Genomic DNA, 43,120 nt, shown 5'->3' on the forward strand with positions numbered 1-43,120 from the left:
TTTTACGCACAATAAAATAAAAGCTCCTGATATTCAGGAGCTTTTTTGTTTGGTCACTATTTATTATCAGCAATAAGAATAGTGGGTTCTCACTGTTTAATTTAATGCGCTTTACAGAACTATTTTGCAATGCTGAGCAATGTGCCAGACTTACATTGAAAAGAGTAATATTTCGTGCTCTCGTTAAATTTACCTAAGCCCTCACCATCACAATACTCAATATTAATATTGCGCATCGTATCAAGTGTTTTTTCGCTATTTAAGGCAAACTTAGAGCCGTCAGCGCAGACAATACGAACACGACCATCGTCACTCACCGAGTAAATGTTGACTTCAGTATTACAAAGCTCAAAGGAGGCTTCACGATAGTTATCTTGCTGAGTATTAGACGCGCAACCGGTCATTAAAGTAGCGGCAGCAAGGGCTAATGTACTGATCGTTTTCATGTTAATAAATCCTTAGCTTTATTGTCTATTTTCTATGTCGTTAGCCTATAGAACATAGAATCAATATTCAAGCTTCAATCACTACCAACCGAACTGAGTCCTACAAGCCGATGAGTGAACATCGGCTTTACCCAATGGTTAGCGTGTGGTTACTTCACTTCTAGCCCTTTGGCTTGCATATCCGCATGATAGGAGGAACGCACGAACGGGCCGCAAGCTGCATGAGTAAATCCAAGCTCTAGTGCGATCTCTTTAAGTTCGTCAAATTCAGACGGTGGGACATAGCGTTCAACTGGTAGATGATGACGGCTCGGAGCCAAATACTGACCCAGAGTGAGCATAGTGACGTCGTGAGCTCGAAGATCTTTCAATACTTCCACTATCTCTTCTTTTGTTTCACCAAGCCCCATCATGATGCCTGATTTGGTTGGGATAGTTGGATGTTGTTGCTTGAATTTCTTCAACAGTTCCAGCGACCATTTATAGTTTGCCCCAGGACGCGCTTTACGATATAGGCGTGGTGCGGTTTCTAAGTTGTGGTTAAACACATCCGGTGGGTTATCTTTGAGTAGTTCAAGGGCGATGTCCATCCGGCCACGAAAATCCGGTACTAACGTTTCGATACGGATCTCTGGGTTTAATGCTCTAATTTCACGATTACAGTCGGCAAAATGTTGGGCACCACCATCACGTAGGTCATCACGGTCAACTGAGGTGATAACCACGTATTTCAACTTCATATCCTTAATGGTTTGCGCCAGTTTTTGTGGTTCATTTGTTTCTGGCGCATTTGGCCTTCCATGAGCAACGTCACAGAATGGGCACCGTCTTGTGCAAATGGCGCCTAAAATCATAAAGGTGGCAGTTCCGTGGTTAAAGCATTCTGCTAGGTTGGGGCAAGACGCTTCCTCACACACCGAATGAAGATTGTTCTTACGCATGGCCGATTTGATCTCTTGAATGCGCTGGCTATCACTGGGTAGCTTGATTTTCATCCACTCGGGCTTACGCAAAACTTCTTTCTGTTCGGCGGCAGGCATATTTTTTACAGGAATTAATGCCATTTTGTCAGCGTCGCGGTACTTAACGCCTTTTTCCATTTGTATTGGTTTGCTCATGCTTTTTACCTTTGAAGAGGTGCTTCTGTGCTGAATTCTACTTGCTCGTAAGCCAATATGTTAACGAGTTCTTTTATTAGTTGTTTTTCTATGGTTTTCAGTTCTGTTGGGCCGCCCAGTTCACTGACTTGAGCCATTTCCAATCCCTGGTAGCCGCAGGGGTTAATGCGTAGGAAAGGAGAGAGATCCATATTGACGTTCAATGCTAAACCATGAAACGAGCAACCTTTACGGATCCGTAGCCCAAGAGAGCAGATTTTTTTCCCTTTGACATAGACGCCAGGGGCATCTGGTTTTGTGGCTGAGTCAATACAGTATGCTTGCAAGGTATTAATCACGATCTGTTCGATTTTGGTTACTAACTCCCTTACGCCTAATTTTTTGCGGCGCAAATCGATCAAGAAGTAAGCCACAAGTTGGCCCGGACCATGATAGGTAACTTGGCCGCCTCGGTCACTTTGTACCACAGGAATATCACCAGTATCGAGAAGATGCTCAGCTTTACCTGCTTGACCTTGGGTAAAGACTGGTTGATGTTCGACAAGCCAAACCTGATCTGGTGTGGTTTCAGTTCTTGTATCGGTAAATATATGCATAGCTTCCCAGACAGGAAGGTATTCTTGGCGACCCAGACGTTTTACAACAAGCAAATTCAGTATCAACGTGACTCATCTACCGTATAAATAAAGTTTTTGCATTATAAACATCTTCCAGCGAATGAACTACCGATGAAGGCGATAAATTTGTCCTTAGTGTGATGGGGTGTATTCTAGCGGTATGATTTATATTAAAAAAGCAGCCTAAGCTGCTTTCAAAAAAAATTGAATAAATCAAATATATGAGAGGTTAGACATCTCGATTACGATTTTTGGGTTACAGAACCATACGCACTATGTCAATCTCGCCTAGCTCTTTATACAGTATCTCAACTTGTTCGATAGAGGTGGCGGTAATGTTAATCGATAAGGAGTGATAAGTCCCTTTTGCACTGGGTTTAACCCGTGGGCTGTAATCGCCTGGAGCGTGACGTTGGATAACTTCAAGAACCTTCTCTGGAAGTTCAGGCTTTGCATGGCCCATCACCTTGTAAGTAAATGAACAAGGAAACTCGAGTAAGTCTTTGAGTTTTGCATCAGAGTTGATAGTCAGCATAATGGAATCTCCCGTTGATAATTCGATTTGCGGTGGCGAATACTACAGCGAATGTTGATGGAACTCAATAATCATAAAGCCGCGGTATGGCGGCTTTATTTTACCTTTTCTCAGGGAGATCAGAATAACCCTTTGAAAAGCAGAATGATGTAGTCCCAAAGACGGCTAAATATGCTGCCTTCATCCACATTTTCTAATGCCAAAAGAGGGTATTCAGCCACGTCTTTGCCATCAAGCTGGTAGTACAGCTTACCGACCACATCACCTTTGCTTATTGGCGCTCGCAGTTCTTTTTCAAGCACAAAGCTCGCACTAAGATCTTTCGCTTGACCGCGAGGCAGTGTGACGTAGGTATCTTCACTGACGCCAAGCGCCACTTTATCTTTGTCACCCATCCAGATTTTTTCTTCAACGAATGTTGCGCCTGCTTTGTGTGGTGCGACGGTTTCGAAGAATCTAAAGCCATAGCTCAGAAGTTTTTTGCTTTCTGATTTACGAGCATTTTCATCTTTGGTACCCATAACCACAGCAACGAGGCGCATTTTCCCTTCAGTTGCTGAGCTAACTAAACTGTATCCAGCATTGCTCGTATGGCCAGTTTTAATGCCATCTACGTTCATACTTTTATCCCACAGTAAACCATTACGGTTATACTGGGTAATCCCGTTATAAGTATACTTCTGCTCTGAATAAATACGATACTCGTTTGGGACATCACGAATCAATGCTTGGCCTAGTAGCGCCATATCATAAGGTGTTGAGTACAGATTTGGATTATCTAAGCCGTGCACGTTAGCAAAGTGCGTATTACTCATTTTTAGTGAACTTGCCCACGCATTCATTAGGTCAACAAAGGCGTCTTCAGAACCTGCAATGTGTTCAGCCATGGCCACGCACGCATCATTGCCAGACTGAATGATAATGCCTTTGTTCAGTTCTTCTACGGTAACTGTGGTGCCGACTTCAATGAACATTTTTGAAGAGTCAGGATAATTCTTCGCCCACGCATTTTTACTGACCACCACTTTATCTTGTGGAGAGATATTGCCACGTTTCAGTTCTTGGCCAATCACGTAGCTGGTCATCATTTTCGTCAAACTTGCAGGTGAAAGTTTGGTATTCATCTCTTTTTCTGCCAGCACTTTACCTGAGTGGAAGTCCATCAATACATAGCCTTTAGCGGCAATCTGAGGAGCATCGGGTATGACGATCGGCGCAGAAAATACTGAGCTAGTAAAGGTTGCAGAAAGCGCAATAGAAGATGCTAAAATCGGTTTTAAGAATGTGTGTTTTTTCATGAGGAATGCAAATTTTCTTATTAACTGTCCATATCTTAACAGAAACGACCTATCAAACCAGAGCTTGAAGCAAGAACACTGGATTTGATGAGTCACTGAGTGACGGGTTGCGCTTTGATGAAGGCGGTCTCGTAACCGAGCAATTTAACTTTTTCTAGCGTTTGTTGAGTCAGCGCATCGTCATTAAATGTCCCTAAAAATACGCGATGAATGCTATTTACACTATCTACAAAGCTTTCAACCGTCAAAGTTTGACCTAATTGATCTGATAAAGTTCGTATTCTTTGCTCTGATTTTGAGGAAGCAACTTGGATAATGTATTGAGCCTTCTTTTTCTGTGGTGACGTCGTGATCGGTTTATCGATGGTGATGACTTCGATAGCCACATTCGCAGTCCCGGTTTGAACGACACCCAATTTGTAAGCGGCAGCGTAACTTAAATCAATAATTCGTCCCTCATGAAAGGGACCGCGATCGTTTACCCGAACGATCGCAGTTTTTTTGTTATCTAAATTCGTTACTTTAACGTAGCTGGGTAACGGCAACGTTTTATGGGCGGCCGTCATCGAATACATGTCGTAGATTTCACCATTAGACGTTAGGTGCCCATGGAACTTTTTTCCATACCACGAGGCTTGGCCCTTTTCTGTAAATCCTTTGGCCTCTTTGACAATGGTGTAGTTTATGCCTCTCAAAGTGTAATTCTTGTTGCCACCCAAACTATAGGGTTCGTATTGCGGATGTGCATCTTCAATATGCTCAACCGAAAGTGGCGTGTTAGGGGCCACGTCATCTGTTATTGAATAGCGGCTTGAAGAGCTACAACCGATGAGAAATAGACTCGTTAATATAAAGATAAATAGGGAGTTTCTCATGCTTAGGTTGCCTTAGAAAATGCTTTTCGGTGAGTGTGGATAGACATCAGTATACCAAAGCCAGCCATGAGAGTGACCATGGATGTGCCACCATAGCTGATGAGAGCCAAGGGAACACCAACCACAGGTAAAATACCACTGACCATACCAATGTTGACGAAAACGTAAACAAAGAAGCTGAGCACTATACTTCCAGCCATCATTCGGCCGAAAGCCGTTTGGGCGTTGCTCGCGAGGTATAGACCACGTCCGATGATAAAGAGATAAATAGCGAGTAAACACAAGATGCCAATCATGCCCCACTCTTCAGCAATGACGGCAAAAATGAAGTCGGTATGGCGCTCAGGTAAGAATTCAAGTTGCGACTGTGTGCCGTGTAGCCATCCTTTTCCTGACAACCCCCCAGATCCAATGGCTATTTTACTCTGGATGATGTGATAACCCGCACCGAGTGGATCGGATTCTGGATTGAAAAGTGTTCTGACGCGGGTTTTTTGATATTCACGCATCAAAAAGAACCAAAGTACGGGTATAAACGCACCTAAAGCAACGACAGCAGAAAAAATGATTCGCCAGCTTATGCCAGATAAGAAAATGACAAAAATGCCGGAGGCTGCAATCAATATTGAAGTGCCAAGATCGGGCTGCTTCGCAATTAACACGGTAGGAATGAACACCATCAATAACGAAACAACTAAGGTCTGGATGGTCGGTGGAAGAGAACGTTTGCCTATGTAGCGAGCGACCATGAGAGGCACTGCGAGTTTGAGCAATTCTGAGGGCTGAAAACGAACAAAGCCTAGATTTAACCAGCGCTGAGCTCCCTTGGATGATTCGCCAAAAAACAGCACACCGAGCAGTAGTAGTACGCCACAGAAAAACATAAATGGCGCAAGAGACTCATAAGTTCTTGGGGAAATTTGTGCAAGAAAGATCATCACACCTAAAGCCAGTGCCATTCGCATAGCTTGACGATCCATCATGTTTAGGCTTTGACCGCTAGCGCTGTACATCACGATCAGCCCAAATCCCATCAATAACAAAATACCCAGCAGTAATGGCAAGTCGATGTGCAAGCGCTCAAAAAGCGCTCGATTTTGTCCTGTTGAAGGATCCAGTTCCATTATTGTTCAGCCTCTTTACCTAAAATAGCGCGGTCAAATATTTTCCTCACAACGGGGCCGCCATTGCCTGAGCCTCCGCCGGCGTTTTCGAGTACCAGAGTGACAATGAGCTTTGGATTGTCTACGGGAGCAAAACCAGTGAATAGGGCATGGTCACGAAGGTGCTCGGCTAACTCTTCAGCGTTATATACTTGGTTTTCTGCCAAACCAAATACTTGTGCAGTTCCAGATTTTCCAGCGCTGACATATTTCATATTGGTAAATGAGCGCCGTGCGGTTCCTTTTTTGCCGTGGTTTACGAGGCGCATACCATTGATTGCAATATCCCAATAGCGTTTTGGCACCCCTTCGATCGGTGGCGATGTTTCTAGTTCTGAAAGCTCTTGTCTGATGAACTCTTCACCATTTTTGAGCGTCGAACGCAATAAATGTGGCGCAATGACTGTACCATGATTAACCAGTACAGAAGTGGCTTTGGCTATCTGCATCGGTGTTGATGTCCAATACCCTTGGCCAATGCCGACCGGAATCGTATCACCTTGATACCAAGGCGTTCGGTGTCTTGCCATTTTCCACTCACGCGTTGGCATGTTCGCTTTACCTTCCTCGTAAATATCCAAGCCCGTATAGTCACCAAAGCCAAATTTCATCATCCAGCTAGAGAGGCGATCAATTCCTAAGTCGTAGGCTATCTGATAGAAGAAAGTATCGACAGACTCTTCGAGCGCCTTATTAATGTCCACTCGACCATGCCCCCAGCGCAACCAGTCTCGGAAGGGGCGCGTTTTGGAGTTTGGTATCACCCAATAACCAGGATCATTACGTGTTGTTGTTGGGGTTATAACCCCCTCTTGAAGTGCAGCGACGGCAATAAAAGGTTTAATCGTTGAGCCGGGAGGGTAAATACCAAGTGTCGCTCGATTGACTAACGGGCGGTCTGGGTCATTGAGAAGTTCGTTGTAGGCGGCGCTAGAAATACCATGTACGAATGGGTTTGGATCGTAGCTTGGACTTGATGCCATGGTAAGGACACCGTTATCTTTTGGATCGAGCACTACAATTGAACCTCGACGGCCATCCAACAACTTGTGCACATAAAGCTGCAGGTCAATATCTAAGCTTAAGACAATGTCTTTTCCTGCCACGGGAGGGACGTATTTTAAGGTGCGAATGATGCGTCCTCGGCTATTGACCTCAACTTCTTGGTAGCCTGCCGTACCGTGCAGAACATCCTCATAAAAGCGTTCAATCCCCAGTTTGCCAATATCACGAGTGGCTTGGTAATTGGCTGAGCGCTCTTCGCGTTCTAGACGTTCCATATCTCGGTCATTGATTCTGGATACATAACCGATGACATGAGTGAGAACTTCGCCATAGGGGTAGTAGCGCTTTAGGCTTGCGCTTACTGATACACCGGGAAACTTGTGCTGATTGACCGAAAAAATAGCCACTTCCTCCGGTGTTAACTGCGTCAAAAGCGGCACTGAATTAAATCGGCGTGTCTGACGACGTTCTTTTTCAAAGGCAGCAATTTTTTCTGGTGAGATGGTTAGGTATTGCTGTAAGCGCGTGATCGTATCATCCATATCGCGCACTTGCTCAGGCGTGATCTCTAAGTTGAATACTGGGCGGTTTTCCGCGAGTAGCACACCATTGCGGTCATAAATTAACCCTCGATTAGGCGCAATCGGGACGATTTTGATTCGATTATCGTTGGATCGCGTTTTGTAATCTTGATATTGGTTAATTTGAATATGGTACAAATTGGTAAGCAGGACACCCACCAGCATTATGATCGCAATAAAAGAGACAATTGCTCGGTTGCGAAACAGCCGAGCTTCTGATTGGTAGTCACGAATTTGGCTACGCTTACGTAACATGAATAGTTATTCTCGGTGATAAGGGTGATTCGCCGTAATACTCCAAGCGCGGTACAAACTTTCTGCCATGACCACTCGAACCAAAGGGTGAGGTAGTGTTAACGGCGAAAGAGACCAGCTCTGCTCTGCGGCGGCTTTACATGCCGGAGAAAGCCCTTCAGGGCCACCAATTAAAATCGATACATCACGGGCATCAAGCTTCCAACTTTCAAGTTGTTCCGCCAGTTGTTCGGTATCCCAACGCTTGCCTGGAATATCGAGAGTAACAATTCTGTTGCCTTTTGGCACGGCCGCGAGCATGGCTTCACCTTCTTTTTGCAAAATTCTTGCAATATCCGCATTTTTGCCACGTTTGCCCGCTTGTATCTCCACTAATTCAAGTGGCATATCGTGTGGAAAACGTCGGCGGTACTCTTGAAATCCTTCTTCTACCCATTTCGGCATTTTGGTACCAACGGCAATCAACTGAATTTTCAAAACTTAACTCCAAAGTTTTTCAAGCTGGTACAGATCACGGTGCTCTTCTTGCATAACATGCAACATGCTGCTGACCATATCTAGCACGACCCATTCACCTTCACTTTCGCCATCCATACCCAGTGGTTCCATGCCCACTTTTTTGACTTCAGTTGCGACATGTTCGGCAATCGAGGCTACATGTCGTTTTGATGTGCCTGTGCAGATGATCATGTAATCAGTGATATTAGATTTTCCCTTAACATCTAAGGTTTTGATATCAATGGCTTTCATATCGTCGGCTTTATCGGCAAGAAAATCTTTTAATTCATGGTGTAGCAAGCGTCATCTCCTTTAAAAATTGGTCTGGTTACTGACAAAATGGCGCGGAGTATAACACGCCTTCAAGCCAACTTTGATACAACGGACTGTGGCAAGCAAAATTCGACACTGATTTGCTGCAATATTGGCCAAGGAGAGGTTTCATACTGAGTTTTAGTTACTCTTTCGGCTTGGGTGAGTAATGCAATCAGCTGTTTGAGTCTATCTCTCGATAGTCTTTTTAAGCTTGCCGCGTACCAAGGTCGCTTGGATTGCCAAATTCGGTATTTATCAAAGGTTGAGCCAATCGGCATCTGGGTTACATCTTGATGCATTTGCAGCAGCAGCAGCAGCTCTTTTTGTAGGCTGCGTATCAGAATCACAGGCTCAGTGCCTTCGGTAATGAGCTGGCGTAAAATACGTTGTGACCGATTCGCTTGCCCTTCGAGCAGCGCATCGACCCAGTGAAAGACGGTGAAGTGGTTATGTCGGCTTAATGATTCTTCTAAGCGGATCAGCGTCAGTAAGCCATCTGGATAGAGTAGTGCGAGTTTTTCTAAGCTTTGAGATAGTGCGAATAGATTGCCTTCATGCCATTGCGCTAGCATCTGCACTGCTTCTTGATCTGGTTTTAGTCCCAATGTGCGGCAGCGAATCATGACAAATTGTGGCAGTTTGTTGATATCCGGGGTTAAGCAACTCACCCAACATCCTAGGCTTGAGAGTGTTTTAAACCATTTAGCGCTCTCTTGCGCTTTGGTTAATTTCTCGCCGATAACCACAAGCAGCACGTCAGGATGAAGTGATTGGCCTAGCGCGAGTAGTTCTTTTGCAGCGGCTGCATTTGCACCCGTTTCAGGTAATTCAATTTCAATGATTTTTTTGCTGGAAAATAAACTTAAAGCCTGGCAGCAGTCATAGACTTGATCCCAGTTTAAATGGGCATCGGCACTAAAACGGTGGCGTTCTTCAAACCCTTGCTCTAGTGCTTTTTTTTCTATCGCTACGCGTGATTCTTGCAACAATAACGGCTCATTACCGAACAGTAAGTAAAGCCCCATCAAAGGCTTTTTTAGGTGTTCGGTGAGTTTGTCAGCAAATATTCTCATTATTCGCCTTTAGTTTGCCGCAGGAGCCGTGAATTGTGACGTTTCGCCTTCAACGGTGTTGATCTCATAGTGTTGTTGGTCTGCTTGCTGTTGATTTTCTTGTTGTTCAAGTTGATGTTCATTGGTTGCAATATCGGCTTTTAAACGTGCCATTTGGCGTAAAATTTGAGTCGCAGCCAGTTTGCGCATTTCATCTTCAATCATGTCTCGCTCTACCGATTTAGCGAGAGCGGTTAATGGGTTATCAAGATAGCTACGAGTGACACTGGTTGAAAACGTTTTTATCCCTACTTCAGGTAGAGTGACGCGATACGATGCATTAAAAGTGAGTTCTTTTTCTGCTGCACGAGTATTTTGATAAAGCGAAAGGGTCCGCTCACCAACACTCTCACCTGTCAGATGGATGTTCGGCACCGTTTCGGCAGGGGGAACAATTTCAATGTCACTCATTCGTAATTGATTTTTTACCATACGAGTAAAGGTGCTGTATTGGTCATAGCTGGTGACAGAGACTCGATTGAGCTCTTCAGGAACGGAGTAATCGCCACGCAGATGAAAGCCACAAGCTGAGAGTAGGCTGCTCATAATAACAATTAACGATAATTTCAGAGAGTAAGACGAAATTTGGCGCATTGGGGTTAAGTTCTCATATATTTAGGTGACTTATCTTAGCGCTCTATCGCTCTGTGGGTAAGAACGCTAAGATAAATCAACAGGGCAGCGAGCCACCCTGCTGATAAACTAGTTATTACGACATTAGGCCACGATATTAGTTCGCCACGATGTTCAGTAACTTACCTGGTACATAAATAACTTTACGCACGGTTAAGCCATCCGTAAATTTCATGACGTTCTCGTCCGCTAAACCGAGTGCTTCAACCTGATCTTTACTTGCATCAGCGGCTACGGTCAGCTTACCACGAAGTTTTCCGTTAACTTGTAGGACGATCAGTTTTTCATCTTCCACTAGGGCCGATTCGTCGTAGGTCGGCCACACGGTATTATCTACATCACTCTCACCCAGTGCATTCCACAGTTCAAAGCTGATATGAGGAGTGATTGGGTAAAGCATGCTGACAACCGCTTTTAAAGCCTCGTCGAGAATGGCCCGATCTTGCACGGATTCTTGTGGCGCTTTAGTGAGTTTATTCATCAACTCCATAATCGCAGCAATGGCGGTATTGAACGTCTGGCGGCGTGCAATATCGTCAGTCACTTTGGCGATGGTTTTATGCACATCACGACGCAGCGCTTTTTGTTCACCAGTCAGAGAGGCGCTATCTACCGCTTCAGCCACACCTTTAGCGCTATGTTCTGCAACCAGTTTCCAGACGCGTTTTAGGAAGCGGTTAGCACCTTCTACACCAGACTCTTGCCATTCAAGGGTCATGTCAGCCGGAGAGGCAAACATCATGAATAGACGAACCGTATCGGCGCCATACTTATCAACCATCTCTTGCGGGTCGATACCGTTGTTTTTCGACTTAGACATTTTGATCATGCCTGAGTGCTCAACGTTGCGGCCTTGGTTGTCTACGGCTTGAGTGATGCGGACTTTACCGTCGCGTTCCACTTTTACGTCAGTTGGCGCTATCCACTCTTTGGTGCCTTTCTCGTTCGTGTGGTAGAACGCATCGGCCAATACCATGCCTTGGCAAAGTAGTTGCTTGAAAGGTTCATCTGAAGTGACATAGCCTGCATCACGCAATAGCTTATGGAAGAAGCGTGAGTAGAGCAGGTGCATACAAGCATGCTCAATACCACCAATGTATTGGTCTACTGGTAACCAGTAGTTTGCCTTCGCTGGGTCTAAAATATCGTCCGCTTGTGGTGAACAGTAACGAGCGTAATACCAAGACGATTCCATAAACGTATCGAAGGTATCGGTTTCACGCAGTGCAGGCTCGCCATTAAAGGTGGTTTTGGCCCACTCTTTGTCGGCTTTGATTGGGCTTGTCACACCATCCATCACAACATCTTCTGGTAGAATGACGGGCAGTTGATCAATTGGCACAGGGTGAACTTGGCCATCTTTGGTGGTCACCATAGGAATCGGCGCGCCCCAGTAACGTTGGCGAGAAACCCCCCAGTCACGTAGACGGAAATTAACGGTTTTCTTGCCTTTACCTTCAGCCTCCAGCTTGGCTGCAATAGCATCAAATGCTGCTTGGAAGGCTAAACCATCAAATTCGCCAGAACCAAACAGGACTCCTTTTTCAGTGTACGCAGCGCTAGACACATCGACTTCAGAGCCATCTTCTGGTTTGATGACTGGAATGATGTCTAGGCCATATTTGGTGGCGAACTCAAAATCACGTTGGTCATGAGCAGGTACGGCCATCACCGCGCCTGTACCGTAATCCATCAGCACAAAGTTGGCGATATAAATAGGCACTTCACGACCATTTAAAGGATGAATGGCCGTTAGGCCCGTATCCATGCCTTTCTTTTCCATGGTCGCCAGCTCAGCTTCTGCAACTTTGGTGTTCTTACATTCGTCAATAAAAGAAGCTAAAGCAGGGTTATTTTGCGCTGCAATGGTCGCTAATGGATGACCAGCCGCAATGCCCACATAAGTGACACCCATCAAGGTATCAGGGCGAGTGGTATAGACGTCGAGATCTGAATGACCGTTGACACCAAACTTGAGCTCTACGCCTTCTGAGCGACCAATCCAGTTACGCTGCATGGTTTTGACCATTTCAGGCCAGCCATCTAAGTTTTCTAAATCGTCCAACAGTTCTTGTGCGTAGGCGGTGATCTTAATAAACCATTGTGGGATCTCTTTTTGTTCTACTGGTGTATCACAACGCCAGCAGCAGCCATCTTCAACTTGCTCGTTAGCGAGAACGGTTTGGTCGTTTGGACACCAGTTAACGGAAGAGGTTTTCTTGTAGACTAAGCCTTTTTGATACAGCTTAGTGAAGAACTCTTGTTCCCAGCGGTAATATTCTGGCGTGCAAGTGGCGAATTCACGGCTCCAATCGTAGCCAAAACCCAGCAGTTTTAACTGGTTTTTCATGTACTGAATGTTTTCGTAGGTCCAAGGCGCTGGTGCCGTTTTGTTTTTTACAGCCGCATTTTCAGCCGGTAGGCCAAATGCGTCCCAACCAATGGGCTGCATGACGTTTTTGCCTTGCAGACGTTGAAAACGAGAGACTACATCACCGATAGTATAGTTACGCACGTGACCCATGTGCAGTCGGCCACTTGGGTATGGGAACATAGAAAGACAGTAGAATTTTTCTTTATTTGGGTCTTCACTTACAACGAAGGTCTTGTTGTCATCCCAGTGCTGTTGAACTTTTTGTTCAATATCTTGCGGGTTATATTGCTCTTGCATCGATGATATCCGGTTATCTTGGAATTTGTGAGTTCGGTTAGAACAGAGTCTAATAGATCGACATAGAATACCTAAAGCAGGGGTACACAACAATAGCCAATCTGGTTTGATGGAGGTGGGTGATGCCAAAACGTAAAACGAGTTACGAAGAGATTGTGGATGACGTGATTGAAACGCTCAAACATAGTCCTGATGAAATGTCCCAAGTTTTGCAAACGTCAGGTAAATTTGTAGATGCTGCTAACGATCTCACCAAAGATGAATTGGCGCTTATTTCTGCCTATGTAAAAGCGGATCTTAAAGAGTTCGCGGATAGTTTTGAAGAGAGTAAAAGCAGCCCATTTTCATTGATGATTACCAATTCAATTTGGCAGGGGCTTTTTGAAATCACCGATAAAACGAAAGTGGAATGGGTGGAGTTGTTTCAAGATTTAGAACGACAAGGTTTATATCAAGCGGGGGAGATGATAGGCCTTGGGATGTTAGTGTGTGACCATTGCGGGCATAAAACCCAGTATAATCATCCAACTGAAGTTATGCCTTGTATTCAATGTGGACAAACGGCTTTTGCTCGTCAGCCATTAAAACCTTAAGTGTTGCTGGTAGGAAAAAAGGCGCTGAAATGCGCCTTTTTGAGTTTAAGAGTAATCTGAGTGACGTCTGGTCCATCCGACGATTAAACTGAGCAACACCCAGATGTAGAGCGGCCAAGTGCCGACAGCGTGATACGGCGTCTCTCCTTTGGTCGACGTGATGGTCGCTTTCAATACGGCCGTTTCGAATTGCGGGATCTGCTGCGTTATTTTACCTTTGTGATCAGTCACCGCGGTCACGCCATTATTGGTTGAACGAATGAGCGGTTTACCTAGCTCTAAAGCTCTCATCCGAGCGATCTCCATATGTTGCAATGGGCCATTTGAATGCCCAAACCACGCATCGTTAGAGAGGGTTAAGATAAAATCAGTTTCATCAGTAACATTCGCTCTGACTTGTTCATTGAAGATAATTTCATAGCACAGTGCCGCGGCTAGGTGTCTACCCTTGGCAATCAGATTCGGTTGAATATAGTCCCCACGGCTAAATGAAGACATCGGCAAGTTGAAAAAGGGTGCGATGGGCCTGAGCCAATCTTCAAATGGCACAAACTCACCAAATGGCAATAAATGATGCTTATGGTAGCGAGCGTCAGAGTCATAACGATAGTCGCCATAAGGGTTGGTGCCAAGTACCAGAATGCTGTTGTAAAAAGATCGCTCAGGGCTTTGGTTGAGCACGCCTGTGACAATCGCACTGTCGTTCATTTTTGCCGCAGAATCTAAGTTACTCAAATAGGAAGGGATCTCGAATTCAAATGCGGGAATCGCTGCCTCTGGCCATACGATAATATCTGCGTCCCAGTTTTCTCGACTGAGATCGGTGTAGGTCATGATGGTTGGCCAGCGCTGATTGGGAAGCCATTTTTCCGCTTGCTTAATATTACCTTGAATCAGTGCGACGCGAGTTTGTGTGCTGGGATCGGGAGTGACCCAATCGAAATTGCGTAGTCCAAACCCCGTCGCCAATATGGTCAGAGGAATGATCACGAGTATCCAAGAGCGCTTGAGCCACGCCATGGCCAGAGCGCTAGAACAGAGGAGCGTGAAGAAGGTGACTAGCTCAACGCCTCCCAGTGGTGCGAAACTGGCAAGCGGGCTATCAATTTGACTATAACCAAGCCATAACCAAGGAAAGCCGGTCATCACCCAACCTCGAAGCCAATCGGTAATTAGCCAAAGCGCAGGGGTGGCTAATAAAAAATGGCTGATGGTGTCATGACGGAAAAAACGGTTGAGTAAGCCAGCGAAAAGCCCAGTATAAAGGGCTAAATAACCGACCAGTAATGACATCAGGAACAGGCTGGCAATTTTGGGCATACCACCAAAGGTATCAATACTGACGTGCACCCAACTGATGCCAAAAGCAAAAAAACCTAAGCCCCAGCAGTAACCGATCCATGCTGCTTTTTTAGCTTGTTGCTGATGAATGAGCAACAATAGCAACAGGGGGGTGAGTATGGCCAGCGGCCAAAACTGATAAGGAGCAAAAGCGAGTGGGGTTAATGCGCCAACAAAAGCGGCCGCAAGCGGCCGCATTAGGCGATGAAAAAATGCTTTAATCATCTATCTCATTCTGCTGATGTGAATGGGGTTATGTTACTCTTCTGCTATCACTGGAAGTGATTCAAGATCAGGAATAGTGACTTGCAGTTGAACCACTCGGCGGTTATCTGCTGCGGTGACTTTAAAGCTGTATTTGTCGATCTCTACAACTTCGCCACGGCTTGGCAGGTGGCCAAAGGCCGTCATCACCAATCCCCCTACAGTATCTACTTCTTCATCGCTGAACTTAGTACCAAAGGTTTCGTTAAACTCTTCGATGGTGGTCAGCGCTTTAACTGCAAAAGTATGTTTGCTGAGCTTACGGATATCCAATTGTTCTTCATCATCGAACTCGTCTTCAATGTCGCCAACGATCTCTTCCAAAATATCTTCAATGGTCACTAAGCCAGACACGCCACCGAATTCATCCACGACGATCGCCATGTGGTAACGCTCCTCTCGGAACTCCTTCAATAAGCGATCAACCCGTTTACTTTCTGGTACCACGACTGCCGGGCGGATCACTTCTAAAATGTTAAAAGGTGCACTGTCTGAGCCTAAATATTTGAGTAAGTCCTTCGCTAGTAGAATGCCTTCTACATGGTCTTTATCTTCACTGATCACTGGGTAACGTGAGTGCTGAGCATCGGTGATCAGCGCAATTAAGGTATCCAAGTCATCATTTTTATCGATAGTGACCATTTGTGAGCGTGGGATCATAATATCACGCACGCGCATCTCAGAAATCTCCATTACACCTTCAAGCATATCTCGTGTGTCATGGTCGATAAGGTCATTGATTTCAGAGTCGCGGATCACATCCACAAGCTCTTGGCGATCTCTCGGATCACCTTGAAATAATTGGCCTAGGCGTTCAAAGAAGGACTTTCTACTCGGACCTTCAGAATTCTGGGGGTTATCTTCGTTCATTGTTTCTCTAATTTTCCTCGCTATCAGATGTGTGATAGCACACGTATCGTACCGACTTTAGCGGTACTAGCTTCATTGTCTGGAGCTATTCCTTCTCAGCAATATACGGGTCTTCAAAGCCCATTTTTTGCAGAATTTCAGTTTCAAGAGATTCCATCTCTTCGGCTTCATCATCATCGATATGATCATAACCTAGCAGATGTAGACTGCCGTGTACAACCATATGAGCCCAGTGTGCCATCAACGGTTTTTGTTGCTCATCGGCTTCTTGTTCCACCACTTGGCGGCAAATGACAAGGTCACCGAGCAGGTCCAACTCTATGCCCGGAGGCATCTCAAAAGGGAAGGATAGCACGTTGGTCGGCTTATCTTTTCCTCGGTAATCGCGATTGAGCTGTTGACTCTCTTCGGAATCAACAATTCGCACAGTGACTTCCGCTTGTTCCTGAAATGGGGTCACCGCGTGAGTTAACCAATGGCTGAACTCATCAAAAGTAGGTAACCCTTGCTCATTTCTGACCGCTAATTGTAAATCTAGTTCGATACTCATTATTCACCAACGTTTTTTGTTGCGGTTACTGTATTCACTTCAGTAGAAACATCCACAGACTTTACTTCTCGCTCTTCACGACGACGTTGCTCTTGAGCTTTACGCTCTTTTTGGTCCTGAGCTTCCCATTTTTCGTAAGCGTTGACGATACGAGCAACCACTGGATGACGTACGACATCATCAGACAAAAAGAAGTTGAAGCTGATTTCATCAACTTCATTGAGTACTTCAATGGCATGGCGAAGACCTGAACGAGCGCCACGCGGCAAATCGATTTGTGTCACATCACCCGTAATTACGGCTCTTGAATTAAACCCAATCCGTGTCAGGAACATTTTCATTTGTTCAACGGTAGTGTTTTGACTTTCATCTAAAATAATAAAAGCATCGTTGAGCGTACGTCCGCGCATGTAGGCGAGTGGCGCAACTTCAATCACATTGCGTTCAATGAGCTTTTCTACTCGCTCAAAGCCAAGCATTTCAAACAACGCGTCATAAAGCGGTCGTAGGTATGGGTCGACTTTTTGGCTTAAATCACCGGGTAGAAAGCCCAATTTTTCACCTGCTTCAACCGCCGGACGTGTTAACAAAATTCGACGAACTTCTTGGCGCTCTAGCGCATCAACTGCAGCGGCAACGGCTAGGTAGGTTTTACCTGTCCCTGCTGGGCCGATACCAAAGCTGATGTCGTGCGTCACCATGTTAACGAGATACTGAGCTTGGTTAGGCGTACGCGGCTTTATCAGCCCTTTCTTGGTTTTAATGAAGACTTCTTTGCCATGTTGAATACTTGATTCAGACGGCTGCTCAAGGATCCCTGAATCTTTGATGGCTAGATGAATTTGCTCTGGTTCGATATCGGGAATTTGACCACGTATGGGCGAAGTATTGACGTACAAAGATTTGATAATATCTAACGCAGCAGCGGCAGTGTGTGGTTTACCGACTATGGTGAAAAACTGGCTGAGGTGATTAATTTCGACACCAAGACGGCGTTCTAATTGTTTGATGTTGTCATCGAATGGACCGCACAGGCTAGCAAGACGGCGGTTGTCTGAAGGTTCTAGATCTATCTCTAGCGTAACAATTTTATTGCTCAATGTTGCCTCTCAGTTTGCCATGGTACGATGCCCGATTACGACCGGGCACCGTATGACATTATGCTTAAACCTAAGGTGTAAAAGTGGCTACCCCTAGCTCATTTTCTCGACGTGTTTTCGCCATCATTTGCGTTGGTGAAATCACGGTGCGAAGATCCATCTCTTGTTCAGTGCGAACGAGTTCACCACGCAGTGAGTTGGCAAACACATCGACAATTTTCACATCGACAAATTGGCCAATCAGATCGGCGGAGCCTTCAAAGTTAACGACACGGTTATTTTCGGTACGGGCGCGAAGCTCCATGAGATTTTTCTTAGATGGGCCTTCGACTAATACGCGTTGTTCTGTACCTAACATCAAACGTGAGTAACGCATCGCTTGTGCGTTGATCGTTTGTTGCAGTTCATATAAACGCTCTTTTTTGGCGTCTTCTGATAAATCACATGGGTAATCAGCGGCTGGCGTACCCGGGCGAGGGGAGAAGATAAAGCTGAAGCTCATATCAAAATCAACGTCTTTAATCAGCTTCATTGTATCTTGAAAGTCTTTATCTGTTTCACCGGGGAAACCGACAATAAAATCAGAACTGATTTGGATCTCTTGGCGTGCCTTACGCAGTTTGCGAATAATCGATTTGTACTCAATCGCGGTGTGTGGGCGCTTCATCATGGTTAAGATTCGATCTGACCCACTTTGTACCGGAAGATGCAGGAAACTCACCAGTTCAGGTGTGTCTTCATAAACGGCAATGATATCGTCGGTAAATTCAAGTGGATGGCTGGTGGTGAATCGAATGCGATCAATGCCATCAATGGAGGCGACTAAGCGCAGCAGATTGGCAAATGAACAGATTTCACCATCGTGCATAGGGCCACGGTATGCGTTAACATTTTGCCCCAAAAGATTGACTTCGCGCACACCTTGCGCTGCGAGTTGCGCGATTTCATACAACACATCATCCATCGGGCGACTGACTTCTTCACCACGAGTGTAAGGTACTACGCAGTAAGTGCAGTATTTTGAACACCCTTCCATAATAGAGACGAATGCGGTTGCGCCGTCTGCTTTTGGTTCTGGTAAACGGTCGAATTTTTCAATCTCTGGGAACGAAATGTCCATGACTGGCGCATCGTTGGTTTGCGATTGTTTTATCATTTCTGGCAAGCGGTGTAGGGTTTGCGGGCCAAAAATAACATCAACAAAGGGAGCGCGTTCACGAATGTGATCACCTTCTTGGGTTGCAACACAGCCGCCAACGCCAATCACGACGCCTGGTTTTTTATCTTTCAATGTTTTCCAGCGACCTAGCTGATGAAAGACTTTCTCTTGTGCTTTTTCACGGATCGAACAGGTGTTAAGTAATAATACATCTGCTTCCTCTGGCTCTTCCGTTAGCTCGTAGCCGTTTGCAGCGTTAAGCAGGTCGGCCATTTTTGATGAATCGTATTCGTTCATCTGGCAGCCCCAGGTTTTAATTAGCAGTTTCTTACTCATCTCACTTTCGCTCGTCTTATTGGTCTAAATTGGTTGAACTAATGCTCAAATTGTAGCCGCCATCTCGGCGGTAAGCCGCGTATTGTACTGCTTTAAAAAGTCACTGACTAGTCATCCAATAAAATCTCTCACATGTTCCGTCATATCTAGATTTTTACCATAGAAAGTGCAGGGTTTTTGTGTAAAAAAATTCGCAAAAAAGAGCTGAAAACGTACAATGAAAATCGACTCAAAACTCAGACGATTAAGTATAAACAATGAACAATTTTGACGTGGTGGTGATTGGCGGTGGCATGGTTGGGGCGGCAGTGGCTATAGGCTTTGCTAAGCAAGGTCGCACGGTTGCTCTGGTTGAGGGTATAGAGCCTGAAGCGTTTACAATAGACCAAGCAATGGATCTGCGCGTATCAGCCATTTCGCAAACTTCGGTTCAGTTACTTACTGACTTAGGTGCATGGAATGAAATTGCACAAATGCGTGTTTGCCCTTATCGCCGCCTAGAAACCTGGGAGCACCCAGAGTGCCGTACTCGTTTTCATAGCGATGCACTCGGCCTCCCTCCGCTGGGGTATATGGTCGAAAATCGTCTTATTCAGATCGGATTGTGGGGGCAATTTGCGCACTATCCGAATTTGCAGGTTTTTTGTCCTGATAAGCTCAAACACATTGTGTTTGGCCAACAAAATAGCGTGCTTTTAGAGTCAGGCGCAACTCTTACTGCAACTTGGGTGATTGGTGCGGATGGTGCAAATTCTCTTGTGCGGCAACTGGCTGGAATTGGTATTACCGCGTGGGATTATCGACACCATTGCATGTTGATCAATGTCGAAACTCATCAACCTCAGCAAGATATTACTTGGCAGCAATTTTTTCCATCCGGCCCGCGCTCGTTTCTTCCTTTGCCGGGTAATCAAGCTTCTTTGGTATGGTATGACTCACCAAAACGAATTCGCCAATTGTGTGCGATGAACAAGCAGCAGTTAAAGGAGCAAGTATTGGCCTCTTTTCCTGAGGAGCTGGGTGATATTCATGTATTGCAGTGGGGAGCTTTTCCACTCACTCGCCGCCATGCACAGACGTATGCGAAACGGCAATGTGTTTTGGTTGGCGATTCAGCACACACGATTAATCCTCTGGCTGGACAAGGGGTTAATTTAGGGTTTAAAGATGTAAAAGCGTTATTAGCTGTGACACAAAATCAAGAAGCTTTAACACAAGCGCAATTGCGGAGTTATGAAACAAGCAGAAGGCCGGATAACTTAGTGATGCAATCAGGAATGGATCTGTTTTATAAAACGTTCAGCAACGAGATTTTGCCAGCAAAGTTGGTACGCAACGCGGTATTGAAGTTGGCCGAACATTCAGGCCCAGTGAAGGAAAAACTGTTAAAATACGCGTTAGGTTTGTAGTGCGATTTGAGCTGTTTTTATAGAAAAAAACGCTGCGAATCAGCAGCGTTTTTTTAAGTAATAAAAAGTCTAACGAATTACTTAGTTACACGTAGAACCGGTGTTTCACCAACAACAACGGTGCCAGAAAGCTTGTTCAGCTCTTTGATTTCGTCCATGTTAGAGATAACAACAGGTGTTAGTGTTGATTTTGCTTTCTCTTCAAGAAGCGCTAGGTCGAATTCGATAACAGTATCGCCTGCTTTAACCGCTTGGCCTTCTTGAGCGATACGAGTAAAACCTTCGCCTTTTAGCTCAACTGTGTCGATACCAAAGTGAACGAATAACTCAACACCGTCATCAGACTCGATTGAAAACGCATGGTTAGTTTCGAAAATCTTACCGATAGTGCCGTTAACTGGAGCTACCATTTTGTTGCCTGATGGTTTGATCGCAATACCATCACCAACAATTTTCTCAGCGAAAACAACATCTGGCACATCTTCGATATTGACGATTTCACCAGAAAGAGGGGCAATAATTTCAATCGCACCTGCATCTGAACTGTCGTCAGATACTAGCTTCTTAAGTTTATCAAACAGACCCATTGTGTCATGCTCCTAACGTTTAATTTTATTCTGTCAAATTATAGTATACCAATCGCCAACAATAGACGACCTATTTTTAGTCGTCTATCTCATTGGTATTAGCGAATTATTGCGTTTTCTTTGCGATGAATTTTTCCACACAAGCTTCGATTTCAGCTGCGGTTGGGAAAGAGAGTGCTTCTTCTGCCATCGCTTTAACTTCGGCGAAGTTTGAGTTACGGATCACTTTCTTCACTTTAGGGATAGAGATACCACTCATAGAGAATTCATCTAGCCCCATACCAAGTAGAAGTAGCGTCGCACGTTCATCACCCGCTAACTCGCCACACATACCCGTCCATTTACCTTCAGCGTGTGAAGCGTCAATCACTTGCTTAATCACGGTTAAAACTGCTGGAGAAAGTGGGTTATACAGGTGTGAAATCATTTCGTTACCACGGTCAACCGCAAGAGTGTATTGGGTCAAATCATTGGTACCAATAGAGAAGAATGACACTTCTTTTGCTAAGTGGTGTGCAATAGCGGCTGCCGCAGGTGTTTCAACCATAACACCAATTTCGATATTTTCATCGAACGCTAATCCTTCCGTGCGAAGTTCTGCTTTGTATTCTTCAATGGCGTTTTTAAGCTCACGAATTTCTTCTACAGAGATGATCATCGGGAACATGATACGCAGTTTACCATGCGCAGATGCACGCAGAATGCCACGAAGCTGATCACGTAAGATATCACGACGGTCTAAGCTGATGCGAATCGCGCGCCAGCCTAAGAATGGGTTCATTTCTTTTGGCAGATCCATGTACGGGAGATCTTTATCACCACCGATGTCCATGGTACGGATAATTACCGCTTCACCACTCATCGCTTCGGCAACCTCTTTATAAGCTTGGTATTGCTCATCTTCAGTTGGTAGCGCACTGCGGTCCATGAATAAGAACTCAGTACGATATAAACCGACGCCTTCACCACCATTGCGTAAAATACCATCGCAGTCTTTTACTGTGCCGATGTTACCGCATACTTCAACTTGGTGACCATCAAGTGTGATAGCAGGTAGGTCTTTTAGTTTTGTGAGCTCTTCTTTTTCTGCGGCAAAATCATCACGAATTTTTTTCGCTTCTTCAAGCTGTGCTTCTGAAGGATTAATGATAATTTTGTTGTTCATGGCATCAAGAACAAGCATGTCGCCATTCTTTACTTTCTTAGTGATGTCGTTAGTACCAACAATCGCTGGAAGCTCCAGAGAGCGGGCCATGATTGAAGTATGAGATGTACGGCCACCGATATCACAAGCAAAACCCAGCACGTAATCAAGATTGATTTGTGCAGTTTCAGAAGGCGTTAAATCGTAAGCAACAAGAATCACCCGTTCGTTAATATCACTCAGTGAAACGATATTAATGCCGAGTGCATTTTTAACAAAGCGCGTACCGATATCGCGGATGTCTGTCGCACGTTCTTTTAGATACTCATCATCGAGAGATTCCAGAGCTGCAGCCTGCTCTTCGATAACGGTATAGATCGCGTTGTCTGCATGCATTTTGTCATTTTTGATGAGTGCTAAAATTTCTTCTTCTAGCTCTTCATCTTCAAGCAACATGATATGGCCTTCAAAGATGGCTTCTTTTTCTTCACCAAATGTTTCAAGTGCTTTTTGTTTGATCACTTCTAGCTGAGCAGAAGATTTGTTACGAGCTTCATAAAAACACTGAACTTCTGCTTCTACTTGATCATCTGAAATAGAGTGAGTATTTAGGACAATTTCATCTTCTTGAAGTAGCAGTGCTTTACCAAAAGCAATGCCTGGAGATGCTAGGATGCCTGAAATCATAGCGTTACCTTAAATTGGTCAACTGTAAACGGAAAAATATGGGCTATTGTACTAACGGTAATTAGTAGCTCAAAATGTAGACTATTTCCAACAAAGCCATTTTGTTTTCACAAAATGGCTTTGAAATAGTGGACCGGATTAATGTAGTTGGTCCATGAGAGCAACTAGGTGATCTACTGCTTGCTGTGCTTGCGGACCTTCAGCAGAAATAGTCACAACGGTACCTTTTACTAGGCCAAGAGTTTGAAGTTTGAATAGGCTCTTAGCACTTGCGCTTTTGCCGTTAGAAGTCACAGTGATGTCCGCGTCGAATACTTTTGCTTCTTTAACGAACTGCGCAGCAGGACGAGTGTGAAGGCCGTTTTCTGCAGTGATTTCTACTTGCTTCTCGTACATGTTATATACCCCAATTGATTTATTTTTGTTAGTTTCTTAACCAGAATAGCTTAACCGCTAAACGACCATTCTGCTAGCAGAGTAATGCCGTTTTAGTGTCATAGCTGATACTGATTTAAAGTTCATAATCGCGATTTCAATCTATGTTGTCATTCGCCATTATAGTTAATACGTTTCTGACTTCTTTATTTTGAAGCTTAAAATAAAACGAGGTGATATTACCAAAGGTGAGGCAAGGATCAACAAAAAAGCCCCTGCATGGGGCTTTTTTAAACGAAAATTTGATTTAACCACCTATTACTGTTGGTTCTCTTTCTCGGTAAATAGGTCAGAAAATAACGCTGTGCTCAGATAACGCTCACCTGAGCTTGGTAGTACAGCTACAATTGTTTTCCCTTCAAATTCAGGTAGTTCTGCTAATCTATTCGCGGCTACAATCGCTGCGCCTGATGAAATTCCAGCCAAGATTCCTTCCTCTTCCATGAGGCGTCTTGCCATTTTAATCGCTTCTTCTGATGTGACGGCTTCTACACGATCAATGAGGGATAAATCGAGGTTGCCAGGAATAAATCCCGCTCCTATACCTTGGATTTTGTGTGGTGCAGGCTTAATTTCATCCCCAGCAAGTGCTTGAGCAATGACTGGCGACTCCGCAGGTTCGACGGCAACCGAGATGATAGCCTTGCCTTTTTGGCCCTTAATGTAGCGGCTTGTTCCCGTTAAAGTACCACCGGTTCCGACGCCTGCAACGAACACGTCAATCTCACCATCCGTTGCGTCCCAGATTTCGGGCCCTGTGGTTTTTTCGTGGATTTGTGGGTTGGCTGGGTTATTGAACTGCTGCAGCAACAAGTATTTTTCAGGGTTGCTAGCAACAATTTCTTCTGCTTTAGCAATTGCGCCTTTCATGCCTTTCGCCGCTTCGGTGAGTTCAAGGTTGGCTCCTAAAGCTTTAAGCAGTTTACGGCGCTCTAAACTCATCGATTCAGGCATTGTCAGAGTCAGTTTATAACCGCGCGCTGCCGCCACAAAGGCGAGAGCAACTCCCGTATTACCACTGGTTGGTTCTACGAGTTCAATGCCAGATTTCAGTGTGCCAGCTTTTTCTGCTTCCCAAATCATGTTGGCACCGATACGGCACTTCACGCTAAAGCTTGGGTTGCGCGCTTCAATTTTCGCTAGCACCTTGCCTTTGCTAACCTTATTTAAGCGAACTAGAGGAGTGTTACCAATAGTCAGGGTGTTGTCTTCGTAGATTTTGCTCATTGCGATATTCCTTTATTACACACGTTATGCGTGTCTGGCTGTGTGATAAGACACGTGAGTGGATACAGATGCAGAATAGGTGTTAACCTTAAAACGTAAAAGGATTAAAAAGTTATAACTTATAGAGGGATATGCAGATTAAATTTCCTTGCCATCACTACTGCAGTTTGTTCTTAAATTCACCAACCCACATGGCTGTTGCACCGCATACAGCAACCGGCATGACGATTAAGTTAATAATAGGTATGGTGGTGAAAATCGACACTAAAACACCAAAGCCATACGCCTTGGTCTGTTTTTGTTTCAAATTGTGTCTCATCTGGTTAAAGCTCACTTTGTGGTTGTCAAATGGGTAGTCACAGTATTGGATGGCTAACATCCATGCAGTGAAAATGAACCACAGCAAAGGGCCTAAGGTTTGTCCTAAGGCAGGAATTAGGAGCAATAAGAACAAACCGATTGCTTTGGGTAAGGTATAGATTAATTTTCGCCACTCTCTTGCGAGGATACGTGGGATGTCTTTGACCATAGACCAGATGCCATCGCTGTTGATTGGAGCGCCAATTAATCTTTCTTCCACTTTTTCTGCGAGCAGCCCATTAAATGGTGCAGCGACGAAGTTAGCCAGCGTACTAAAGAAATAGGAGAAGGTGGCTAAGATAGTGATCGCGAGCAATGGCCATAAAACGTAGCTTAGCCAAGATAAAAAATCAGGGATTTGTCCAATCAACTGTTCTATCCATGTATTGAGATGATTGAATAGGTAAAAAAGGGCACTGCCGACGAGAATGACGTTGATGAGTAACGGTAGAATAACAAAGCGTCGAATGCCGGGGGTGAGCGCTAACTCTAGGCCAAAAAAGAAGTATCCAAAACCTGAACGTTGCTTAAATGTCATATCGTTATCCATGTGAATATCTGTTAATCAATGCTAAAAAGCTATTCTACTCAACCTGCTGAAGAAGAAAAGCGTGCTGAAAATCACATCATGTATTGAACTTATCACATTAAGTTGTTCTAAATCGGTACAAACTTTTGGTAAAGTACCCCAATAAGCTGATATAACCCACGTTGGTGACACGTTCAATTCAAGCTGGTAAAGCTGAGAATAACCATGCATCGAAAAACTGAGAGTGAAACATGCAGGAATTGCGATTCGTACTCATAATTGTTGGCGCACTAGCGATAGCGGCGCTGCTATTTCATGGTCTTTGGACCAGTAAGAAAGAAGGGAAGTCCAAGTTTGAGGATAAGCCCCTTGGTAAAATTGATGTTGACCACGACGATACCCAACCTGTAGCCCAGCGTTCATTTGCTCCGGAAGATGATTTCGAAATTATTCGCAAAGTACGTAAAGAGCCTGATTTCAGTGAAGCGGTTGACCCTCTCATTGACGGTTATTCACCAAGCTTTGAACCTGAAAATGTGCTTGATGAACTCGATGATGTGCCCTCAATAGCGATGAAAACCGAATCCTCAAGCCTCAGTGAGCAAGATGATGTCATTGCTGACGATAATCAAAAATCCGACGTTCAAGAAGCCGAAATGCAAGTGATTGTGCTGAATGTGCATTGTGCGGGAAATGATCCCTTTGTCGGCACCAAGCTTTTTGACAGTATGCAGCAAAACGGTCTTCTTTATGGTGAGATGGATATTTTCCACCGGCATGCCGATCTGTCAGGTACAGGGAAAGTGCTGTTTAGTGTTGCCAACATGATGCAACCCGGTACATTGGCACATCATGATCCTGCGGAGTTTACTACTCGCGGTATCTCATTCTTCATGACACTGCCTTGCTACGGCGAGCCCGATCAAAATTTCAAATTAATGCTTAAAACTGCCCAACAAATTGCCGATGATTTAGGTGGCAATGTACTGGATGATGCGCGTAATTTAATGACGCCTGATCGATTGGCAGCCTATCGGCGCCAAATTCAAGAATTTAAAAACGCACGCAACGCGTAGACGCGTAGAATAAACATCGACCATTAAGGGCTCCTCGTCGGAGCCTTTTTTCATGATCCGAGAGAATTATGATGCAAACAATAGAACACAAATTAAGCCAACTTCGTGAGACGCTCCATTATCATGCTGTGCGCTATTATGTAGAAGATAACCCTGAAATTCCTGACGCTGAGTATGATCGTTTGATGCGTGAGCTGCTTGAGTTGGAATTGCAGTATCCGGAGTTAGTCACAGCGGATTCACCCAGCTTGCGTGTTGGAGGTAAGCCTTTAGAGGGTTTTGCTCAGGTGACTCATGAAATTCCAATGCTCTCTTTAGATAATGTGTTTGATGAGAAAGAGCTTGATGCCTTTCACAAGCGGATGCAAGACCGGATACCGAGTGCCCATTTTAACGCTTTTTGCTGCGAACCTAAGCTTGATGGTTTAGCCGTGAGTTTGCTTTACGAAAATGGTGTGTTAGTACAAGCCGCCACGCGTGGGGATGGCGCGGTTGGTGAAAATATTACGGAAAACGTGCGAACGATCAGTGCTATTCCACTGAAGTTACAGGGAAAAGGGTGGCCCGTTCGTTTAGAAGTTCGTGGTGAAGTGTTCATGCCTAAAGCCGGTTTTGAGCGATTGAACCAACAAGCACTCAAAAAAGGTGAAAAAACCTTTGTTAACCCAAGAAATGCGGCCGCAGGGAGCTTGAGACAGCTCGACTCAAAAATCACAGCTCAAAGGCCGTTGAATTTTTATGCTTACAGTGTTGGTGTGATTGAAGGCGCTGAGTTAGCAAGCAGTCATTATCAGCGCTTTTTGCAGTTAAAAGGGTGGGGGCTGCCGATGTGCCCTGAAACACGTCTAGTCTCTTCAATGGATGAAGTGAAAGAGTACTACCAAAGTATCTTAACTCGTCGCGCCCAACTCGCGTATGAGATTGATGGCGTGGTGATTAAAGTTGATGATATTGAACTGCAACAAAAGCTCGGTTTTGTCGCGCGGGCACCTCGCTGGGCGATTGCTTATAAATTTCCTGCCCAAGAAGAAATAACGCTCCTGAACGATGTTGAATTTCAAGTGGGCCGTACCGGGGCTATTACACCTGTTGCGAAGTTAGAATCTGTATTTGTGGGGGGAGTCACCGTCAGCAATGCGACATTACACAACGCTGATGAAATTGAGCGCCTAGGCGTGAAAATTGGTGATAGCGTTATTATTCGTCGAGCAGGCGACGTTATCCCACAGATTGTTTCGGTGCTGTTAGACAGGCGCTCTGATTCAGTGGTCGATATTGTTTTCCCGCAGTACTGCCCGGTGTGCAACTCTGACATTGAGCGTGTTGAAGGTGAAGCTGTCGCCCGTTGTACAGGGGGGTTAGTGTGTCAAGCTCAGCGCAAAGAAGCATTAAAGCACTTTGTCTCTCGCAAAGCGTTAGACGTGGATGGTTTAGGCGAAAAAGTGATTGAGCAGCTTGTTGATAAAGAGATGGTGAGCACGCCTGCAGATCTCTTTCGCCTAAAAGCAGGGCAGCTAACGGTGTTAGAGCGAATGGGGCCAAAATCGGCACAAAATATCGTTAATGCACTGAATGCCGCCAAAATGACCACGTTACCCCGTTTTTTATATTCATTGGGCATACGTGAAGTCGGGGAAGCGACGGCAGCTAATCTTGCGCTCCATTTCGGGTCATTAGACAAAATTCGTCAAGCGACCCATGAAGAATTACTTGAAGTTCAAGATGTTGGGGTTATCGTTGCGAGTCATATCACATCTTTTTTTGAGCAAGATAAAAACCAACGGGTGATTAATGAATTGATCGAACTCGGTATCCAGTGGCCTAATATCGAAAAGCCGAGTCAAGATGCGATTCTCCCTTTACTTGGTAAAGTGGTGGTTTTGACGGGGAGCTTGTCGAAACTCTCTAGAAGTGATGCGAAAGCGGCGCTACAAGAGCTCGGTGCAAAAGTAACGGGAAGCGTCTCTAAAAACACCGATATACTATTTGCCGGAGAAGCAGCCGGTTCAAAATTAGTAAAAGCGCAAGAACTAGGGATCGAAATTCGCAGCGAACAAGATTTGCTTGAGTTAATGAAAAGCTAATTTTTTAAGCATCCCTTCCTTCATAAAGCCTCAAAATTAATTTTGAGGCTTTATTTTTATCTCAAACCGCCACATTAAAATGTCCAGTAATTAGAAAAAAAGCCTTCATTTGCTTAGATGCCAATCAAGCAGAACGTTACTCTCTTTCAATTTATTATTGCGATGCACTTCAAGCTATTAGTGTGACATCTATTTGTATCATTTTGAAAGTTAATAAGTTTTTTATTTTTATATTTTGTTTTATGACTTATTAGACCTTGATCACTTACTTGGTCAAAGTTTGCCGTAGCTCATATTTTTTTAGATAAAAATTAAGTTCTCATTGATGTTTTCTGTTGCGAAGTTAGTCTAGTGAGCATGGATACACGATGTGTATGCAGGAAAAGAGAAAATCAGAAAATTAATGACTAATTTAGGTTTTCAACATAGGAAATGATTTCTCCCTTCGGCGGCCAACTTAAGGGGGAAATAAAAAACAGCTATATCTATTTTTAGGAGTTTTTCCATGGACAAAATGTTTAAACGTACTCTTCTGGGTGCTACCGTCGCAACAATGCTTTCAGGTGCAGCATTTAGCGTTTCAGCAGCAGAATCTGCGAATTATGAAGTTTATGGTGTAATCGCACTGCAAGCTGCATACCGTGATTATGATACAGGTACTAAAGCGGGTGATGATAACCTAGGTGGTACTCAGTTCAATAATGAATCTCGTATTGGTTTCCGCGGTGAGAAAGATTTTAAAAATATTGATTCAACCTTCATTTGGCAAATCGAAGCGGGTTATGTTGATCCATCATTCTCAGATCCTGGTTCACAGTGGGGCACACGTGATACTTTCGTTGGTTTTAAGCATGATAGCTACGGAAAAGTCCGCTTAGGCCGCGTATTGTCACCACTTTATGAATTGGTCGATTGGCCTGCTTCTAACCCAGGTTTGGGTGATGTGTACGATTGGGGCGGTGCTATTGGTGGTAGAAAACACCAAGATCGCGCTTCAAACACAATCCGTTGGGATACTCCAACTTTCGCTGATAGCTTGTCACTGAATTTAGCGTATGGTGTTGCAGGAAAAGATGGCGCGCAAAAAGGCGAAGGTAATGATAGCTGGGTTGGTGCAGCTGCGCACTATAAGCTGTCAGTTTTCCAATTTGATTTAGCGTATGAAGGCAACTTTGATGTAGCGTCAGAAGGCACCAAGTGGGATAACGATGCTTACTTATTCGGTGTACAAGCTTGGTTTGATAATGGGTTATCTTTCTATGCTCAATACAAAATGATGGAAGCTAAGCCAACAACGGGTAGCAAAGAAGAGCAAAATGCTTACTCTGCTGGTGTTGCATATACCACTGGAGATTGGCAGTTCAAGTTAGGTTATGCGATGAACGACGAACTAGAAGTCGGTGGCAAAACCTTAAAAGGTTCGGATGATGATGTGCTATCTGTACAGGCATTGTATTTCGTTGATCCATCAGCAGTGTTTTACGCTCGTGCTCGTACTTTAGATTTCGGTACTAGCTATAAAAACGGTGATAATGATGCTCGTTGGAAGTCAGCTGATTATGATGAATTCTCAATTGGTGTAGAATACTACTTCTAATCTACTCGGTTAAAAGTACAGTCTAAGGCGAGCGATAGCTCGCCTTTTATTTGGAGGTAAGAATGAACAAACTTATAATTAGCGCGCTGTTAGGAATGGTCGTTGCGGTGAATGCCTATGCTGATGTAATGGTGAGTATAGACCGTAACCTCCAAATTTTAGCGGTTAACGGCGTTGAGCCTGATTTATCATTTGGGCATACCGCGCAGCTAAAGCTACCCAATGGCACCAATCAACTGTTGGTGCGTGTTGAAAAAGTAATTCAATACAGTGGTAATCAAAATAAATATAAATCACCGGCAATGGTGGTGAAGTTTAACCAAGAGAACAGTCAAGTGTTGGTAAAACCCGCCGCGATAGTTAAAGATGAAACAACGGCCAAAGTATTTGATAACAACCCTGCTGTGGTGTTGACCAATTTAGCTAATCAGCCTGTCGAATTTGAACAAGATGTTTTAGTTACACAAGGCTTTTCGCTGATCCGAAATTATGAGAAAGAGCTTTATCGCTATAATTCACAAGCAAAAGTGGCCTCAGTCAGCGAACTTAATCAGGTCGGGTTTAATCAAAAACGCAGCGCCGCCGAGCCTGTGTTAGCGGTGACGACTCAAACCCCTGAACCAATGACCGCCGCTGAGCAGGTAGCTCCCATAGCATCAACTAGTAGTCCAACCTCGTTAACCATGGTGCAATATCTGTATAGCGAAGCCACTCGCGCTGAACAACAACAATTTGCTAACTGGGCGTTTGCCAACCGCGCGGCGGTCGATAAGCCTTTGGTTAGCGAGCATAATCTGGTGACCATGATGGCTTATTGGTACGAAAAAGCAGATAAGTCTGAAAAATCTCAAATTCTTGGATGGCTATTAAACCAAGAGTAATCCACTTGCTTTTTAATGGCATAGGAGGCATGGTTAAACCATGCCTTTTAAGTATTACACTTACTATGAATATTAGCCAAGTTTCTCAGTTAACAGCACTTACCGCTAAATCCATTCGTCTTTATGAAGAGAAGGGGCTGATATCGCCGCCCCTTCGTTCAGAGAATGGTTACCGTCATTATCAACAAGCGCATATTGATGATCTTTTACTTATTGCGCGATGCAAGCGCGTTGGTTTTAGTTTAGAGGAATGTAAGTCCTTACTCGCTCTTGCCAACGATCCGTCCCGGACCAGTTTTGCAGTCAAAGAGAAAGCGCAAGAGAAGTTGAAACAAGTATCACAGAAGCTGGCAGAGCTTTCATTGATTAAGTTGCAACTAGAAGAGTGGATTACCGAATGTCCAGGCGACGGCGGTAGTGAATGCCCAATCATCGATAATTTGAAGGGGCAGTGTTGCCATAGCGACTTGAGCAAGTCAGTGTGACAATGAGCTCTTTAGCTAATGAGCTATCGAAGCACACACTACAATTTGGTTGCCTATAAGTGAAAAAACCAAAAGCAATGTATCACTTTTGGTTTTTATGTACTTTCTTACTGATGTTTACTCAATGAGGCTAGCTCTCTTTAGGCTCAACAATCAACACAATTCCTTCGACATTTACGACTTTAACCACAACATCGGCTTCTAGGTTTTGCTGGCATTTTGCTGTCCACGTCGTATCGCCGAGCTGTAATCGAAAAGTTTCCCTTTCTTGAACGCTCTCTTTAAGACGAGCTGTTTGTCCGATCAGCTGTTTCTGTTTCTGGTTCAGATCACGAGTCTCGTCACCATCATGGTCTGATTTAAATTGTTTACGCCACCATAACCAAGTCGTGACGAGTGATAAACTTGCAAAAGCCATCCACTGCAGTTGCCAACTGATGGGGAGCATCGCAAAGATAAGGCCAACGATGAGTGCGGAAATACCTAACCAAAGAAAATACCCAGCAGTTCCAAGCAGTTCCAATGCAACAAGCACTAAGCCTAATGCGAGCCAGTGCCAATAATTCATTTGTTGTATTAGCTCTATCACGTTGGGCCTACTTATCTTGTGAGGATTTTAGGTTGAACATTTCAGCAATGCCAGCAACCGAACCCATCAACCCAGTAGCTTCTAATGGCAGCATAATGATTTTGCTGTTCTCTGCTTGACCAATGGCTTTAAGTGCTTCGGTATATCCTTGAGCGATAAAGTAGTTAACCGCTTGCATGTCACCTTGCGCAATCGCATTTGAAACCATCTCTGTCGCTTTAGCTTCCGCTTCGGCAGCGCGTTCACGTGCTTCTGCTTGAAGAATAGCCGCCTGCTTTTCACCTTCAGCTTTAAGTATTTCAGACTGCTTTTGGCCTTCGGCGCGTAAAATTTGTGCTTGACGTACGCCTTCGGCTTCTAACACTTCAGCACGTTTATTTCTCTCCGCTTTCATTTGCGCATTCATCGCTGCGGTTAAATCCGCTGGTGGTTGCACATCTTTAATTTCGATACGAGTGACTTTTACACCCCAAGGGTTAGTCGCCTGATCGACTATCGATAACAATTTAGTGTTGATCATGTCACGCTGGCTGAGCATTTCATCCAGTTCCATCGAGCCCAGTACGGTACGCATATTGGTTAGAGTTAAGTTGCGAATGGCGTGTTGTAGTTCGCTAACTTCATAGGCGGCTTTCGCAGCATCAATCACTTGCACGAAGCAAACCGCGTCGATAACAACATTGGCGTTATCTTTGGATATCACTTCTTGTGCTGGGATATCAAGAACCTGTTCCATCATATTGATTTTTTGTCCGACGCGATCAATGAATGGAATAATGATATTTAAACCGGGGCGTAGGGTGTGTGTGTAACGTCCAAAACGCTCTACTGTCCAATTGCTCCCTTGTGAAACGGTTTTCACTGCAGAAAAGATAAATGAAATAACGACGAATACAAATACGCCAACGGCGACGAGTGAATCAATAGCCATAACGGTTCCTTTTAAGTATTAAATAATCCTAATGTTGATGTTCCTTTCTCTATTGAAACGGCCGCTGTGTTAGCTAAGTTCGTTCACCCCAATCATAGAGCTTATTGTGCTCATGGGGATGAACTCACTTGCCGACTGCCGGTATATCCAAGTCATTTGGATATAGGAGCGATTCTCATCAACGTTTGAGCTTTGCTATTGATCATTCTCTATCAGTTATCGATATGGAACAAATGAAATAATGAGATTTGATACTGGTTTTTTAACAATCAAAGCAGAACTTTCCCACTTTAATTACTTGATATTATTAATATAATAGTGAATACAGCTTTCTGCGATAGAGATTTGCCACACTATTTCCTTGTCCAAGCGCACTTAATATGTCCATAAACACTTTTTTGAGCCCGCCATCGAGGCAATTGAGGTCGCTTTGTAAAAATGACCATAACAGCTCGAGAGCTTCTTCATTACGGTTAACTTGATGATATTGAAGCGCTAACTCACTTGCTATGTGAGCGTTGTTTGGCTCAGCGGAAAAAATCTCTTCTAATGCTTGAATCTCTGGGCTGTCAGCGGCTTGCTTGTGCAGCTCCAGTTTGGCGATTAAGCCTTTGTAGTAACCATCTTGATACTCTAGTGGGATGCGTTCCAGTTCTGTTTCTGCCGCTTCATACTGCTGAGTTTCCAGAAACACATCAGCGAGGGCCAGTTTGACCTCTGCTTTTGCTTTCATATCGTCAGGTAGACTTAGTAGCAAAGGTAGTGCTTGCGAATGTTGTGTTTGCTCTATCAGTGTTAAGGCTTGCTGTAGCGCAATTTCATCGTGGCTTGGCAAATGTTTGCTTAACATTGCATTCACCGTTTCTATGGTCTGAGCACCTGCTAAACCGTCGACCGCTTGACCATTAATAAATAGAGCGATTGTTGGCAGGGTTTGAACACCAAATTGCGCTGCCACTTGCTGTTCTTGCTGGCAGTTGAGAAGAGCCAATGTGAATGCGCCACTGTGCTGTTGCGCTACGCTTTGTAATTCAGGAATGAGTTGTACGCTCTCTTGATTCATGGGTGCCCAAAAATAAAAGAGAATAGGAGCCTCAACTGAGCGTTCGAACACCTCTCGAAAGTTGTGCTGATTGACCTCAACGATGTAAGGTGATTGCATGATATTTTCCTTGCGATAATCAAGTTTATAGTCTTAGAAATAGGGGTAAAAATTGGAATATCAAGGGCAAATGAAAAACGCTACCGTTAAAGTAGCGTTTTTTATCTCTCAAAGAGAGGGCAAGCAAAGGTGTTTATAATATTAAGAATAGTGTCAGCGCAACACCGACACTGAGCCAATTTAATTGGTGTAATGTCATATTCGTCGTACCACATGTAACGCTTGATGTTGGATTAACTGGGATACCCAGAGTTGTATAATGTCACATGAATGTTACGAATTAATGACAATCAGGTTGGTTGCGCTGCTTTGTACAGCCATTGGTCTAGCTATCGATAGGTATCACTTTTGTCATTATCGTATACCTTGCTATTCACAAAAAATATAGGCCAGTTTTGGTTAAGCACGATGTTGTAATATATTTTTCAACGCAGGTTCTAGGTGTGAAAACTGGAAGTGAAATCCTAGCTCGGTTAGCTTTTTAGGTTTTGCTCTAATACTGTCAAACAGTAAAACAGCCGCTTCACCCATTGCAAGGTTTAGAACCCATTTGGGAGTGAATAGTATGTGTGGTCGACGTAATGTTTTCGCCAATAGCTGGCTAAAATGCTTATTAGGTACGGGATGTGGAGCACAGAGGTTAAAAGCACCTTGCGCATGCGGCGTGTCTAATAAATAGGCTATCGCACGTGCCATATCTAATAAGTGGATCCATGGCATATACTGTTCACCCTTACCAAGAGGGCCGCCCAAGCCTAAACGGTAAGGTGGCAGCATTTTCTTTAAAGCACCACCATCGCTAGCGAGCACGATCCCGGTACGCAATAGACACACCCGAGTTTTTTCTGATTGCGCTTGGAGTGCGATGCGCTCCCATTTTTCGCAAACGTGATGAGGAAAACTTTGTTGGTGCACATGTAGTGTTTCATCAAACGGATGAGACTGCTGGTCACCATAATAGCCGACGGCCGAGCCACTGATGAAAACGGAGGGTGGTTCAGTACTGGCATGGATGAGTTCAACTAACCGCTCTGTTATTTCCCATCGGCTAGCACAAATGGTCGCTTTTTGCTGTTTGCTCCAGCGTTTGTCGGCGATCGGTTCTCCTGCAAGATTGATAATGGCGTCAAATTGATTCGCGTCTTTTAAACTCGCTAGGGAAGTCAGGTAGGTGATACTACCTTTGTCTACATGGGCGAGCTGCTGCTTAGCTCGCTCTATATCGCGTGTGAGGAGGTAGATATTGTGCGTGAAAATCTGTTTCATCAGCTCTTTACCGATAAAGCCAGTCCCTCCCGTTAATAGTATTTTCATGTTTCTACCTCATTGGTTTGTGCGATATCACCTAAATGGTGGTGATGAGAACGATAGCCATCTTAGTTAAGTGACGATGCTTGTTTGTCATCTAATCTAATATAGGAAACTTATTCAGCATACGTGAATTGTTCGTGGTGATAAATGACAATGTTTATCCATAACTAAAGATGACGAAGTGTGCTGAAATTCGTACAATCTGTAGTTCCAAAATACGGAGATAAAAGTATGAAGTTGTTTTTTGCTTCGGATTTACATGGTTCACTGCCTGCTACTGAAAAAGTGCTCAGTTTATTTGAACAGTCAGGTGCAGACACTTTAGTACTGCTAGGAGACCTTTTAAATCATGGTCCGCGTAATCCTATCCCTGATGGGTATAATCCGACCGCAGTTGCGGAGTGCTTGAATCGATGGGCGCCGCATATTGTGGCGGTCAGAGGTAATTGTGATAGCGAAGTGGACCAAATGCTGCTCGACTTTCCGATGATGATGGATTTTTGTTGGGTAGTTTTGGAGTCAGGAACTCGCTTTTTCTTAACGCATGGCCATCAATATAATGCTCAAAATAGGCCACCATTAAAAAAAGGTGATGTATTGATCCATGGCCACTCGCACATCCCCATGGCGCAAAGTCAAGATGATGTCATTATTGTCAACCCAGGGTCCGCGACCTTTCCACGCAATGAATTTCCCCCAAGCTACGCGATTTATACGGATGGATTATTTCAAGTTATGGGGCTAGGGGGGCAACGACTGGCGCAATATCGTTTAATCGTTTAGCGACTAGTTCTTAAACCGTTCGCTATCTGATTTACCTGTTGTCTGAATGACCCAGATCTCGCTCTGGGTCAATGATATCTCTGACTCGTTGCTTAAGAACCTTTGCTTCAGGGAAACCACCCTCATGTTTACGTTCCCAAATCCGTTGTCCATTGCACATGATTTCAAATCGTCCTCCCGTATCAGGGTAGAGACGCACAGATTCAATTTCTTCACTAAAAGTATGCAGTAACTCTTGGCTTAGCCAAGTGGCCCGAAGCATCCAATTACACTGGCGGCAATAGTAGATCTCAATATTGGCTTTTTCCATGATATCCCTTTTAGGCTGAAATAGATCAATGCACAGTAAAGGACCTTGTAGCCCTTTATTTGACGTCGTTGATGAGTGATATTTAATTGATAAATAGCACGGTTGAGCCATGACTCAAGCTCGTGAGCAATAATGTTTTTTCATTGACGACATCAATACGTCGGTTTTGTTGAGCATCCATTTTAAAAAACTGAGTGATAAGATCCAGTTGCTCAGGAGTAAAGTCTTTACTTTGACTCGAGCTAATGTCTTTAAACTCGGTAGGTGATATCAATAAATAACTATCACTGATATCCCAGGTACCTTTTTCTGAGATATTAATGAAGCTTTCACCTTCACCACCCACGGCGAATAACTTCACATTTGACATTCGGATATAAGTGCCATTGGGTAAATATTTTACATTTGAAGTGACATCAACACGACGGATTGGCCCAACAGAATCATTCTGTTGACTGCGTTTTACTACAGTGACCATTTTTGATTGCCACTCTTGCGCCGCTAGGATCTGCTCGATTTTTAAATCGCTGCCCCAGTATAACCAACTACTGAATAGTGCCGAGACGACTAAGATAACAGCTGCTATTTTTTGATTAATCTGCATACTGAAGCCCCCTATTTACACACGTTGGTTAAGTCATCTTGATTGGCTAAAATTCGCAAAGTGACATTTTCACCTGAGAATTCAGAGCTATGGATGTAATTTAGTACGAGCTGATTATTTTGCCCACCAGTAGCAATGACCTGCTTAGGAGCAAGCTCTCCAGTATGTGATTCATTGTATTTTTTAACGCATTTTTCAATCGAAGGTAGCCAGTTGGTAAGGTCTGGATGATTGAGCGGTGTATTCACCGCAATGTTATTATAGACAGCAATCTGCTTAAATTTAGATTGTGCTGGGCTTGTCAATAATAGTGACAAAATAGGTAAAAAAAGCGCTAAGACCAACATTATCTTACCTTGTAGCGTTAATTTTTCGCCCTCAATTTTTATTTTAGCTAGTGGAGCTGTTGCGGCTGTTTGAGCCATCGCTTCATCGGATAGTGAATTAGGCTCTGGTTGAATTTCTTTAATTGACTCACTTGCACTGGACAATCCCTCTTCAACATCGATAGTTGTATTTTTTTGTGAGTAAGGGGTTGCTCGAGTTACAGAGGCAATCATCTGATAACCTCGTTTCGGCACTGTTTTGACAAATTCTGGTGATTTAGTCTGATCTTTCAACATCTTTCTAAGTGTTGAGATCGCTTGAGTTAGGCTTGAATCATCGACTTCAAAACCTTGCTCACGCCAAACAAATTCATGCAATTCATGACGTGTAATCACCTCATTTGGACGTTCACATAGCAGAAGTAGAATTCTGCTTTCATTACTACCAAGGCGAACAATGTCCTGTTCATTTTCTAGATCAAGCAAAGAGTTACTATTGGGATCAAACGTGAATCGGTTAGCAAGGATAAATTTTGTGCCTATGTTACTCATGATAATCTTCTTATTGTTGGCATGTTTAACCGTCCATCAACCTAGCCTGCTTGGGTAAGCAATTGATGAAACATTATGCTGGTTTTTATTTTTTTTGATAAAAATTATGGCAAGCATAATCAAAATAAATAAAAAAAACAGTGTTTTTATGATTATTGACCTTGAATTTACAATTGCCAGCCTCATCTTACTAGCAAATCATCCTTGGTTGCACACTCAGTGTGTGAATGAAAATAACTCAGATGTTATGGAGCTAGTATGAGCGAAACGGCTACTACCAATAAAGAAACTCGTGGTTTTCAATCTGAAGTCAAACAGTTACTTCATCTTATGATTCACTCTCTTTATTCCAATAAAGAGATCTTCCTTCGCGAATTAATTTCAAATGCCTCTGATGCTGCGGATAAACTTCGTTTTCAAGCGTTGTCTAATGCCGATTTATATCAAGGTGATGCCAACTTAGGCGTTAAATTATCGTTTGATACCCAAGCGAATACGCTGACCATTTCAGATAACGGTATTGGTATGAGCCGCGAAGATGTCATTGAACATCTAGGTACGATTGCAAAATCCGGCACAGCGGAGTTTTTCTCTAAACTATCCCAAGATCAATCTAAAGACTCTCAGCTTATCGGTCAGTTTGGGGTGGGTTTTTACTCGGCCTTCATCGTCGCTGATGCGGTCACTGTAAGAACTCGCGCTGCGGGTTTACCTGCTAACGAAGCGGTTCAATGGTATTCACAAGGTGAAGGTGAATATACAGTAGAAAGCATTAATAAAGAGTCTCGTGGAACCGATATCATTTTGCACATGCGAGAGGAAGGCAAAGAGTTCCTTTCTGAATGGCGTCTGCGTGATGTGATTTCTAAATATTCAGACCACATTGGAATTCCAGTTTCTATCCAAACCAAGGTTCGTGATGACGAAGGTAATGAGACTGAAGAGATCCAATGGGAACAAATCAATAAAGCACAGGCGTTGTGGACGCGTTCTAAGTCAGAAATCAGTGATGAAGAGTATCAAGAGTTCTATAAACACGTTTCCCATGATTATGCTGACCCACTGGTGTGGAGCCATAACCGTGTAGAAGGTAAAAACGATTATACCAGCTTACTTTATATTCCAGCGAAAGCACCTTGGGATATGATGAATCGTGATCATAAATCAGGCTTGAAACTTTATGTTCAGCGTGTATTTATCATGGATGATGCTGCGCAATTTATGCCGTCCTACTTGCGCTTTGTACGTGGTTTAATCGACTCAAACGATTTACCGCTTAATGTTTCACGTGAGATTTTACAAGATAACAAGGTGACTCAATCATTGCGTAATGCTTGTACCAAGCGTGTATTGACCATGCTTGAACGCATGGCGAGCAATGATGCTGATAAATATCAAACCTTCTGGAAAGAGTTTGGTTTGGTACTCAAAGAGGGGCCTGCAGAAGATTTTGCTAATAAAGAGAAGATCGCTAGCCTATTGCGCTTCGCCTCGACCGATGTTGACTCAGCAGAGCAAACGGTTAGTTTAGCGGCTTATGTTGAACGGATGAAAGAGGGGCAGGATAAAATCTACTACCTCACCGCCGATAGCTATGCAGCGGCCAAAAATAGCCCGCACCTAGAGCAGTTTAAAGCCAAAGGTATCGAAGTTATTTTAATGTTTGATCGCATTGATGAGTGGTTGATGAACTACCTCACTGAGTTTGATGGAAAAATGTTCCAATCCATCACCAAAGCAGGGCTAGATCTGAGCCAGTTCGAAGATGAAGCAGAAAAAGAGAAGCATAAAGAGACTGAAGAAGAGTTTAAATCGGTGGTTGAACGTACTCAGCAGTACCTTGGCGATCGTGTCAAAGAGGTCCGAACGACCTTTAAACTGGCAAGTACTCCAGCGGTTGTGGTGACCGACGATTATGAGATGGGTACGCAGATGGCAAAATTGCTTGCTGCGGCTGGTCAAGCGGTACCAGAGGTGAAGTATATTTTGGAACTTAACCCTGAACACGCGTTAGTGAAACGTATGGCTGATGAAGCGGATGAGCAAGCATTTGGGCGCTGGGTTGAAGTTTTACTAGGTCAAGCGACACTTGCTGAGCGTGGTTCGATGGAAGATCCGTCACAATTCCTGACCGCAATTAATCAGCTTTTGACTAAGGTTGAATAGCTAACTGGCTGACAAAAAGCTCGCAACTGCGAGCTTTTTGCTTTGAGTTGTGGCTATCTTCTGAGAACAAGCGGTATTTTAGGTAAACTTACAGCAAAGTGCTGGGTCAGATTACATTCTTTCGTCTTAATCTGGTTAGCGGCTTGAATTTGTATGTTAGAATGCACTGTTTGAATACGATTGGTAAGCTGCGTATGTCGCTCGCCGAATGATTATTCACTCGTTTCATTACCGTTATACCGAAACTTACCGTTGGCTTTAAGTCTCATCTGGCAGTGAGCTTCGGTATAAATCATAATTTTCTAAAGAGGATTAAACATGCGCATCATTCTTCTAGGTGCTCCAGGTGCAGGTAAAGGCACTCAGGCTCAATTCATCATGGAGAAATACGGTATTCCACAAATCTCTACTGGTGATATGCTACGTGCTGCGATTAAAGCCGGCACTGAGCTTGGTAAACAAGCGAAGTCAGTCATCGATGCAGGTCAACTCGTTTCTGATGAAATCATCCTAGGTTTAATTAAAGAGCGCATTGCTCAAGCTGATTGTGAAAAAGGCTTTTTACTTGATGGTTTCCCTCGCACAATTCCCCAAGCTGACGGTTTAAAAGCAATGGGGATCAATATCGATTATGTGATTGAATTTGATGTCGCTGATGACGTGATTGTTGAGCGTATGGCTGGACGTCGAGCTCACTTGGCTTCTGGTCGTACCTACCACGCCATTTACAACCCGCCCAAAGTGGAAGGTAAAGATGACGTGACTGGTGAAGATCTCGTCGTTCGTGATGACGATAAAGAAGAGACCGTTCGTGCTCGTTTAGGTGTTTACCACGAGCAAACAGCGCCACTGATCACTTACTACGGTAAAGAAGCACAAATGGGTAATACGAAATACCTAAAATTTGATGGCACTAAGCCAGTTGCTCAAGTTAGCGCTGATATTGAGAAAGCATTAGCATAATTGGCTCAGTATAGGCTTGTTAACTTTGTTATAGTGAAAGCGACCTAAACTAAAGGTCGCTTTTTTTATGAACTTTCCTACCGCAAATTCGTACTCAATAATTAACAATGAAATGGATGAATGGAAGTAATGCAAAATAATCAAAAACAGGGTGTGCTATTGGTTAACTTGGGAACGCCGAGTGAACCGACGGCATCGGCAGTAAAACGATTTTTAAGCCAATTCTTACATGACCAGCGTGTGGTTGATATGAGTCGTTGGATCTGGTGTCCATTATTACATGGTGTGATTCTTCCGCTGCGAGCCCCCAAGGTTGCTAAGTTATATCAATCTGTCTGGATGGAAGAAGGTTCCCCTTTGATGGTGTACTCTAAACGCCAAGTGCAAGCGTTAGAACAGTATCTCGGTACACCAGTGGAACTTGGTATGACCTATGGCTCACCAAGCCTTTTAGAGGGTATCAACGCATTATTAGATCGTGGCGTTGAAGAGATTGTGGTGCTGCCTCTGTACCCACAATATTCTGGTACTACTACGGCTGCCGTATTTGATGGCCTTGCCAAAGCGATGAAACGTATCCCTGTGACGCCCAATTTACGTTTTATTCGTGATTATCATAATCACCCTGCTTATATACGATCTTTGGCGAGTAAAGTCCGTGACTCTTGGCAACGTAATGGGCAGGGGGAGTATCTACTTTGTTCTTACCATGGTATCCCTAAGCGTTATGCAGATAATGGTGATATCTACCCACAGCACTGCCAAAAAACCACAGAACTTTTGGCGCAAGAACTTGGTTTGAATTCTGATCAAATAGGTATGACCTATCAGTCTATTTTCGGACGTGAGGAGTGGTTACAGCCTTACACGGATAAAACATTAGAAGCTTTGCCAAGCCGTGGTATTAAGAAATTAGATATTATTACTCCGGCCTTCTCGGTAGATTGTTTAGAAACTCTAGAAGAGATAGCTGAGCAAGGTAAAGAAACCTTTATGCATGCTGGTGGTGAGGCGTTTACTTACATTGAATGCCTAAATGATTCGGCAATACATATAGAAATGATGGCTTCACTGATAAAGCGATGCTGAGTTGAATTTGTTTCAAGTGCAAAAACGGTCACTATATGTGACCGTTTCTTATCATTATTCCCGAACTCACCCAAAAGCGCGGGATAGATTTGATACTAGACTAACTGAGTTTGTTGCTCTTCAACTTCTTCAGCGTAGCTTGTGGTTCTTTCTGCACCGTGCATCCAACGAACGAGTGTGTTAGAGCACAACAGTAAAATGACGCCGCCAATGGTTGCTGTTACTGCAATACCACTGAAGATAGCCATCGCACCAAGCTCTCCCACATGAGAACCTACATGGCCTGCTACATAATTCGCGATTGCGTTACAACCGAACCATGCTCCCATCATTAATGAAGCAAGACGTAGTGGAGCTAGTTTAGTGACAAGCGATAGACCGATTGGCGATAGGCACAGTTCACCCAAGGTATGAAAGAAGAAAGCACCAACAAGCCATAGCATTGACGTTTTTACGGTAGTGTCACCACCTTGCTCCATAACCGCACCAACCATACAT

Annotated in this window: 42 protein-coding genes; 11 read left to right on the forward strand and 31 right to left on the reverse strand. The window is 44.0% G+C overall.

The annotated features are described in order from the left end of the window. Positions 1 to 119: 119 nt before the first annotated feature. From VOR_RS0101120 to leuS, 13 genes are all read right to left on the reverse strand, one after another. Entirely contained in the window at positions 120 to 446 is a 327-nt protein-coding gene (locus VOR_RS0101120; protein WP_010317326.1) for a hypothetical protein, read from the reverse strand. Between the two features lie 149 nt (positions 447 to 595). Further along, the gene (gene lipA, locus VOR_RS0101125) at positions 596 to 1,564 is read right to left on the reverse strand and encodes a lipoyl synthase (RefSeq protein WP_010317327.1); all 969 of its coding nucleotides are present in this window, start codon (positions 1,562 to 1,564) and stop codon (positions 596 to 598) included. A gap of 5 nt (positions 1,565 to 1,569) precedes the next feature. Further along, a complete protein-coding gene (lipB, locus tag VOR_RS0101130) occupies positions 1,570 to 2,223 on the reverse strand; it encodes a lipoyl(octanoyl) transferase LipB (protein ID WP_029626785.1) in 654 nt (217 codons plus the stop codon). 214 nt (positions 2,224 to 2,437) lie between these two features. Then, positions 2,438 to 2,716, reverse strand: a complete 279-nt coding sequence (gene ybeD / locus VOR_RS0101135; RefSeq protein ID WP_010317329.1) for a DUF493 family protein YbeD — start codon at positions 2,714 to 2,716, stop codon at positions 2,438 to 2,440. 119 nt (positions 2,717 to 2,835) lie between these two features. Next, positions 2,836 to 4,014 (reverse strand): serine hydrolase, encoded by a 1,179-nt coding sequence (locus tag VOR_RS0101140; protein ID WP_010317330.1) that lies wholly within the window; start codon positions 4,012 to 4,014, stop codon positions 2,836 to 2,838. Positions 4,015 to 4,106: 92 nt separating this feature from the next. After that, positions 4,107 to 4,889, reverse strand: a complete 783-nt coding sequence (locus tag VOR_RS0101145) for a septal ring lytic transglycosylase RlpA family protein (protein WP_010317334.1) — start codon at positions 4,887 to 4,889, stop codon at positions 4,107 to 4,109. Positions 4,890 to 4,891: 2 nt separating this feature from the next. Next, complete coding sequence (rodA, locus tag VOR_RS0101150; protein ID WP_010317335.1) at positions 4,892 to 6,013, reverse strand: rod shape-determining protein RodA; 1,122 nt, start codon at positions 6,011 to 6,013, stop codon at positions 4,892 to 4,894. Then, positions 6,013 to 7,893: a penicillin-binding protein 2 gene (gene mrdA, locus VOR_RS0101155; protein WP_010317337.1), complete on the reverse strand. Its 1,881-nt coding sequence runs from the start codon at positions 7,891 to 7,893 to the stop codon at positions 6,013 to 6,015. Before mrdA ends, rodA begins: the two co-directional genes overlap by 1 nt. 6 nt (positions 7,894 to 7,899) lie before the next feature. Then, entirely contained in the window at positions 7,900 to 8,370 is a 471-nt protein-coding gene (gene rlmH, locus VOR_RS0101160; RefSeq protein WP_010317339.1) for a 23S rRNA (pseudouridine(1915)-N(3))-methyltransferase RlmH, read from the reverse strand. 3 nt (positions 8,371 to 8,373) lie between these two features. Further along, positions 8,374 to 8,691: a ribosome silencing factor gene (gene rsfS, locus VOR_RS0101165; protein ID WP_029626787.1), complete on the reverse strand. Its 318-nt coding sequence runs from the start codon at positions 8,689 to 8,691 to the stop codon at positions 8,374 to 8,376. 62 nt (positions 8,692 to 8,753) lie between these two features. Next, entirely contained in the window at positions 8,754 to 9,779 is a 1,026-nt protein-coding gene (gene holA / locus VOR_RS0101170) for a DNA polymerase III subunit delta (protein ID WP_010317344.1), read from the reverse strand. 9 nt (positions 9,780 to 9,788) lie between these two features. Continuing rightward, positions 9,789 to 10,412, reverse strand: a complete 624-nt coding sequence (locus tag VOR_RS0101175) for an LPS-assembly lipoprotein LptE (protein WP_010317347.1) — start codon at positions 10,410 to 10,412, stop codon at positions 9,789 to 9,791. 136 nt (positions 10,413 to 10,548) lie between these two features. Next, positions 10,549 to 13,122 carry a leucine--tRNA ligase gene (gene leuS / locus VOR_RS0101180; protein ID WP_010317349.1) on the reverse strand — a complete coding sequence of 858 codons (2,574 nt, stop codon included), beginning with the start codon at positions 13,120 to 13,122 and terminating at the stop codon, positions 10,549 to 10,551. Positions 13,123 to 13,244: 122 nt separating this feature from the next. Between leuS and VOR_RS0101185 the strand changes: the two genes are divergently transcribed. Then, the gene (locus tag VOR_RS0101185) at positions 13,245 to 13,715 is read left to right on the forward strand and encodes a zinc ribbon-containing protein (RefSeq protein WP_010317351.1); all 471 of its coding nucleotides are present in this window, start codon (positions 13,245 to 13,247) and stop codon (positions 13,713 to 13,715) included. 45 nt (positions 13,716 to 13,760) lie between these two features. On the opposite strand, the gene lnt is transcribed toward VOR_RS0101185, so the two are convergent. From lnt to miaB, 5 genes are all read right to left on the reverse strand, one after another. Further along, positions 13,761 to 15,281: an apolipoprotein N-acyltransferase gene (gene lnt, locus VOR_RS0101190; RefSeq protein ID WP_010317352.1), complete on the reverse strand. Its 1,521-nt coding sequence runs from the start codon at positions 15,279 to 15,281 to the stop codon at positions 13,761 to 13,763. A 33-nt stretch (positions 15,282 to 15,314) separates the two neighbouring features. After that, the gene (gene corC / locus VOR_RS0101195) at positions 15,315 to 16,190 is read right to left on the reverse strand and encodes a CNNM family magnesium/cobalt transport protein CorC (protein WP_010317353.1); all 876 of its coding nucleotides are present in this window, start codon (positions 16,188 to 16,190) and stop codon (positions 15,315 to 15,317) included. 85 nt (positions 16,191 to 16,275) lie between these two features. Continuing rightward, entirely contained in the window at positions 16,276 to 16,740 is a 465-nt protein-coding gene (gene ybeY / locus VOR_RS0101200; RefSeq protein ID WP_010317354.1) for an rRNA maturation RNase YbeY, read from the reverse strand. Continuing rightward, on the reverse strand, positions 16,740 to 17,840 hold the full coding sequence (locus VOR_RS0101205) for a PhoH family protein (RefSeq protein ID WP_010317355.1): 1,101 nt from the start codon (positions 17,838 to 17,840) through the stop codon (positions 16,740 to 16,742). Before VOR_RS0101205 ends, ybeY begins: the two co-directional genes overlap by 1 nt. A gap of 70 nt (positions 17,841 to 17,910) precedes the next feature. Continuing rightward, entirely contained in the window at positions 17,911 to 19,335 is a 1,425-nt protein-coding gene (miaB, locus tag VOR_RS0101210; protein ID WP_010317356.1) for a tRNA (N6-isopentenyl adenosine(37)-C2)-methylthiotransferase MiaB, read from the reverse strand. Between the two features lie 257 nt (positions 19,336 to 19,592). On the opposite strand from miaB, the gene VOR_RS0101215 reads away from it, so the two are divergent. Then, positions 19,593 to 20,744: a 2-octaprenyl-3-methyl-6-methoxy-1,4-benzoquinol hydroxylase gene (locus VOR_RS0101215; RefSeq protein ID WP_010317357.1), complete on the forward strand. Its 1,152-nt coding sequence runs from the start codon at positions 19,593 to 19,595 to the stop codon at positions 20,742 to 20,744. A gap of 77 nt (positions 20,745 to 20,821) precedes the next feature. Here VOR_RS0101215 and crr read toward each other — a convergent pair whose 3' ends face one another. From crr to cysZ, 5 genes are all read right to left on the reverse strand, one after another. Further along, complete coding sequence (gene crr, locus VOR_RS0101220) at positions 20,822 to 21,331, reverse strand: PTS glucose transporter subunit IIA (RefSeq protein WP_010317358.1); 510 nt, start codon at positions 21,329 to 21,331, stop codon at positions 20,822 to 20,824. A 106-nt stretch (positions 21,332 to 21,437) separates the two neighbouring features. After that, on the reverse strand, positions 21,438 to 23,162 hold the full coding sequence (gene ptsI, locus VOR_RS0101225) for a phosphoenolpyruvate-protein phosphotransferase PtsI (RefSeq protein WP_010317359.1): 1,725 nt from the start codon (positions 23,160 to 23,162) through the stop codon (positions 21,438 to 21,440). Between the two features lie 138 nt (positions 23,163 to 23,300). Further along, a complete protein-coding gene (locus VOR_RS0101230) occupies positions 23,301 to 23,558 on the reverse strand; it encodes an HPr family phosphocarrier protein (RefSeq protein WP_010317360.1) in 258 nt (85 codons plus the stop codon). A 297-nt stretch (positions 23,559 to 23,855) separates the two neighbouring features. After that, positions 23,856 to 24,824 carry a cysteine synthase A gene (cysK, locus tag VOR_RS0101235; protein WP_010317362.1) on the reverse strand — a complete coding sequence of 323 codons (969 nt, stop codon included), beginning with the start codon at positions 24,822 to 24,824 and terminating at the stop codon, positions 23,856 to 23,858. 157 nt (positions 24,825 to 24,981) lie between these two features. Continuing rightward, positions 24,982 to 25,734, reverse strand: coding sequence for a sulfate transporter CysZ (cysZ, locus tag VOR_RS0101240; protein ID WP_029626789.1), 753 nt, complete (start codon positions 25,732 to 25,734; stop codon positions 24,982 to 24,984). Between the two features lie 230 nt (positions 25,735 to 25,964). Between cysZ and zipA the strand changes: the two genes are divergently transcribed. The 5 genes from zipA to cueR all read left to right on the forward strand — a co-directional run bounded on the left by zipA (position 25,965) and on the right by cueR (position 31,836). Continuing rightward, positions 25,965 to 26,789: a cell division protein ZipA gene (gene zipA / locus VOR_RS0101245; protein ID WP_010317365.1), complete on the forward strand. Its 825-nt coding sequence runs from the start codon at positions 25,965 to 25,967 to the stop codon at positions 26,787 to 26,789. Positions 26,790 to 26,857: 68 nt separating this feature from the next. Beyond that, positions 26,858 to 28,873 (forward strand): NAD-dependent DNA ligase LigA, encoded by a 2,016-nt coding sequence (ligA, locus tag VOR_RS0101250; protein ID WP_029626790.1) that lies wholly within the window; start codon positions 26,858 to 26,860, stop codon positions 28,871 to 28,873. Positions 28,874 to 29,378: 505 nt separating this feature from the next. Then, positions 29,379 to 30,470, forward strand: a complete 1,092-nt coding sequence (locus VOR_RS0101255; protein ID WP_010317370.1) for a porin — start codon at positions 29,379 to 29,381, stop codon at positions 30,468 to 30,470. 62 nt (positions 30,471 to 30,532) lie between these two features. After that, on the forward strand, positions 30,533 to 31,351 hold the full coding sequence (locus VOR_RS0101260; protein ID WP_010317372.1) for a YccT family protein: 819 nt from the start codon (positions 30,533 to 30,535) through the stop codon (positions 31,349 to 31,351). A 65-nt stretch (positions 31,352 to 31,416) separates the two neighbouring features. Then, on the forward strand, positions 31,417 to 31,836 hold the full coding sequence (cueR, locus tag VOR_RS0101265; protein WP_029626793.1) for a Cu(I)-responsive transcriptional regulator: 420 nt from the start codon (positions 31,417 to 31,419) through the stop codon (positions 31,834 to 31,836). Positions 31,837 to 31,966: 130 nt separating this feature from the next. Here cueR and VOR_RS0101270 read toward each other — a convergent pair whose 3' ends face one another. From VOR_RS0101270 to VOR_RS0101285, 4 genes are all read right to left on the reverse strand, one after another. Next, complete coding sequence (locus VOR_RS0101270) at positions 31,967 to 32,425, reverse strand: NfeD family protein (RefSeq protein ID WP_029626795.1); 459 nt, start codon at positions 32,423 to 32,425, stop codon at positions 31,967 to 31,969. 7 nt (positions 32,426 to 32,432) lie between these two features. Then, positions 32,433 to 33,356 (reverse strand): SPFH domain-containing protein, encoded by a 924-nt coding sequence (locus tag VOR_RS0101275; protein WP_010317377.1) that lies wholly within the window; start codon positions 33,354 to 33,356, stop codon positions 32,433 to 32,435. A 307-nt stretch (positions 33,357 to 33,663) separates the two neighbouring features. Continuing rightward, a complete protein-coding gene (locus VOR_RS0101280; protein ID WP_010317380.1) occupies positions 33,664 to 34,518 on the reverse strand; it encodes a thioredoxin family protein in 855 nt (284 codons plus the stop codon). A 399-nt stretch (positions 34,519 to 34,917) separates the two neighbouring features. Continuing rightward, positions 34,918 to 35,832, reverse strand: coding sequence for a TIGR01777 family oxidoreductase (locus tag VOR_RS0101285; protein WP_010317382.1), 915 nt, complete (start codon positions 35,830 to 35,832; stop codon positions 34,918 to 34,920). A gap of 228 nt (positions 35,833 to 36,060) precedes the next feature. Between VOR_RS0101285 and yfcE the strand changes: the two genes are divergently transcribed. Further along, the gene (yfcE, locus tag VOR_RS0101290; protein WP_010317384.1) at positions 36,061 to 36,612 is read left to right on the forward strand and encodes a phosphodiesterase; all 552 of its coding nucleotides are present in this window, start codon (positions 36,061 to 36,063) and stop codon (positions 36,610 to 36,612) included. A 31-nt stretch (positions 36,613 to 36,643) separates the two neighbouring features. Here the strand turns inward: yfcE and VOR_RS0101295 are convergent, their stop codons facing one another. From VOR_RS0101295 to VOR_RS0101305, 3 genes are all read right to left on the reverse strand, one after another. Then, a complete protein-coding gene (locus tag VOR_RS0101295) occupies positions 36,644 to 36,922 on the reverse strand; it encodes an Rdx family protein (protein WP_010317386.1) in 279 nt (92 codons plus the stop codon). 82 nt (positions 36,923 to 37,004) lie between these two features. Then, positions 37,005 to 37,520 carry a regulatory protein ToxS gene (locus VOR_RS0101300; RefSeq protein ID WP_029626796.1) on the reverse strand — a complete coding sequence of 172 codons (516 nt, stop codon included), beginning with the start codon at positions 37,518 to 37,520 and terminating at the stop codon, positions 37,005 to 37,007. A gap of 17 nt (positions 37,521 to 37,537) precedes the next feature. Beyond that, positions 37,538 to 38,404 (reverse strand): winged helix-turn-helix domain-containing protein, encoded by an 867-nt coding sequence (locus VOR_RS0101305; protein WP_010317389.1) that lies wholly within the window; start codon positions 38,402 to 38,404, stop codon positions 37,538 to 37,540. A 258-nt stretch (positions 38,405 to 38,662) separates the two neighbouring features. Here VOR_RS0101305 and htpG point away from each other — a divergent pair, with 258 nt between their 5' ends. The 3 genes from htpG to hemH all read left to right on the forward strand — a co-directional run bounded on the left by htpG (position 38,663) and on the right by hemH (position 42,622). Beyond that, positions 38,663 to 40,570 carry a molecular chaperone HtpG gene (gene htpG, locus VOR_RS0101315; protein ID WP_010317391.1) on the forward strand — a complete coding sequence of 636 codons (1,908 nt, stop codon included), beginning with the start codon at positions 38,663 to 38,665 and terminating at the stop codon, positions 40,568 to 40,570. Between the two features lie 318 nt (positions 40,571 to 40,888). Continuing rightward, the gene (gene adk / locus VOR_RS0101320) at positions 40,889 to 41,533 is read left to right on the forward strand and encodes an adenylate kinase (RefSeq protein ID WP_010317393.1); all 645 of its coding nucleotides are present in this window, start codon (positions 40,889 to 40,891) and stop codon (positions 41,531 to 41,533) included. A gap of 120 nt (positions 41,534 to 41,653) precedes the next feature. After that, on the forward strand, positions 41,654 to 42,622 hold the full coding sequence (gene hemH, locus VOR_RS0101325) for a ferrochelatase (protein ID WP_010317395.1): 969 nt from the start codon (positions 41,654 to 41,656) through the stop codon (positions 42,620 to 42,622). 95 nt (positions 42,623 to 42,717) lie between these two features. Here the strand turns inward: hemH and VOR_RS0101330 are convergent. Beyond that, the coding region (locus VOR_RS0101330) for a POT-type proton-dependent oligopeptide transporter (RefSeq protein ID WP_010317397.1) at positions 42,718 to 43,120 on the reverse strand (403 nt) is incomplete at its 5' end.

It is taken from the genome of Vibrio ordalii ATCC 33509 (assembly GCA_000257205.1).
Lineage (GTDB): Bacteria > Pseudomonadota > Gammaproteobacteria > Enterobacterales > Vibrionaceae > Vibrio > Vibrio ordalii.

Bases quoted from the DNA above. Each gene is read 5' to 3' on its own strand.
- mrdA (WP_010317337.1), bottom strand. From the start codon at position 7,893: ATGTTACGTAAGCGTAGCCAAATTCGTGACTACCAATCAGAAGCTCGG.
- cysK (WP_010317362.1), bottom strand. From the start codon at position 24,824: ATGAGCAAAATCTACGAAGACAACACCCTGACTATTGGTAACACTCCT.
- VOR_RS0101295 (WP_010317386.1), bottom strand. From the start codon at position 36,922: ATGGAAAAAGCCAATATTGAGATCTACTATTGCCGCCAGTGTAATTGG.
- VOR_RS0101255 (WP_010317370.1), top strand. From the start codon at position 29,379: ATGGACAAAATGTTTAAACGTACTCTTCTGGGTGCTACCGTCGCAACA.
- miaB (WP_010317356.1), bottom strand. From the start codon at position 19,335: ATGAGTAAGAAACTGCTAATTAAAACCTGGGGCTGCCAGATGAACGAA.
- VOR_RS0101260 (WP_010317372.1), top strand. From the start codon at position 30,533: ATGAACAAACTTATAATTAGCGCGCTGTTAGGAATGGTCGTTGCGGTG.
- VOR_RS0101185 (WP_010317351.1), top strand. From the start codon at position 13,245: ATGCCAAAACGTAAAACGAGTTACGAAGAGATTGTGGATGACGTGATT.
- crr (WP_010317358.1), bottom strand. From the start codon at position 21,331: ATGGGTCTGTTTGATAAACTTAAGAAGCTAGTATCTGACGACAGTTCA.
- hemH (WP_010317395.1), top strand. From the start codon at position 41,654: ATGGAAGTAATGCAAAATAATCAAAAACAGGGTGTGCTATTGGTTAAC.
- adk (WP_010317393.1), top strand. From the start codon at position 40,889: ATGCGCATCATTCTTCTAGGTGCTCCAGGTGCAGGTAAAGGCACTCAG.
- htpG (WP_010317391.1), top strand. From the start codon at position 38,663: ATGAGCGAAACGGCTACTACCAATAAAGAAACTCGTGGTTTTCAATCT.
- cysZ (WP_029626789.1), bottom strand. From the start codon at position 25,734: ATGGATAACGATATGACATTTAAGCAACGTTCAGGTTTTGGATACTTC.
- VOR_RS0101145 (WP_010317334.1), bottom strand. From the start codon at position 4,889: ATGAGAAACTCCCTATTTATCTTTATATTAACGAGTCTATTTCTCATC.
- lnt (WP_010317352.1), bottom strand. From the start codon at position 15,281: ATGATTAAAGCATTTTTTCATCGCCTAATGCGGCCGCTTGCGGCCGCT.
- yfcE (WP_010317384.1), top strand. From the start codon at position 36,061: ATGAAGTTGTTTTTTGCTTCGGATTTACATGGTTCACTGCCTGCTACT.
- VOR_RS0101275 (WP_010317377.1), bottom strand. From the start codon at position 33,356: ATGGCTATTGATTCACTCGTCGCCGTTGGCGTATTTGTATTCGTCGTT.
- VOR_RS0101120 (WP_010317326.1), bottom strand. From the start codon at position 446: ATGAAAACGATCAGTACATTAGCCCTTGCTGCCGCTACTTTAATGACC.
- ybeD (WP_010317329.1), bottom strand. From the start codon at position 2,716: ATGCTGACTATCAACTCTGATGCAAAACTCAAAGACTTACTCGAGTTT.
- VOR_RS0101140 (WP_010317330.1), bottom strand. From the start codon at position 4,014: ATGAAAAAACACACATTCTTAAAACCGATTTTAGCATCTTCTATTGCG.
- holA (WP_010317344.1), bottom strand. From the start codon at position 9,779: ATGAGAATATTTGCTGACAAACTCACCGAACACCTAAAAAAGCCTTTG.
- VOR_RS0101175 (WP_010317347.1), bottom strand. From the start codon at position 10,412: ATGCGCCAAATTTCGTCTTACTCTCTGAAATTATCGTTAATTGTTATT.
- ptsI (WP_010317359.1), bottom strand. From the start codon at position 23,162: ATGATTTCAGGCATCCTAGCATCTCCAGGCATTGCTTTTGGTAAAGCA.
- corC (WP_010317353.1), bottom strand. From the start codon at position 16,190: ATGAACGAAGATAACCCCCAGAATTCTGAAGGTCCGAGTAGAAAGTCC.
- ybeY (WP_010317354.1), bottom strand. From the start codon at position 16,740: ATGAGTATCGAACTAGATTTACAATTAGCGGTCAGAAATGAGCAAGGG.
- VOR_RS0101215 (WP_010317357.1), top strand. From the start codon at position 19,593: ATGAACAATTTTGACGTGGTGGTGATTGGCGGTGGCATGGTTGGGGCG.
- ligA (WP_029626790.1), top strand. From the start codon at position 26,858: ATGATGCAAACAATAGAACACAAATTAAGCCAACTTCGTGAGACGCTC.
- cueR (WP_029626793.1), top strand. From the start codon at position 31,417: ATGAATATTAGCCAAGTTTCTCAGTTAACAGCACTTACCGCTAAATCC.
- lipA (WP_010317327.1), bottom strand. From the start codon at position 1,564: ATGAGCAAACCAATACAAATGGAAAAAGGCGTTAAGTACCGCGACGCT.
- VOR_RS0101305 (WP_010317389.1), bottom strand. From the start codon at position 38,404: ATGAGTAACATAGGCACAAAATTTATCCTTGCTAACCGATTCACGTTT.
- VOR_RS0101230 (WP_010317360.1), bottom strand. From the start codon at position 23,558: ATGTACGAGAAGCAAGTAGAAATCACTGCAGAAAACGGCCTTCACACT.
- zipA (WP_010317365.1), top strand. From the start codon at position 25,965: ATGCAGGAATTGCGATTCGTACTCATAATTGTTGGCGCACTAGCGATA.
- VOR_RS0101285 (WP_010317382.1), bottom strand. From the start codon at position 35,832: ATGAAAATACTATTAACGGGAGGGACTGGCTTTATCGGTAAAGAGCTG.
- VOR_RS0101280 (WP_010317380.1), bottom strand. From the start codon at position 34,518: ATGCAATCACCTTACATCGTTGAGGTCAATCAGCACAACTTTCGAGAG.
- leuS (WP_010317349.1), bottom strand. From the start codon at position 13,122: ATGCAAGAGCAATATAACCCGCAAGATATTGAACAAAAAGTTCAACAG.
- rodA (WP_010317335.1), bottom strand. From the start codon at position 6,013: ATGGAACTGGATCCTTCAACAGGACAAAATCGAGCGCTTTTTGAGCGC.